Source organism: Thermoactinospora rubra (assembly GCF_002093975.1).
In the GTDB taxonomy this organism is placed as follows: domain Bacteria; phylum Actinomycetota; class Actinomycetes; order Streptosporangiales; family Streptosporangiaceae; genus Nonomuraea; species Nonomuraea rubra_A.
On sequence record NZ_MSZZ01000005.1, the window covers coordinates 1 to 57671 of the forward strand.

Sequence of the window (57671 nt, forward strand, 5' to 3'; positions counted from 1 at the left end):
GGCGTCATCACGCTCGTCCTCCAGCTCCGCGCGTTCCTTCTCCCAGGCCGCCTTTTCCTTGGCATGCTGCTTGACCAGCTCGGCCTTCTCCTGCCGCAGCCGCGCCAGTTCCTCTTCCGCCGATTCCTTCAGCGTCCCGCCTCCGCCGTCGCCTCCGGCCTGCCCTACCGCGAGCCGGTTCATCTGCACCCAGTTGTACAGCGTGTACTCGTTGATCCCAAGATCCCGTGCAACGTGCGCGACGGGCTTGCCAGTCTCCCTGACGATCCGCACCGCCCCGGCCCGGAACTCCGGATCAAAGCGACGCCTCGTGGTTCCAGCCACGACCAAACCTCTCCCGGTTCGGTCTCCACGTTACGAGGGGAAGCCCACCGTAGCCGAGCGTCCGGGGATCATCCCCGCGTGCGCGGGGAGCACAGGGCGTCCATCTGCGCCTGCTTGCGGGCAACGGGATCATCCCCGCGTGCGCGGGGAGCACCGCGAAGGAGACCCGCGGCAAGTTCGGCGGCGGGGATCATCCCCGCGTGCGCGGGGAGCACCTGACGTGCGGCAAGACGATCTCCGGGTTGCAGGGATCATCCCCGCGTGCGCGGGGAGCACAGAATTTCGGAATCTGTAACGAATCAGTCACGGGGATCATCCCCGCGTGCGCGGGGAGCACATGCGGATCTCCAGCCCGCGGCGGGCGAGCCGGGGATCATCCCCGCGTGCGCGGGGAGCACCCCGCAACCATCCCGCCGAGGGCGCCCTGAGCCGGATCATCCCCGCGTGCGCGGGGAGCACCAAACCCACGAGCCCGATCCGGAGACGACACCGGGATCATCCCCGCGTGCGCGGGGAGCACCCGGCCGTGGATCTCCTGACGCACGTCAACCCGGGATCATCCCCGCGTGCGCGGGGAGCACGTCGCCGGCGGCAGCGAACCCGCCAACTATGGGGGATCATCCCCGCGTGCGCGGGGAGCACGAGGGACCCTACGGACCGCAGTACGGCGCCCCGGGGATCATCCCCGCGTGCGCGGGGAGCACGATACCTCGCGCAGGCCCAGATCGGACAGCGCGGGATCATCCCCGCGTGCGCGGGGAGCACGGAGGACGTCAAGTGTGGTCCTTGAGGGTGCTGGGATCATCCCCGCGTGCGCGGGGAGCACCACCTCGGCGGCGGAGCGGATCTTCTTGGTGCGGGATCATCCCCGCGTGCGCGGAGAGCACTTGCCGGTCTCGCGGGCGTAGCGGGCGCCGAAGGGATCATCCCCGCGTGCGCGGGGAGCACTTCTGCAGCCACTCCCACGCGGCGTTGACCTGGGGATCATCCCCGCGTGCGCGGGGAGCACTTGCGGTTGGTGACGAGGACGTGGCCTCGGTAGGGATCATCCCCGCGTGCGCGGGGAGCACCCATGTCCAGCAAGGGCGTCGTCACCCCCGTGGGGATCATCCCCGCGTGCGCGGGGAGCACTGCGCTTTGGCCTTGATGCCGTTGATGAGGCCGGGATCATCCCCGCGTGCGCGGGGAGCACCGCAGTCTCCTGCGCACCGCCGGCTCCAACTCGGGATCATCCCCGCGTGCGCGGGGAGCACGCAGCCGGGTGCAAACGTCTTCGACGGTCATGGGGATCATCCCCGCGTGCGCGGGGAGCACGGCGCAAACCGCGTTTGCAGGCGACGGCGCCCGGGATCATCCCCGCGTGCGCGGGGAGCACTGGAGGACCTTACACGTGACGAAGCAACGCTCGGGATCATCCCCGCGTGCGCGGGGAGCACCGGGTGCCGGGGTGGACGAGCTTGGCGAAGCCGGGATCATCCCCGCGTGCGCGGGGAGCACGGAGAGGGCGCCCGGTTCGAGGTGGTCGACGGGGGATCATCCCCGCGTGCGCGGGGAGCACACGAGCGCGGCTGGATTGCACTTGTCGATGAGGGGATCATCCCCGCGTGCGCGGGGAGCACGGCCCACCGCCTGCTCGACGAGGCCGGCCCCAGGGATCATCCCCGCGTGCGCGGGGAGCACGCGCCGGGTTTTGGTCTTCATCGGCGCGCCTTGGGATCATCCCCGCGTGCGCGGGGAGCACCCCAAGTAGTCGCCGTGGGGGATGTCGCCGCCGGGATCATCCCCGCGTGCGCGGGGAGCACGCCCACCGTTCGGCGTCGCTGCCGCCGTAGGTGGGATCATCCCCGCGTGCGCGGGGAGCACTCACCCACGACCAGGCCTGCGCCGTCGTCGCCGGGATCATCCCCGCGTGCGCGGGGAGCACACCATGGGCGACCTCAAGACCGGCGACCAGGTGGGATCATCCCCGCGTGCGCGGGGAGCACCGGGACGGCCTGGACAAGCTGACCGGCAGCGTGGGATCATCCCCGCGTGCGCGGGGAGCACTTTCCACCCATGCACGCGATTTCGGCGTTAATGGGATCATCCCCGCGTGCGCGGGGAGCACACTGAGCGACCTGCAGGTTTAGTCTTCCGAGTCGCGACTCCTGAGCAGTTTCAACAACTCAGACATTTCGGACGCTGCAAATCTTCTCGCCTTCGTGCAGCTTCTACCCTCAACGGCACCATGACTTCTCCACTGTACGCCTCGCCATCACAGTCAGCAGTCCAGAGCCTTGTAGTTCTCCATGGGGGAGAACTCGTCGGTCAGATGACCATGCAAGACGCATCGCCAGCGCTGCAACGGAAAACGTTCGCTGGCTTGGTGGGTTGCCAGGTGTCGGCCTGTAGCACCCGCTGACAGTGGGCATCCTCACGTTCAGGCTTACCCGTGTTACTGTGCCCCCACAGTAGACGTCATATGAACGAGAGGACCGGACCCATGAAAAGCGACCCACCTTCCTTAGAGTGCGTTTCGGGAGTTGATGCCCGTTTCGCCGTTGGGGTTGGGATAGCTCGCCAGGTCAGAGGTTCGCTGTGGTGGCTATGGTCGCGGCTGGGTGAATAACCCGGGCTCGGTCTCGATGAGGATGCCGCGGCTGACCAGGCGTTTGAGTTTGGCGCGGAGGTTCTGGATGCCGTTGGGTGTCAGCGGCAGGTCCATGGCCAGGGCCAGATCGCGGGCGCGCAAAGACTCGCCGACCTCGCCGAAAATGGTGAGGATCTGCTGGTAGGCGGGGTGATCGGGGATCACGGGCGGTGGCTCGGCCGGAGCGGGATCTTCCTCGGCGAGGGACAAGAGGGTCTTGCGGCTGATCCGCAGATGCTCGACCTGCTCGCTGAGCTCGCCCACCAGCGCGGTCAGCGTGTCGATCTCCGCCTGGGTCTGGGTGATCTGGCAGGTCAAAGCCTGTTCACGAGCATCGAGCCGGTCCAGCAGCCAGGTTCCGGGGTCGGGCCGGCGAGCGTCGGGCGCGGTCATGTCCACCGCTCCGCCGGGTAGGTGCCGCGGGTCAGGCGGCGGGACATCACGTCCGTCATCGCCCAGTACACCCGCGATTCGGAACTGGCTGGATGGTGCTCGTAGTCGCGGACCAGGCGCCGGTGGAACATCAAGATGCCGTAGGTCTGCTCGACGACCCATCGTTTGGGCTGGGGGACGAACCCCTTGTCGGCGGGGTTACGTTCGATGATCTCCACGTCGATCCCCAGATCGGCGCCATGGGCGACGACGGCGTTCTTGAATCCCTGGTCGGCCAGCGCTTTGGTCACGCTGCTCTCGGTGGCGGTGGCGACCCGGTCCAGCAGGGCGATCCCGGCGGTGTTGTCGTGGGCGGAGGCGGCCAGCATGACCACGGCGACGACCAGGCCCAGCACGTCCACAGCCAAGCCTCTCTTACGGCCCGGCACCTTCTTGGCCGCATCCCGGCCGGTCGTGGCGGTGGGGACCCCGGCCCCGACGTGGAGGCTCTGGGTGTCCAGAACGACCAGGCTCGGGTCGGCTAATCGGCCCTTCTTCTCGCGCAGATGCCAGCGCAGCAGGTCGTGGATCGTCTTGTCGGTGCCGTCGTCACGCCACTTGCCGAAGTAGTAGTACGTCGCGCTCTTGGGCGGCAGGTCGTGCGGGAGAAAGTCCCATTGGACGCCGGTTCGCCCCTGGTAGCGGATGGCGTTGACGATCTCGCGGAGCTCGTAGTTGCCTTCGTGGCCGCTGACTGAGGGGTGCGCGGCCTTCCACGCTGTGAGCACGGGCTCGATCAACGCCCACTGCGCGTCGGTTAAGTCGCTCGGGTACGGCTTGCGCTCGGTCACGCGGCCATCCCAGCACATCCGGCTCGACCGGTCGGCGGTAACGCTACAAATCCACTCGATCACAGTGTGGCATCACAGGCATCGACTCGCAGAACGCCCTCTTAGACCCCCTCCTCTTCCTGCTCCTTCTGTTTGCTGCCGCAGCAGGCGGTCTGGTCACCGCATTTACCTCCATGTCGGGCACGCCTCCCCTTCAAGCTGTGATCGCTGGCGGGACCGCTTTTGGTGCCGCCTTCCTCTGGGCAAGGGCAGTGGTCAAGCCGCCCAACAACGGGTGATCCACGCAATCACCCCACCTTCCTCCCCCCGCCCAGGGCGCTGACCGCTATCGTCATCTATCGGCAGCTTTGCCGACCCTGCTCCCTGCGCATGCGGGGATGCCCCCGAGAGGATCGGACCATGAATGTGCTCCCCGCGCTCTGCGGGGATGAGATCCTCATGCCTCCGGGTGGAGGAAGATTCTCCTTTGGTGGAGGATCTTGCTCCCTCGGCGTACTTCCCATCCTCCCGTCCTGCGGCTCCAGCCACGTCGGTGGGGACGGTGCCATTAAATGACGTCCATGCTCGACGAGGAGTCGTCTCTTCATCACCTGGTGTATGAGCTGTCGGCCCCGGCGCGGACAGTCTGGGCCAAGCACGATCGGGCGACCGATGGCTGGTTGCCGCTGTGGCGGCACATGGCCGACAGCGGCGCCGTCGCCGAGTTGCTGTGGGACCGCTGGCTTCCTCGTCAAGTGCATCGGATCGTCGCCGAAGCCCTGCCGGAAGGCGAGACGGAAGCGCGTCGGCTGGCGATCTGGCTGGCGGCCACGCACGACATCGGCAAGGCCACGCCGGCGTTCGCCTGCCAGGTGGATTCCCTCGCCGAAGCCATGCGGGCGGCCGGGTTGCGCATGCCGGCTTACAAGCAGCTGCCTGACCGCAAGCTCGCGCCCCACAGTCTGGCCGGTCAGCTCCTGCTTCAGGAATGGCTTGCCGAACGGCATGGCTGGACGCGCCCGGCCACGGGCCAGTTCTGCGTCATCGCAGGTGGCCACCACGGGGTGCCGCCCACGTTCTTGGACATTCGTGGTGTCAACCTTCATCCCGAGCTGCTGCGGACCCCGAGCTGTGCCGCCTTGTGGAAGAGCGTCCAGTGGGAGCTCCTGGACCGCTGCGCGGACGCATGTGGTGTCACGAGCTGCCTGGCGGGCTGGTCCGAGGCGAAGCTCTCCCAACCGGCGCAGGTGCTGCTGACGGGGCTGGTCATCGTAGCGGATTGGATCGCCAGCAACTCAGACCTGTTCCCGTACTTCCCCGACGCCGAACACCGCGATAGCAAGGCTCGGGTGACAGCGGCATGGCGCGGGCTCAACCTGCCTGCGCCATGGCAGCCGGCCCCACCGGCGGTGGGTGCGCACGCGCTCTTCGCTTCCAGGTTCCAGCTGCCGCCGCAGGCCACCATCCACCCGGTCCAGGAACGCGCGATCGAGCTGGCGCGGAGGATGGCCGCTCCAGGGCTGATGATCATTGAGGCGCCCATGGGAGAGGGCAAGACCGAAGCGGCCCTCGCCGTCGCCGAGGTCTTCGCCGACCGCTCCGGAGCCGGAGGATGCTTCGTCGCCCTGCCCACCATGGCGACGAGCAATGCGATGTTCCCTCGCATGTTGAGGTGGCTGCCGCGCGTTCTGCCCGAGAAATCGGAGCATGAATCTTATTCAGTTCTTCTCGCGCATTCCAAGGCGGCGTTGAACGAAGACTATGCCGATCTGGTACGTGCCGGCCGAAGGGCAGTGCGCGGCGTCGACCTGGATGGCCACACAGACGAATGGCAGCCACGCGCCGATCGCCGAATTTCTTCCGCCGAGCTGATTGCGCACCAGTGGCTGCGGGGCAAGAAGAAGGCGATGCTGTCGTCATTCGTGGTCGGAACCGTCGACCAGTTGCTGTTCATGGGGCTGAAAAGCCGCCACCTGGCATTACGGCACCTGGCCTTGGCCGGCAAAGTCGTCGTCATCGACGAGGCGCACGCCTACGACACCTACATGAATTCCTATCTGGATCGAGTGTTGTCGTGGCTGGGCGCCTATCACGTGCCGGTCGTGGTGCTGTCGGCGACGCTTCCCGCCGGCCGTCGTCACAAACTCGCCGCGGCATACGCCGGGACGACAGCGGGTGAGTCAGCAGACACGGCGGCCTACCCTGTGATCACTGTTGTCGAGCCGGGCCGTACGCCCGTCCTGGAGGCGGTCGCCCCGTCGGCTCGCAGGGTCGAGGTACGGCTGGAGCGACTCGACGATGAGCTGTCCCATTTGGGCGATCGGCTCGTCGAAGAGCTGGCCGAAGGCGGTTGTGCCCTGGTGGTGCGCAACACCGTCGACCGCGTGCTGGAGACCGCGGCCTACCTCCGGCGACGATTCGGCCGCGAGCAGATCACCGTGGCGCACGCCCGCTTCGTCGACTTGGACCGCGCCGCCAAGGACGCGGACCTGCTCGACAGGTTCGGCCCGCCGGACAAGAGCGCGGGACGCCGCCCTGCCGACGCTCACATCGTGGTGGCCAGCCAGGTCGCCGAGCAGTCCTTGGACATCGACTTCGACCTGCTGGTGTCCGACCTGTGCCCGATAGACCTGCTTTTGCAGCGAATGGGCCGCCTGCACCGGCATGAGCGGGGCGAGGGGCAAAGCGATCGGCCGCGACGGCTGCGCGCGGCCCGCTGCCTGATAACCGGAGCCGACTGGAGCGCCACCCCCATCGAGCCGGTGCCCGGCTCGCGACACATCTACCGGCTGCATGCGCTGCTGCGTTCGGCCGCCGTGCTTGAGCCGTACCTCTCCGGCACTGCCTCGACCGGGCACACGGTGCGCCTGCCCGAAGACATCAGCCCTCTCGTCCAACAGGCCTACGGCCACGAGCCGGTCGGACCGGACACCTGGCAGGAAGCCATGGCCCAGGCCTGGGAAAGCCAGGAACTGCATCGGGAACGGCAACGCCAGAAGGCGTCGAGCTTCCAGCTCGGCCAGGTCGGCAGGGCCGGGAACCCCTTGATCGGCTGGCTGGAGGCCGGTGTCGGCGACGCCGAGGACACTCGCCGGGGGCGGGCCCAGGTCCGCGACAGCATGGAGTCGCTGGAAGTCCTGGTGGTGCAGCGCCGTACAGACGGAACGTTATGGACGCTGCCGTGGCTCGGCAAGGGCCGCGGCGGCTGGGAACTGCCGACCGATGCGCCGCCCGACCCCCGGTTGGCGCGCGTCGTGGTCTCCTGTGGCCTTCGGCTGCCCTTCCAGTTCTCCGTCCCCGAGACTCTCGACCGGGCGATCGGCGAGTTGGAAGCCCGGTGCGTCCCGGCCTGGCAGTCTCCCGACAGTCATTGGCTGGCGGGGGAGCTGATCCTCGCGCTGGACGAAGATGGCCGGACCCGGCTGGCGGGCTACGACTTGCACTACACCCGCACCGACGGCCTGGAGGTGACCCGTGCCGAGTGACGTCGGCCACCCGTCCTTCGACCTGACCACTCGCGGCTGGATGCCTGTGCAGCGCCATGACGGCGGCATCGCCGAGCTGTCCCTGCAAGAGGTCTTCCGCCAGGCGCCTGACCTGCGGCGGTTGGTGGGGGATGTGCCCACGCAGGAGTTCGCCTTGACGCGGCTGCTGCTGGCGATCCTGCACGACGCCGTCGACGGCCCCCAGGACATCGACCATTGGCGCGAGATGTGGAACGACGCTCTCCCCGTCGACCGCGTCGGCGCCTACCTCCATCAGCACCGCCACCGCTTCGACCTGCTCCACCCGGTCGAGCCCTTCTTCCAGACCGCGGGACTGCGCACCGCCACCGGCGAGGTCACCTCACTTGAGCGTCTCGTCGCCGACGTCCCCAACGGAGCGCCCTTCTTCACCATGCGCGCTCGCGGTGTCGAGCGGCTGAGCTTCGCCGAAGCCGCCCGCTGGGTGGTGCACGCCCAGGCCTTCGACACCTCCGGCATCAAAACCGGTGCCGTGGGCGATCCGCGTGTCAAAGGCGGCAAGGTCTACCCGCAAGGCGTCTCATGGGCGGGAAATCTCGGCGGGGTCCTGGTGGAAGGCGACGACCTGCGCGAGACCCTGCTGCTCAACCTGCTCGCCTTCGACACGGGGAACCTCCGCGTCGACCTCGGCCATGATCTCCCCGCCTGGCGCCGCCCGCCGCCGGGACCGCAGCAGGCAGACCAACGGGAGCTGGCCAAGCGGCCCGGCGGCGTACGCGACCTCTACACGTGGCAGTCCCGCCGCATCCGGCTGACCTTCGACGCCGAGGGCGTCACCGGTGTGATCCTCGCCTACGGTGACCCGCTCGCTCCGCACAACATGCACCAGCGCGAGCCGATGACGGGCTGGCGGCGCAGCCCGGCCCAGGAGAAGAAGCTCGGCATGCCCCAGGTCTACCTGCCGCGTGAGCACGACCCCAGCCGGAGCGCGTGGCGAGGACTGGGCGCGTTGGTCGCCGGACGGGCCGAAGGAGCCGAGCAACGCCAGGAGGCCGCCGCCATCGTCCAGCCCCGCATGCTGGAGTGGGTCGCCCGGCTCACCGTGGAAGGCGACCTGCCGGGTGACTTCCTGATCCGGGCACGGCTGATCGGCGTGGTGTACGGCACGCAGCAGTCGATCATCGACGAGATCATCGACGACGCGGTGGCCATGCCGGTGGTGCTGCTGCACAAGAGCGACACCGCGCTGGGGCAGGCTGCCGTCGACGCGGTCGCCGATGCCGAGAAAGCCGTCACCGTGCTGGGCGATCTGGCCGCCGACATCGCCCGCGCCGCCGGCGCCGCGACCGACCCGCCCCGAGCCAACGCGCGGACGGCCGGGTTCGCCGCACTCGATGGACCGTTCCGAGACTGGCTCGCACGCCTGCGGCCCGAAGCCTCCCCGCAGGACCAGAGAACGGCGTGGCAACGGCACGCTCATCGGATCATCCGGCGGATGGGTGACGAGCTGCTCGGGTCGGCCCCGCAGGCTGCATGGGTGGGCCGCATCGTCAAGACCGGCCAGGGCCGGGAGCTCTGGCTGTCCACGTCACAGGCCGGCTTGGTCTTCCGCGGCAGGTTGCGGGCGGCGCTTCCCCTCTCCGCCGCGGGTGACGCTCCGGCAGTCGACGACGCCACCGGTTCGATACGGCGAGAAGGTTCGATACGGCAAGAAGTGGAGACACGGTCATGACCCCCGCCCCTCCCACCGGTGAACGCTCCCCGGCGGAACTCGTGCGCGAGACCGCCGGCGACTTCATCGCCCCGCTCCAGAAGGACTACCTGAGGGACCGAAGCTGGGCCGTGGCATTGCTGGCCCGGCTTCGACGAGGCGCGGGGAAGCTGCCGCAGGACGTGCCCGACCTGTGGGGCATGACCGGCACCGACCGGCTCTACGACCGGCAGACTCTCCCGGAGGGCCCGGCGGTGCGAGCCGAGACCGCGCTGTTCCTGGCCGTCACGCTCTACGCGCTCCACCAGCAGTCCCACTCTCAGCGGGGCATGCACGAGGAAGGCGTCGAGCTCGGCGCTGCCGTACGCAGGCTGATGCCCCCCGGGACGATCGAGGAGCCGATCCGGCGCCGATTCGTCCGCGTGGGCACCGCCGGCACGCGGGACGCCCTGGCGCTTCGCCTCCGGGAAGTCGTCTCCCTGCTTCGCCGGGAGGCGGTTCCCCTGGACTACGCCCTGCTCGCCCAGCAGCTCTACCTGGCCCAATACCCGGACGGGCTCCGGCAGGTACGGCAGAGCTGGGGCCGTGGCTTCCACGCCTACCAACCCGACCGAACCGACGACACCGCCGCCCCCATGGCCACCCCCACCGACGAGGACAGCCGATGACACGCACCATCCTGGAACTCCACGCGCTGCAGACCGTTCCGCCCAGCTGCCTGAACCGCGACGACACCGGGACCCCCAAGACCGCCATGTACGGCGGGGTGCTGCGCGCCCGCGTCTCCAGCCAGGCGTGGAAGCGTGCCACCCGCCGCGCCTTCCACGACCTGCTGGACCCCACGGACCTCGGCGTGCGCACCCGCAAGGTGGCCGAACTCCTCGCCGAGCGCATCAAACGCCTCGACGGCACCATTGAGCAGGCACAAGCCTGGGCGCTGGCGGCGGAGACGATCCAGAACGCCACTGGATCCAAGATCGACATTCCCAAGCGCAGCGCGGCCAAGGACGGGCCGGAGCCGGCCCCGGAGTCGAAGTACCTGCTGTTCCTCAGCGCCCACCAGCTGGACGGCCTGGCCGAGCTCGCCGTCGAGGGACGCGATGACATCAAGACCTACTTCAAGGACAAGACCAACAAGGACCGGGCCAAACAGATCGCCAACAGCCGGCACTCGGTCGATATCGCGTTGTTCGGCCGCATGGTGGCCGACGGCGCCGACATCAACGTGGACGCCGCCGCGCAGGTCGCGCACGCCATCAGCGTTCACCGCGTGGAGAACGAGTCCGACTACTACACCGCCGTCGACGACTACAAGACGCGCGAGACCGACGACCTGGGCGCCGGCATGATCGGCACCGTGGAGTTCAACTCCGCCACTCTCTACCGGTACGCCGCCGTCGACGTGGATCTCCTCCGGAGGAACCTCGGCAAGGGACAGCGGGAGGACCAACCCGCCACCGAGCCGGTCCGCAGGGCCGTGGAGGCCTTCGTCCAGTGCTTCATCACCTCCCTGCCGACCGGCAAGATGAACACCTTCGCCAACCACACCCTGCCGGACGCGGTCCTGGTCAAGATCCGCTCGACCCGGCCGATCAACTTCGTCGGCGCCTTCGAGGAGCCCTGCCGGGCCGAACCGGAGATCGGCGGCTACATCCGGCAGGCCGCCGAACGGCTGGCCGCCTACATCCCCCAGGTCGAGCAGGCCTATGGATTGACCGATCAGGCGCCCTGCTGGCTGCTGCGCGTCGGCGAGAACACCCGGGCGCTGTCGGCACTGGGTCGTGAGATGCCGCTGGCGGCGTTGGTTGCGGCAGCCGGTGAGGAGATCACTCGGCGGCAGGACGGGGCATGAGCGTCCTGCTGATGCAACTCGCCGGCCCCCTGCAATCGTGGGGGTCCTCCTCACGCTTCGCCCGACGCTCCACCGAGGCCGCGCCCACCAAGAGCGGCGTCATCGGGCTGCTGGCGGCGGCTCTGGGACACCGCCGCTCCGACGACCTCGCCGATCTGGCGGCCTTGCGGTTCGGGGTCCGCGTCGACCAGCCAGGCGTGTTGCTGCGCGACTACCACACCGCGCAACGCTTCAGCGGGGAGTCCCTGCCCGTGTCGGAACGCTTCTACCTCGCCGACGCCGTGTTCGTGGCAGCGGTGGAAGGTGACACGGAGCTCATCGACCGCCTGCATCGGGCGCTGCGCGAGCCGGTCTTCCTCCCCTATCTCGGGCGCCGCTCCTGCCCCCCGGCACGACCGGTGGACCTGGGCGTACGGCACGAGCTGACACTGGAACAAGCCCTGGCGCGGGAGGAGTGGCGGGCCTCGCGGGTACACCAGCGGCGGCATCAGCACCGGCCCGAGCTCGACCTGGAGGTCATCCTGGAGGCGACGGCACAGGAGGGGCCCACGGACAGCGTCCGCGACCAGCCGATCAGCTTCGACCCACGCCACCGCCAGTACGCCCTGCGCGGCATCCGCCACACCCGGGTGACCGTTTCCAACCCCGCCGCGCGTCCCCGCCATGATCCGACCGCCCTCCTGGAGGGTGCCTGATGCACCTGACCCGCTTCCGCTTCAACACCGCCCGCATCGGCGCGCGCCGACTGCTGTCCTCACCACAGAGGTTGCACGCCGCGGTGATGTCGTCGTTCGCGGACCTGCCATCCGGCGCGGGCGACGGCCCCAGAGTCCTGTGGCGCATCGACGCCGACAGCCGCGCCGAGACCTACCTCTACCTCGTCAGCCCGGCCAAGCCCGACCTGACCCACCTGGTCGAGCAGGCCGGCTGGCCCCAGACCGGGCGCTGGGACACCTACGACTACACCCCCCTGCTGTCCTGCCTGGCCGCCGGGGACCGCTGGGCGTTCCGGCTCACCGCCAACCCCGTCCATACCGCCCGCCGTACCGACACGGAACCAACCAAGATCACCGCGCATGTCGGTGTGCGGCACCAGACGCGCTGGCTGCTGCAGCGGCAGGAACGCGCCGGGTTCAAGGTGGTGGAAAAGCCGCCCGAGCGACGCCTCGTCCCCGAAGGCGACGAGTACGAGCTGGTCGTCCACAACCGGCGCCAGCTCGTTTTCGGCAAAGCCGGGCACCGGCAGCGGGTCACCCTGCTGACCGTCACCTTCGACGGCCTGCTGGAGGTGACCGACCCCGACGCCTTCCGGCGCACCCTCACCCAGGGGCTCGGCAAAGCGAAGGCCTACGGGTGCGGTCTGATGACGCTGGCAGCGGCGTACTCATGACCACCGTCGGCCGGCGCGGCGCATCCTCACCGCGCGAACTCACCCGGACGGGAGACCGGCTCTCCTTCGTCTACCTGGAACGCTGCACGGTCCACCGCGAAGACAACGCCCTGACGGCCGAGGACGCCGAAGGCGTCATCCACATCCCGTCGGCCACCATCGGCACGCTGCTGCTCGGCCCCGGCACCCGGGTCACGCACCAGGCCATGGCCGTACTGGGAGACAGCGGGGCCGGCGTGGTGTGGGTGGGCGAACACGGGGTGCGGTTCTACGCGGGCGGCCGGTCCCTGAGCCGGTCCTCGGCCCTGGTCGAGGCGCAGGCGACCAAGTGGGCCAACCGGCGCGCCCGGCTGGAGGTCGCACGCGAGATGTACCGCATGCGCTTTCCGGGAGAGGATCCGTCGGGGTTCACCCGGCACGAACTGCTCGGCCGGGAAGGGCGGCGGGTCAAGGACTGCTACCGCCAACACGCCGCCCGGGTCGGCCTGAGCTGGAGTGGCCGCCAGTACCTTCCTGGAGACTTCTCCTTCGGAGATCCGGCCAACCAGGCGGTTACGGCCGCGGCCCAGTGCATGTACGGCATCGCCCAGACCGCTGTGGCCGCGTTGGGATGCGCACCGGGGCTGGGATTCATTCACTCCGGGCACGAACTCTCCTTTGTCCTGGATATCGCCGACCTGTACAAGACCGAGGTCGCCATCCCGATCGCCTTCGACGTAGCCGCGGAAAGCCCGGAGGACGTCGGCTCCAGGACACGTCGCGCGATCAGGGACCAGGTCAACAGGATGGGCCTGCTCAAGCGGTGCGTGGACGACATCAAGCATCTGCTGCTTCCCGAGCAGGCCGTGGGCGATCCCACCGAGGACGACGCCGACCGTGTCACGCTTCAGAGCGATCACGGGATCGAGCTGGAGGCGGGGCGGAACTACGCCGACGACTTCGCCTACCCCTACCCCGGCGATGACGAGGTGCCCTGGTGACCGTCATCGTGCTGACGCGCTGCCCTGTGGGCTCCGAGGGTTCCTCACGCGCTGGTTGATGGAGATCTCTCCGGGGGTCTTCATCGGCGACCCGTCGGCGCGCGTGCGGGAGGCGCTGTGGAAAGAGGTACGGCAGTACGCCGACACCGGGCGGGCACTGCTGGTGTACTCGACGAACAACGAGCAGGGATTCGCCTTCGAAACCCATGATCACCATTGGCATCCGGTCGACCATGACGGCCTGGTGTTGATCCGGCGGCCCAAGGAGAAGCCGGCGATCTCGGCGGAAGCGCCCCCGAGTGGCTGGAGCAAGGCGGCCAAGCGTCGTCGTTACCGGCAGCGCTGAGGGGTGGTGGTCGATGGCGCGATCATGGAGCACGGCGGACGTGTGCGGTGGTACGGCGTTGCCGTCAGGCGGTCGGTTGAGTGGCGAATGTCCGATTTTCAGGAAGTGCTTCAAATCTGCGTGCTGACTGTGTGAATGTGCAGGTCGCGCAGTGTGCTCCCCGCGCACGCGGGGATGGTCCCACGAGAGAAGAGATTTATTGAATTCCCGCTTGGTGCTCCCCGCGCACGCGGGGATGGTCCCCGCTCCAGAGGCTCGTCACGGCCATCCAGGCGGTGCTCCCCGCGCACGCGGGGATGGTCCCCAGACCAGCGGCCGCGGCGCCGCTGGATCGCAGTGCTCCCCGCGCACGCGGGGATGGTCCCGGCGGCTCGCCGGCGATCGGCTGCCACGGGGTGTGCTCCCCGCGCACGCGGGGATGGTCCCAGCATCCGCAGCACCACTCGGGACTCCCCCATGTGCTCCCCGCGCACGCGGGGATGGTCCCCTGCAGGAACGTCGGAATGAACGGCGCTATCTTGTGCTCCCCGCGCACGCGGGGATGGTCCCAGTGGGGCACGATATAGGTCACCTACCGTGCCGTGCTCCCCGCGCACGCGGGGATGGTCCCGGGACGTGCACGACGCCGCGAAAGCGCTCAAGGTGCTCCCCGCGCACGCGGGGATGGTCCCACCCCCGACCGGCGCGAGCGCACCCAGCCCGCGTGCTCCCCGCGCACGCGGGGATGGTCCCTGTCCCCACCTGTTCCCCAACCCCACAAAACCGTGCTCCCCGCGCACGCGGGGATGGTCCCAGCGAGGGCGAGGAGATCGTCGCGCGGACGGTGTGCTCCCCGCGCACGCGGGGATGGTCCCGCCGCCTGACACTCACCGTCGACCTGTCACCCGTGCTCCCCGCGCACGCGGGGATGGTCCCAGCCGCGAGACCAAGGTGACCTTCTACTCGCGGTGCTCCCCGCGCACGCGGGGATGGTCCCCACGGAGAGGCACCCGAAACGGCACGCTGGTTGTGCTCCCCGCGCACGCGGGGATGGTCCCGATGAATCAGCCAAAACACAATCCCCTTTGACGTGCTCCCCGCGCACGCGGGGATGGTCCCGGCGCCAGCTCGCCATGCTCGCCCAGCAGGCCGTGCTCCCCGCGCACGCGGGGATGGTCCCCCGATGACGTACCCGCGCCCGTACCCGCCCAGGTGCTCCCCGCGCACGCGGGGATGGTCCCGGCGGCAGGTCGATGTCCCGATGTGAGGCGTCGTGCTCCCCGCGCACGCGGGGATGGTCCCAGGGCGTTTTGGAATCGTCCTCCGGACGGGGAGTGCTCCCCGCGCACGCGGGGATGGTCCCAGCGAGGGCGAGGAGATCGTCGCGCGGACGGTGTGCTCCCCGCGCACGCGGGGATGGTCCCGGGTGGTCATGACCATGAAGACCGGCAACTTCGTGCTCCCCGCGCACGCGGGGATGGTCCCTTCCCTTCCGGGTTGCGGACGACCCGGGCCACGTGCTCCCCGCGCACGCGGGGATGGTCCCCTCATCGCCGCCGGCCTGTGCGCGTGGGTCCTGTGCTCCCCGCGCACGCGGGGATGGTCCCCCGGCGGTGGAGCGGCGGGGGATGCGGGCGGTGTGCTCCCCGCGCACGCGGGGATGGTCCCGGATTGCGCCCGCGTTGATAGCGGACAAACTAGTGCTCCCCGCGCACGCGGGGATGGTCCCGATCACGTCGGTGTCGCCGAGCCGTACCGTGAGTGCTCCCCGCGCACGCGGGGATGGTCCCTACGCGACGAGCCCGCACTGGAGGAGATCTTGGTGCTCCCCGCGCACGCGGGGATGGTCCCCATGGGCAGGGCCTGGATAGCGCCAGCGACGAGTGCTCCCCGCGCACGCGGGGATGGTCCCTGGACGTCACCCGCCGCTACTGGCCGCCCCTCGTGCTCCCCGCGCACGCGGGGATGGTCCCGCGACGACGAGCGGATCATGCATGGGGGTCCTGTGCTCCCCGCGCACGCGGGGATGGTCCCCCGGCCCTGTACGTGCAAATGGTCGGCCGTGTGTGCTCCCCGCGCACGCGGGGATGGTCCCTCCAGCCCGGCGAGGATCTGGTTGATGGCCTCGTGCTCCCCGCGCACGCGGGGATGGTCCCGCGCCTCACGCCAGCTTGGCGAGGCCCTCGGAGTGCTCCCCGCGCACGCGGGGATGGTCCCGACGCCGAATCCCAGATGCGGGCCATGGAATCGTGCTCCCCGCGCACGCGGGGATGGTCCCACGGCTGGGCGGCGAGCGTAGAACTTCTCCAGGTGCTCCCCGCGCACGCGGGGATGGTCCCCGCCACTGTCATAACGGCATTAAGTGAGACAGGTGCTCCCCGCGCACGCGGGGATGGTCCCTCCTGTCCCCGCCCGACATGCCGGACGTTGCTGTGCTCCCCGCGCACGCGGGGATGGTCCTTCACCGGCGACTTTAAAGAGCACAGATGCAGCGTGCTCCCCGCGCACGCGGGGATGGTCCCGGCCCTGGTCCATCGTGCACGAGGACCGGCACGTGCTCCCCGCGCACGCGGGGATGGTCCCCCAGGCAACGAAGGCACTCCGGGCAGCTTGTCGTGCTCCCCGCGCACGCGGGGATGGTCCCAACCAAAGGTTGGCGATGGCAGCCAGGAACATGTGCTCCCCGCGCACGCGGGGATGGTCCCGGGCCGGCCCCGGCGGGGCATGCTGGATCATCGTGCTCCCCGCGCACGCGGGGATGGTCCTTGTGGATGCGGCCGGTGATCCCGGGATAGGTGTGCTCCCCGCCGGGGTGGTAGCGGACCGGTCGTCGCTTGGGGTCGGTGCGGCGCCAGCGGTCTTCGCTGGCCTACCGGTATATGGTTCCCCCGGACACACGGTAAATCCGGGCGTAGTACGCGGCGGTCTGGTAGGGCGTCGACGAGGTCACGCCTCCATCATCCGACCAAAGATCCGGTGAACGCATCAGCCGTACAGCTTGTCAGGTACCACCGACAGAATCGGGCGATGTGGGAGGCCCCGACACCCAGCCGTGGTGCGGCGCCGGGGTCTATCCATCGCGGTGGGAGGACAGGGAGCCACGTCTCGGCTGTGGCCGCCGGCCAGCGTGTGCCGTCGCGAGCGGGGCTGGGCATCCCGTCCCTGAGCGTCCCCCCTCATTGGGAGTCCTGAGCCGAGGGTGGCGCAGGGTGGTGGTCAGCGGTGGGCGATCGCGATGAGAGTACCGACGTAGCCAGCGGTGGGCGCCGGCTCGTGCCAGGCGCGCACGTCGCGGAACCCGTGCGTACGGAGCATGTCGGCCCATGTCTCGGGCTCGTAGGCCCACCGGTACACCCAGGTCTGGGGGCCGGTGAATCCGCCGGCGTACATGCCCTGGACGCCGTAGCTGCCCGGCACGGCCTGGGCGTGGGAGAACACGAACCGTCCGCCCGGCGCGAGCCGGGCACGGACCCGCGGGAACAGCTGTTCGGGGTCGGTGAACCAGGCGGCGCCGAAGATGGAGTAGATGGCATCCCACCGCCGGTCGGTGGCGGTGAGGAACTCGGTGACGTCGGCCTGGAGGTAGGTCGCGCCGGGCAGGTGTCCCCACATCGCCCAGGCGTTGTCGACCTGCACCTGCGAGAGGTCGATGCCGGTCGCGTCGACGCCTTTGCTGGCGAGGGCGGCGACGGCGTTGCCGCGGCCGAAGCCGAGCTCCAGCGCGGTGGCGGGGTCGCCGAGCAGCTCGTCGCCGGGGCCGTGACCCTCGTACTGCGTCCAGCAGAAGGCCGTCTTGAGGGCTTCCTCGGGCGTCCGGGCGGGCATGCCGGCGGCGTAGTGGTCCCAGTAGGCGGCGTGGTCGGTGATGGCAGCGGGCATGAGTGGGGACCTTGGGACGCAATGGACAGGACTCGCGTCACGGTAGCGGCCCAGGACTGTTGATCACCGGCGAATCGCGGGGTGGGCATGGGAAAGGGCCGGGACTGCTAGGAGGTCCCGGCCCTTGGCCTGGTGGTGCTCAGCTGGTGATCAGTGGCACTCGGTGCCCGGCGCGCACGGCGTGCACTTCATGTAGTCGGCCTCCCACAGCGGCCAGTCGACCTGGAAGCCGTTGTTGTTGACGATCACCGCGGTGCGCTCGACCGACCCGTCGTACTTGAACTCGATCTCCGGCACGTGGTGCAGGAACCGGCCGAAGTGCCGCTGGCAGAACTCCGCGTAGTTGCGGGTGTCGAGGATGAAGGCGTGGACGGCGCGGTCGATGAGCGGGCCGCAGCCGATCTCGAGCTGCTGGCCCCACTTCTCCATCGCGGTGATGAGGTAGGCGATGGCCTGGCCGAAGCAGCGCTCGGCCATGACCCGGTCCCAGGGGTGGTCGCGGACGAGGAGCTGGATCTGCCGGTCCCAGACCTCCGAGGAGACGTAGGAGTGGGGGTCGCGCCACACGACGGGCTGACCGGTGGCCTGGTCGGTGCGCTGGTCGGGGATGGCCGCGGTAGAAGCGGTGGTGGGGGTTGTCACGAAGGACCTCCTGCTGGTGTTGGGGGCCGCGGGCAGGCGGATACTGCCCGCGGGTGGTGCAGGTGGTACGGCGAGAATCGCGACTCTCAAATAGGTAGTTACCTATTTGGAGTGTGGGTTAGGGTAGATACTTCGTCAATAGATAGTGATGTAATGAGCCGTAGAGGTGAGAGAGATATGGCGCGCTGGCACGACGTCGCCCAGGCACTCCGCGACGCGATCACCACGGGGCAGTACCCGCCCGGATCAAAGATCCCAAAGGAAGAAGAGCTCGAGGCCCAGTTCGGCGTCAGCCGTACCACGGTGCGCCGCGCCGTCGCGCAGCTCACCACCGAGGGCCTGCTCCTCCCGGTACGGCGCGGCGGCACGACCGTCCGCACCCAACCCGAACGCCAGACCCTCCCACTCGATACCCGCGCTTACCGGGACGAACTCGGCTACTACTTCTCCCAGACCGTCCAGCCCTGGCGCGCTCTCCAACCCCCTACCGTCACTGAGGGGCCGTGCCCGCCCGACGTCGCCCCCCTCCTCGGCCTGGCCGTCGGCGACCCGGTCGTCATCCGCGACCGCATCATGGGCAATCCCGCCACCGGCCGCGTCATGCAGCTAGCCACCTCCTACCTGCCCGGCGACCTCGCCGCCGGCACCGTCCTCGCCCAGCCCGGCACAGGCCCCGGCGGCATCTACGACCGTATGGAGAACGACCTTGGCTGGGGCACCCTGGACTGGGAAGGCGTCATCACAGCCAGGTCGGCCACAGCCGACGAGGCCCGCCTGCTCGACCTGGCGCCCGGCACGCCCGTGCTGTGCGTCACCCGCATGACCATCGCCACCGCCGGCGATGCGGAAGGCCGCGTCGTGGAGGCGAACATCACCCGCCGCGACGCCAGCCTGTTCGAGGTTCGCTACCCGATTACACGGGCCGAGTAGCTCCCGCCGACGGAGACGGCAGCCGCCTGTCGGGCCTCCACTCCTCCCGCCATCCACGCCGGTGGCGGTAGCCGTAGGCGAGCATGCGGATGGTTCCCCGCTACGGCTTGGCCAGCGGCACGGACGCGAATGGCTCCCACTCATACATCTGCCGGTCGCGGCCCAGCACGATGAGCTCCGCGCTGTCGATCTGAGCGGCTGCGGGGGCAGTCTCTACGCTGGCCAGCGCGGCGGCGACTGGTGCGGAGGGGCCCTCGGCGCTGCTGTAGGCGATGGTCACGTGGGGGGCGAATCCCTCCTCGGGCTCTGGGACGCTGGGCCATACCTCGGCGATGGCCTGCCGGATTGCTCTGCGTACAGCGGCTGGTGGCTCAGCCGGGGTTACTTCCCAACGGATCGCTTCCGGGGTGATGCCAGGGCGCTCGAACTTCAGTTCAAAGGCCAGGATATTGCCGAGTCGGCGGGACGCCGCCTCGACGATCGCGCGGGCGTCTTCCTCTGCTACCTCGTCGACGAATCCGAGGCCCTGCATAGTGAGGTGCAGCCATCGGTCGGGGACCAGGTCGAGGCCGGGGACCCCGGCCAGGCCTTCTCGGTAGGCCTGGGCAATCCGGTGTACGTCGGGCGCATTCTGGAAGGTGATATGCCAGGTGTAGAAGCGTCGTCCGCTCTTCCAGCCGGGTCGCCACCACCAGTGGTTTGCCATGTTCTGCTGTCTCATGATGTTGTCCTTAATCTGGTTCGTTACTGGGTCCTGGGTGAGGGCGCGTGGCATGGCCTCCAAGGTCCACGCTTCGATTTCCATTTGGAGCTTGCGGCCGCCGTGAGGCATTTCCCCACTTGGCAACGAGGAAGGCATCAGCAGCCAGAGCATCGCCAGGGCAAGCGGCGGCCGCGGCGTTGAGGCGGTCTGCGAGCTGCTGGAGGGTCCAGCCGTGCGCGTGGCGCCATGCTTCGCGTGGTCGCATCAGCCAGCGGGTACGCATCTCCGTGACGATCTTGGCGCCGCTGCACCCCATCGCCTGCATCTCCTCGCGTAGAGCCTCACGTTGTGCTGCACCAAAGCCCAGCTGTGCTCCCCGCGCACGCGGGGATGGTCCCACCGCCGACGCCTTCCACCAGTGCTCCCAGCGCATGGGGGAGTCCCCTGTGCTGTCGGGCGGGGTGGCGCTCACGTGCTCGATCGACCTTGTAGCGATGATGACGTCCCGAATCACGGCGTAGAAGGCCATGAGCGCCGGTTACGGCCCGCACTGCCTGCGGTGGCCAGCCACAGCATGACCAGGGGCGGGCGGGTGGGTGGGCAGCCGTCGAAGAACTGCTCAACCGTCGAAGAAGCGCCGATCGATGGAGTGTCAGCCCGCCAGCCGTACCCTCTCAGCCGTCCTCAAGGTCGACGTTCCGTTGACACCGCGGGCCCAGTTCAGCCACCCGGTGAGGAGCGCGCGGTCCATCCGCTGCGCCGAGGTCTTCCCGGCCCGCAGCACCCGGTAGGCGGTGCCCAGCGTCGACGCCTTCGTCACCTCCGGGAAGACCTGGCTGGCCTTCTGCACCAGGCGCAGGTAGCAGCTCAACGTCGCATCCGAAAGGCTCCCGGTGGAGCGGTGGATCTCTTTGGCCCACTGGGCGGGCGTGAGGCGGGTGCGGGCCGTACCACGGGTGCAGACGGAGGCGGCGCCCGGCGGGGTGACCGTGACCGTCACCGTGACGGTGATCGTGGGCAGCGGCACAGGGGTGGGCGCGGGGGAGTCGGCGGAAGGCGTCGGGGTGGGGCCGCTCGGGGCCGAGGACGGCGGCGCGCCGGTGAGGGCGGCGTAGACGTCCAGGCGGGGAGTACGGCTCTCGCCGCCCGAAACCGGGTACGCGATCGGCCGCCCCGAGGCGGTGAGCCGGTCGACGAGCGCCGAGACGGGCTGGTCGGGGGAGCGCGCCTTCAGTACGGCCAGCGCCCCGGCGACGTGCGGAGCGGCCATGGAGGTGCCGCTGAGCACGTCGGTGGCGTTGTCGGGGACGGCCGAGGTGATGTCGACGCCGGGCGCGAGCAGGTCCAGGAGCGGGCCGTGGTTGGAGAAGGGGGCCAGGCCGTCGGCGGAGTCCGACGCGCCCACGGCGACCGCCGAGGAGACGCACGCGGGGAACGAGGCGCCCTCGAACGACTCGTTGCCCGCGGCCACGACCGTGGCGGTCCCCCGGGCCAGCAACGCGTCGATCTTGGGTTTGAAGACCGCGTCGTCGCAGGAGGTCTCGTACGGCATGCCGCCCAGGCTGAGGTTGACCGCGGCGATCGGCAGCGAGGAGGCGGCCACGTAGTCCAGCGCCAGCCGGATGGAGGACTCGAAGGCCATCACGCACGGCGCCTCGCCCCCGCAGTCCTCGGGCGACTCGATGCGGCTGAAGACCTGGACGGCAAGCAGTTGCGCGCCGGGCGCGACGGCGGTGGCGATGCCCGCCACGTGGCTGCCGTGGAAGCACAGTTCGGCGCACGCCTCGGCGGCGCCCGCCCCGAGCTGGGTCGAGGCGCCGTTGGGGCACAGGGACTGGACGCCCTCGTCGACGGCGGAGAAGCACGCCTCGTCGGCGATGCGGCCCGCGAAGGCCGGGTGGTCGCGGTCGATGCCGGTGTCCAGGACGGCGATCGCCTGCCCGGCGCCGGTCGCGCCCGCCGCGTGGGCCTGGTCGGCGCCGACGAGGCTCAGGTTGGACGAGGCCACGGCGGCGGGCGGGTAGGCGCGGTCCCGGTGGATGGCGACCACCCTGGGGTCCTCGGCCAGCGAGGCCAGCTCCTCGCCGGTGCCCTCCACGACGATGAACGGCTGGGCCGCCGGGTTCAGCACGACCTCGGCGTCCTCGTCGGCCGCCTTGAGCGCCACCGCGCCGGAGTCCACGGGCGAGGTGACCTCGACGATCACGCGAGTGGGCCCGGTGATGCCCGCCTCCAGCTTGTCCGCGACCGGATCGTCGGCCCACGCCGGTGCGGCGGTCACCAGAGCCGGTAACAGGGCGAGCAGCAGGGCGGGGACGATCGCGCGTCGCAGGAGCACGATCCCGGAGTGTAGAGAAATATGTGGATCTCGCCCAGTGCCCGTGTACTCCGGGACGAGGGGGCACTGGGCGAGAGACCTCCTAGTTCAGGCCCTTGTGGATGGCCGTGATGAGCTCGCCGTTCGCCGTGTCGCCGCTGGTCTCCCAGAAGAACGCCCCGGCCAGGCCCTGCTTGAGCGCGTAGGACATCTTCCCGGCGACGGTGCCCGGCGTGTCATAGCTCCACCACTGCCCGCCGCAGAAGGCGTAGGCCGTGCCGCCCACGGTCCCGGTGGCCGGGCACTTGGTCTTGAGCACCTTGTAGTCCTCGATGCCCGCCTCGTAGGTGCCGGGCGCCGGGCCGGTGGCCTTGCCGCCGGGCGCGGCCTGGGTCACGCCGGTCCAGCCGCGGCCGTAGAAGCCGATGCCGAGCAGCAGCTTGCCCGACGGGATGCCGAGGCCCTTGAGCTTCTGGATCGCCTTGTCGCCGTAGAAACCGGGGGTGGGGATGCCGTCGTAGGAGTGCAGCGGCGCGTTCGGCGCGGTGGGGCCCTCCTTGGCCCAGGCGCCGAAGTAGTCGTAGGTCATCGGCATGTAGAAGTCGACGTACTGCGCGGCCCCGGCGTAGTCGGCGGCGTCGATCTTGCCGCCGTCGGTGCCGTCGGCGGTGATGGCGGCGGTGACGAGGGCCTTGTCGCCGAACTCGGCGCGCAGCGCGGCCATGAGGTTCCTGAAGGCCGCCCGCCCGCTGGTGTCACAGGTCAGCCCGCAGGCGTTGGGGTACTCCCAGTCGATGTCGATGCCGTCGAACACGTCGGCCCACCGCTTGTCCTCGACCACGGCGTGGCAGGACTTGGCGAAGGCGGCGGGGTTCTTGGCCGCCTCGGTGAAGCCGCCGGAGTAGGTCCAGCCGCCGAAGGAGAAGATGACCTTCAGGTGCGGGTACATGGCCTTCAGCCGCCGCAACTGGCCGAAGTTGCCGCGCAGGGCGCCGTCGTCCCAGGTGTCGGCCTTGCCGTCGACGCTGTCGGCCGCCGAGTAGGCCTTGTCGTAGTCGGCGTAGGTGTCCGACAGCACGCACTTGCCGCCGGTGACGTTGCCGAAGGCGTACAGGATGTGGGTCAGCTTGGCCGCGCTGCCGCTCGTGTGGAGGTTCTTGACGTGGTAGTTGCGGCCGTAGATTCCCCAGTTGGTGAAGTAGCCGACGACCTTCTTGCCGCCCGGGTTGGAGGTGGGCGTCACGGTCGGCGTGGGCGTGGGGGACGAGGTCGGCTTCCCGGTCGGTGTCGCCGTAGGTGTCGCCGTGGGCCTGGCCGTAGGTGTCGCCGTGGGCCTGGACGTGGGCCTGGACGTCGAAGTGGCCGTGGGGCTCGGCGAGGGCGAGGGCGTGGCGTCGCCGCCCGCGCAGGGGTTGCCGTTGAGCTTGCAGTTCAGCGCCTTGACGGTCCCGCCGGGCGCGCCGACCAGCCCGAAGCTCGTGCTGGCCCCGGCGGCCAGCGCCGAGTTCCACGACTTGCCGGTGAAGGTGTAGTGGTTGCCGCTCCTGGTCATCTCGGCGTCCCACACCGAGCTGACGGTCGTCCCGGAGGGCAGGTCGAACTCCACCTTCCAGCCGGACAGCGCGCTCGATCCGGCCTTGACGGTGACACCGGCCTGGAAGCCGGAGCCCCAGTCGGAGGTGACGGCGAACGTGGCGGTGGCGGGGGTGGCCGCGGTGGCCGTGCCGTACCCCGCGAGCAGGGCGGCGGCGGCGACGAGCGAGCCGAGGGTGAGTCTTCTCAAAGGGGTGCTCCAGAGAAACGGGGGAAGAGCCGTACTGGTAACAAACTTTGTTATTTAGTACGGCCCGTCCCCCGCAAGGGCCCTCGGCCCTCGTTAATCCGCGCTTGAGCTTCCCTTAAGCCAAACCGCCCCGAGCGGCGGCACCCTGATGCTCGCCGAGTACGGCAGGCCGTGCCAGGACTCCTCGACCGCCTCCACCGCGCCCAGGTTCCCCACGCCGCTCCCGGCGTAGTCGTAGGCGTCGGTGTTGACGACCTCCTCCCACATGCCCGGGTACGGCAGGCCGATGCGGTACTCCTCGTGCGGCCCGCCGCTGAAGTTGACCACGCACGCCAGCGCCGAGCCGTCGCTCGCGTAGCGCAGGAAGGAGAAGGTGTTCCCCTGGGCGTCGTCGGCGTCGATCCACCGGAACCCGTCGGGGGTGCAGTCCTGCTCCCACAGCGCGGGCGTCTCCCGGTAGACGCGGTTGAGGTCGCGCACGAGCCGCTGCACGCCCTTGTGCCCGTCGAACTCCAGCACCCACCAGTCCAGGCCGCGCTCCTCCGACCACTCAGAGCCCTGGCCGAACTCGCCGCCCATGAACAGCAGCTGCTTGCCCGGATGCGCCCACATGAACGCCAGCAGCGCCCGCAGCTGGGCGAAGCGCTGCCACTCGTCGCCGGGCAGCTTGCCGAGCAGCGAGCCCTTGCCGTGGACGACCTCGTCGTGGGAGAGCGGCAGCACGAAGTTCTCGCTGTAGGCGTACATGAGCGAGAAGGTCATCTGGTGGTGGTGGTACTGCCGGAAGATCGGCTCATGGCGCAGGTAGGCGAGCGTGTCGTGCATCCAGCCCATGTTCCACTTGAACCCGAACCCGAGCCCGCCGAGGTACACCGGCCGCGACACGCCCGGCCAGGCGGTCGACTCCTCGGCGATGGTCGAGATGCCCGGCGCCTCCCGGTAGCAGACCGCGTTCATCTCCTTGAGGAAGTCCACCGCGTCCAGGTTCTCGCGCCCGCCGTAGACGTTGGGCGTCCACTCGCCCTCGCGCCGCGAGTAGTCCAGGTACAGCATCGACGCCACCGCGTCCACCCGCAGCCCGTCGACGTGGAACTCCTTCAGCCAGTACAGCGCGTTGGCGACCAGGAAGTTGCGCACCTCCCGGCGCCCGAAGTCGAAGACGAAGGTCCCCCAGTCGGGATGCTCGCCCCGGGCCGGGTCGGCGTGCTCGTACAGCGGCGTGCCGTCGAAGCGGGCCAGCGCCCAGTCGTCCATCGGGAAGTGGGCCGGCACCCAGTCCAGGAACACCCCGATGCCCGCCTGGTGCAGCCGGTCCACCAGGTGGCGGAAGTCGTCCGGCGACCCGAACCGGGCGGTCGGCGCGTAGTAGGAGGTGACCTGGTAGCCCCACGAGCCGCCGAAGGGGTGCTCGGCCACCGGCATGAACTCCACGTGCGTGAACCCCATGTCCCGCACGTAGGCGACCAGCTCCTCGGCCAGCTGCCGGTAGCTCAGCCCGGGCCGCCAGGAGCCCAGGTGCACCTCGTAGATGCTCATCGGCTCCCGCTGCGCCTGCCGCGTGGCCCGCCGGGCCAGCCACTCCTCGTCGCCCCACACGTACTCCGACCGCTCCACGACCGACGCGGTCTGCGGCGGCACCTCGGTCCGCCGCGCCATCGGGTCGGCCTTGTCGCGCCAGACCCCATCCACGCCCAGGATCTGAAACTTGTACCGCTCGCCCGGCCCCAGCCCGGGGACGAACAGCTCCCACACGCCCGAACGGCCCAGCGAGCGCATCGGGAAGTCGGTGCCCCAGTGGTTGAAGTCGCCGACCACCCGCACGCCGCGCGCGTTGGGCGCCCACACGCTGAACGCCGTGCCGTCGACGTCCTCGTGGCGTATCACCCGCGCGCCCAGCGCCTCCCACAGCCGCTCGTGCCGGCCTTCGCTGATCAGGTGCAGGTCGATCTCGCCCAGCGTGGGCCAGTGCCGGTAGGGGTCCTTCATCTCGTACGGCTCGGCGTCGCCGTACGTCACCCGATAGGTGTAGTCGGGCACCTTGTCCAGTCCCGGCACCGTCGTCTCGAAGACCCCGAACGCGACGTGCTGCATCTCGTGCCTGCCGCCGTCGGCCAGGACGACCTCCACCCGGGTGGCCAGGGGTCTGAGCGCGCGGAAGGTCACTCCCCCGGGGCCCAGGTGGGCGCCGAGGAGCGAGTGCGGATCGTGGTGCGCCCCACCTGCAAGGCGCTCGAGCTCAGTGTGCACCGGCATGCTCCTTACACTGCCCTAGAAAGCCCTTCCTCCCCAGCCTTTGCCCGATTTCACCGGCGAGTCGCGAACCGTTCGCGTCAACCGCCATACGGATTCTTGGCCGTGACATCACGCGGGGTCACGCGGAAGCCCTGCCAGTGCACCGGCATGGGGTCGGCGTCCTCGTCGCGGGCGACGTGGTGGAAGCCGACGTTCACCCAGATCACCGGATCGGCGAGCCGCTCCCGCCCGGCGTAGGCGTCCACCGAGTCCGCGCACCGGGGCGCGGCGTTCATGCTGGCCAGGCGCTCGCAGGCGCGGTACTGCGTGACGTAGACGTCGTGGTGGGTGAAGGCCTCCTCGGCCGGGCCGCGGTAGCGTGAGCTGTCGGAGTTGCTGATCTCCCAGGAGACGGGGTGGCCGTCGCCGTTGCGCACCTTCGGGTCCAGCACCCGCCACCAGCGCATCGGCGCGCTCACCGCCTTCGCCTCGTGCGTGAGGCGCGTGCGGACCATCGTCCGCTTCTTCGTCCCGTTTCCGGAAAAGTCGTATTGCTCCACGACGTCCCGCGAGCGCCCCTGGATGTCGAAGTCCAGCCGCCAGAACACGTTGTGGCTGTGCGACTCCTCGAAGTGCCGGTGCCCCACGCCGGTGGGCCAGCCGTGCTTCGGCGTCGTGGTGTAGCCCGCCAGCGAGCCGGTCGCCCCGAGCCGCGGCGTGATCGACCCGTCGTCGCCGAAGACCCACTCGGCGATGTAGGTGTACCAGCCGACCTGGTAGGCCGCGAGGACGACCAGCTCGTGCCCCTGGGCGGAGCGCCGCCTGCCGGGGTCGCCGTAGCCGTCCTTGAGGTGCGCGTGCCCGCGCGGCCTGGTCGTCACGCACACCGTCTGCTCCCGCCGCCGCCCGCCGGGGCAGTCCGCCGCGGTCAGCGGGACGGCGCTGGGCCCCAGCGAGCCGATGTCGTGGTAGCGCGGCTCGCCGCTGTCGTAGGGGACGTGGATCTGCGCGAGCGCCCCGCTGCGCAGCACGCCCACCCCGCGCCGGCCCTTGGGCACGTAGACGACCCTGGTCACCGTCAGGCCCTCGATCGTGCGCATCTCCCAGCACAGCTGCCAGCGCGCCCCGTTGGGCAGCCGCTGGTCCACCCGGTACGGCTCGCGGCACGGCGCGGCGTCGCGGGAGTCCGGGGCGGTCAGGGTTCCGGCGGCCAGCACGGCCGCGAGCGCTAAGTTGAGGAGCACCTCACCACTCCAGAGTGTGGATCTTCTTGGCGGACAGGTCGACGACGATGCGGCTGGTGTCGAGGAACCGCTCGTCGGGCAGGCGCACGAACAGCCGGACGCACCGGTGGGTACGGCAGGGCCCGCCGCGGAAGATCAGCCCGCGCAGCCCCAGGTCGGAGGCCGAGCGCAGCGGCCTGCCCGCGGCCCTGGCGTACTCGGCCCTGACGCCCCTGCCCAGCCTCGGATCGGCCAGCAGCAGCTCGGCCGCCACGACCTCCTCGCGCCTGGAGGGCGGCGGCTGCGCGCCCGCGGCCTTGGACTCGGCCACGACCTCGCCCCGGCCCAGGTCCACGGTCCTGACCACGAGGGTGTCGCGGGCGTAGTCGTAGAAGTAGGCGGCGGCGCGCCGGTCCCCCTCGTGCGCCTTGTCGTCGTCGCGCTCGACGTACAGCAGCTCCACGCGGCCACCCGCCATGTGCCGCCGGTTCGCGATCTCGCTCGCCCGCCCGACCTCCTCGGGGGTGAGCGGATCGCCGGGCGCGGGCTGCTGCTGCCCGGCGGTTCGGGCCGCCTGCGGGGAGCCGTCCCCCGCGAGGAGGATCAGCGCGCCCGCCAGCACCGCGACGCCCAGCGCCGAACCGGCGAGCGCAACGCCACGCCGCATGTCGCCTCCTTTACCATCCGTTGACGATCGCCTGCGAAGCGTAGCGGCATGCTGTCGGCCGTTGGCGGCTAAACGGGCATATTTGCAGGTCAGGTGGGATCTGTTGACCTCAATCGAACTTGAGGTCCTACGGTCGTCCCATGACCGACACCGTTGTGACCCGTGCCGGACGGCGCGAGTGGACCGGGCTGGCCGTCCTGGTCCTGCCCACCCTGCTGCTGTCCATCGACATGAGCGTGCTGCACCTCGCCGTGCCCAAGCTCAGCGCCGACCTGAGGCCGAGCGGCACCGAGCTGTTGTGGATCAATGACGTCTACGGCTTCCTCATCGCCGGGTTCCTCATCACGATGGGCTCCCTCGGCGACCGGATCGGCCGCAGGAAGCTGTTGCTGATCGGCGCGGCCGCCTTCGGCGTCGCCTCGGCGCTGGCCGCCTACGCCCCGAGCGCCGAGCTGCTGATCGCCGCCAGGGCGCTGCTGGGCGTCGCGGGTGCCACGTTGATGCCCTCGACACTGTCCTTGATCAGCAACATGTTCCGCGATCCGAGCCAGCGGACGGTGGCCATCAGCCTGTGGATGACGGGCTTCACCGGCGGCCTGGTGCTCGGGCCCGTCGTGGGTGGGGTGCTGCTGGAGAACTTCTGGTGGGGTTCGGTGTTCCTGCTGGGCGTGCCGGTGATGGCGCTGCTGCTGGCGGCGGGGCCGTTCCTGCTGCCGGAGTACCGCGATCCGGGCTCCGGCCGGATCGACCTGCCGAGCGTGCTGCTGTCCCTGGCCGCCATCCTGCCGGTGATCTACGGGCTCAAGGAGATCGCCGCGTACGGCGCGAGCCTCGTCCCGGTCCTGGCGGTGCTCGCCGGGCTGGCGGTCGGCGTGCTGTTCGTGGCCAGGCAGCGCCGGCTGGCCGACCCGCTGGTGGACATGCGGCTCTTCGCCGTGCGGCCGTTCTCCGCCTCCCTGGCGGCGATGATGATCGTGGTGCTCGTCGGTCCCGGCCTGGGCCTGCTGACGGCGCAGTACTACCAGTTGGTGCTGGGCCTGTCCCCGCTGGAGGCGGGCCTGTGGTCTCTCCCGCAGGCCGGGGCCATCATCGCCGGATTCGTCGTCACCCCGATGCTGGCCCGCCGGTTCCGCCCGGCCCACGTCATCACCGCCGGGCTCCTGGCCGGCGCCGCCGGGGTCGCCCTCGTCACGCGGGCGGATCTCGCGGCGGTCGTGGCGGGTCAGGTGATCTTCTTCCTGGGTGTCTCGCCGCTGTGGGTGCTGGGTACCGACCTGATCGTCGGCTCGGCTCCGCCCGAGCGCTCCGGCTCGGCCTCGTCGCTGTCGGAGTCGGTGCAGGAGTTCGGCGGCGCGCTGGGACTGGCCCTGTTCGGCAGCATCGCCACGGCCGTCTACCGGTCACGGATGGAGGTGCCCGACGGCGTGGCTCCCGGTGCGGCCGAGGCGGCCCGCGACACGCTCGGCGCCGCCGCCGAGGTGGCCGGGGATCTGCCCGCCGGACCCGGCGGGGCCCTGCTGGACGCGGCGCGCGCGGCGTTCACCGGCGGCCTCCAGGTCGCCGCCGTGGCGGGCGCCGTGATCGTCGTCGTCGCGGCCGTGCTGGCGGCGGTCTACCTGCGGCACGTGCCGCCGACCGCGCGGGAGAGCGAGCCCGAGCCGGTCAGCGTGCCCTGAAGGCGGCCAGCGGGATCGGCAGCCAGGAGGGCCGGTTGCGCGCCTCGTAGACGACCTCGTAGACGGCCTTGCCGTACTCCAGGGCGCGCAGCAGCGCCGAGTCGGCCTCGGTGACCTGCCCGCCGCCGGTCACGTAACCCTCCAGGAAGGCCTCGCGGTTGCGCGTGGACCAGTCCACCGCGCGCTCCTCCAGCTCCTCGGCGTCGGGGTGGTCGGCCAGCAGGTGGCGGGCGGCGTAGTCGAAGGAGCGCAGCATCCCGGCGACGTCGCGCAGCGGCGAGGCCAGCGCGGTGCGCTCCTCCAGCGGCTGGCCGGGCTCGCCCTCGAAGTCCAGGATGATCCAGTCGGTGGTGGTGCGCATCACCTGGCCCAGGTGGTAGTCGCCGTGCACCCGCTGCACGGGCACCCGGGCGGTGACGGCCTCGACCTGGTGGAAGGCCTCCTCCACGACGCGCACGTGCCGCCGCAGCTGCGGCACCTCCTCCACGGCGCGCTCGAGGTTGCGCCAGAAGCCCTCGATCATGCGCTTGACCTCGGGCGGCTCCACGACGTCCGTGGGGAACGCGGCGGCCAGCTCCAGGTGCACCTCGGCGGTGGCCACGCCCAGCCGGTAGGACTCGGCGGCGAAGTCGCCCCCGGCCTCGGCCGCCGTGACGCCGGGCAGCTGGCCGTACAGGTCGCGAACGCTGGCCAGCGCGAGGTCCCAGCCGTCGTTGGCGGTGGGCAGGTACTCCTGCATGATCGCCAGCGTCGTGGCGCGGCCGTCCAGGTCGGCCTCCATCCAGCCGTACGGCTGGGCGATGTGGCGGGCGCCGCGCCCGGCCAGAGCGGTGGTGATCTCCAGCTCGGGGTTGATCCCCGGGATGAGGCGGCGGAACAGCTTGCAGATGTAGGCCTCGCCGTACACCAGCGAGGTGTTGGACTGCTCGGCCCCCAGCACCAGGCTGCGCGGGCTGGTGCCGATCTCCACGCCGGGCACGCGCCGGAAGCGCACGGGGCCGGAGGTGGTGTCGTGCGCCATGCCCTCCAGCAGCACGTGGGTCAGCTCATGGTCGTGCACGGCGTCGTAGAAGTGCTGCCCGTCGGCCACGCCGATGAGGGCGTGCTTGAGCCGGTCCGGCAGGTCGGGAACGGTGCCGACGAGCACCTGGTAGCGGTCCCTGACGGCGCCCTGCGCCACCTCGACGATCAGGTGGCGCAGGCCGCCTGCCAGGTCGGTGTCGGATTCGATGCGGAGCGTGTCGATCGGACGCCCCTTGCCCGCGAACCAGCGTTGGCGAGTGATCCAGCGGGCAAGGAGGTCCTCCAGCACGACTTACTCCTCCTGAACGGGCTCCGGCGCGGGTGGGAGGGTGAACCAGTAGAAACCATGCCCAGGAAGCGTCAAAAGATACGGAAGTTCGCCAATCGGTGGGAAGGGAACACCGCCCATGCATTCCACCGGTGAGACCCCGACGAACCTGCGCAGGTCCAGCTCCACGGGCTGGGGGAAGCGGGAGAGGTTGTTGACGCACAGGATGCGGTCGTCGCCGTACTCCCTGACGAAGGCCAGCACGCTGGGGTTGGAGGAGTTGAGCTCGGCGAACTCGCCCAGGCCGAAGACCGGGTGCCGCTTGCGGATCTCGATCATCCGCTTGGTCCAGTGCAGCAGCGAGCCCGGGTTCTTCTGCTGGGCCTCGACGTTGAGCCCCTGGTAGCCGTAGATCGGGTCCATGATGACCGGCAGGTACAGCCGCCCCGGGTCGCAGTCGGAGAAGCCCGCGTTGCGGTCGGGCGTCCACTGCATCGGGGTGCGGACGCCGTCGCGGTCGCCGAGCCAGATGTTGTCGCCCATGCCGATCTCGTCGCCGTAGTAGAGCACCGGCGAGCCGGGCAGGCTCAGCAGCAGGGCCGTGAACAGCTCGATCTGGTTGCGGTCGTTCTCCAGCAGCGGGGCCAGGCGGCGCCGGATGCCCACGTTGGCCCGCATGCGCGGGTCCTTGGCGTACTCGGCGTACATGTAGTCGCGCTCTTCGTCGGTGACCATCTCGAGCGTCAGCTCGTCGTGGTTCCGCAGGAAGATGCCCCACTGGCAGTTCTCCGGAATCTTCGGCGTCTGCGCGAGTATTTCCGAGATCGGGTAACGCGACTCCCTTCTGACGGCCATGAAGATTCGCGGCATCAGCGGGAAATGGAAAGCCATGTGGCACTCGTCACCGCCGGTGAGCGGGTCGCCGAAGTAGGCGACCACGTCGGCGGGCCACTGGTTGGCCTCGGCGAGCAGCACCCGGTCGGGGTAGAGGCGGTCCACCTCGGCCCGGATCCGCTTGAGGTACTCATGCGTCCTGGGCAGGTTCTCGCAGTTGGTGCCGTCCTCCTCGAACAGGTACGGCACCGCGTCCAGCCGGAACCCGTCGATGCCCAGGTCCAGCCAGAAGCGCAGCACCTCCAGCATGGCCTCCTGGACCCTGGGGTTCTCGTAGTTGAGGTCGGGCTGGTGGTGGAAGAACCGGTGCCAGTAGTACTGCCCGCGCACCGGGTCGTAGGTCCAGTTCGACGTCTCGGTGTCGATGAAGATGATCCGGGCGTCCTTGTACTTCTCGTCGGTGTCGGACCAGACGTAGAAGTCGCCGTAGGGGCCCTCGGGATCGTGCCGGGAGGCCTGGAACCAGGGGTGGGCGTCGCTGGTGTGGTTCATCACCAGGTCGGCGATCACCCGCATGCCCCGCTTGTGCGCCTCGTCGACCAGCTTCACGAAGTCTCCCAGGTCTCCGAACTCCGGGAGAATCTTCATGAAGTCGGAAATGTCGTATCCGCCGTCACGAAGCGGCGACTCGTACAGCGGCAGCAGCCACAGGCAGTCCACCCCCAGCCACTGGAGGTAGTCGAGCTTGCTGATGAGCCCCTTGATGTCACCGGTGCCGTCGCCGTTGGAGTCCTTGAACCCTCTGATCAGCACCTCGTAGAAGACCGCGCGCTTGTACCAGTACGGATCGCGCGGCTTGTCCTCGTCGAAGGTGTTGGGAATGGGTTGAGACGTCACGGGCCCTCCTTCGCAGGGCTCGTGAGGGAGGGACATGCACACACGTTGAAGACTCCCCGCTGTTTCTATGCGCCTTGTGGAGGATCTACCGGTTGCCTGCTCGCACGGTGAAGATGTGAGCCGGATGGATGTGAGGATCGAGACGCACGTAGTTGTGCTGGCGCCAGTGATAGGTCTCGCCGGAGAGCGCGTCGTCCACGACGAACTCGGCGTTCCAGTCCAGACCCAGGGCGGGCATGTCCAGCTCGACGGTCGCCTCGTGGGTGTTGTGCGGATCTAGGTTGACGACCGCCAGGACAACGTCGCCCACACCGTGCCGTCGTGTGGCCGGGTCGTAGGCGCCGGGCAGCCGCTTGGAGAAGCAGACCATGTCCGGGTGGTCGATCCTGTGGAACCGTAGATTACGCAATTCCTGGAGAGCCGGATGGGCTCTTCGGAACAAATTCAGCTGGGTGATCAACGGGGCCAGCGTGCGCCCTTCGCGCTCGGCCGCCTCCCAGTCGCGCGGGCGGTACTGATATTTCTCGCTGTCCAGGTATTCCTCGCTTCCCGGGCGAACCGGGACATTCTCCGCAAGCTCATACCCCGAGTAGACACCCCAGGTCGGCGAGGCGAGCGCGGCCAGGATGGCCCGGATCTTGAACGCCGGCACCCCGCCGTGCTGCAGGTACTCGTTGAGGATGTCGGGCGTGTTGACGAACAGGTTCGGCCGCAGGTAGTGCGAGGTCTCCCCGGCCAGCTCCGTCAGGTAGGTCTCCACGTCCCACTTGGAGTTCTTCCACGTGTAGTAGGTGTAGGACTGGTGGAAGCCGATCTTGGCCAGCGTGCGCATCATCGCCGGCCGGGTGAACGCCTCCGACAGGAAGATCACGTCGGGGTCGGTGGCGTGGATGTCGGCCAGCAGGCGCGCCCAGAAGTTGACCGGCTTGGTGTGCGGGTTGTCCACCCGGAAGATCCGCACGCCGTGGTCCATCCAGTGCCGCAGCACCCGCTTGATCTCCGCGTAGATGCCCTCGGGATCGTTGTCGAAGTTGAGCGGGTAGATGTCCTGGTACTTCTTCGGCGGGTTCTCGGCGTAGGCGATGGAGCCGTCGGCGCGGATGTTGAACCACTCCGGGTGCTCCTTGACCCACGGGTGGTCGGGGGAGCACTGCAGGGCGAAGTCCAGCGCCACCTCCAGGCCGAGCCGGTTGGCCTGGGCCACGAAGGCGTCGAAGTCCTCGATCGTGCCGAGGTCCGGGTGGACCGCGTCGTGGCCGCCGGCGTCGCTGCCGATGGCCCACGGGGAGCCGGGATCGTCCGGCCCGGCGGTCAGGGTGTTGTTGCGGCCCTTGCGGAAGGTGACGCCGATCGGGTGGATCGGCGGCAGGTAGACCACGTCGAAGCCCATGCGGGCGATGGCGGGCAGGCGCCTGGCGGCGGTCTCGAAGGTCCCGGACTTGCTGGCGCCCGACTCCGTCACGATCGCGCCCTCCGACCGCGGGAAGAACTCATACCACGATCCGTACAGGGCGCGCCGCCGGTGCACACGCACCTTCATGGCCTTGGACCTGGTCACCAGGTCGCGCAGCGGGTGGGCCTCCAGCAGGGCCGCGGTCTCCGGCAGCTGGGCCACGCTCAGCCGGGCACGCGGGTCGAGGGTCTCGTCGCGCAGCGTCGAGGCGAGCGACAGCAGGGCCGCCCGGTGCCCGCACGGCTCGCCGTTCGTGCGGGCGCCGCCCTCGTGGGAGGGGCAGTCGGCCTGCCGCACGCCCTTCGCGGCGCGCTCGAACAGCCGGGCGCCCTCCTCGCACATCAGGTCCACGTCGATGCCGCGGGGGATCTTGATCCCCGCGTCGTGCAGCCACGTCGCGATCGGGTCGCTCCACGCCTCCACGCGGAACTGCCAGTCGCCCTCGGCCGGCAGCGACACCGACACGCCCCACCGGTCCGTGCCCGGGGCGAGCTCGCGCATGGGTTTCAGCCTGCCGCGGGCGCCGTCCGGGGAGATGAGCACCACACCGGCGGCGACCGCGTCGTGCCCCTCGCGGAACACGGTCGCGGAGATCTCGAAGGTCTCGCCGGCCACCGCCTTGGCGGGCCAGGCGCCACAGTCGACGACAGGTTGGATGTCCGAGATGGGAATACGTCCGATCATCGCTCTTGATCTCGTTTGGACGGCACGCCGGTGCCGCCGCGCTGTACGTGGCGGAACGATCTTTGCATGTTCGTCTGGGCTGCAAACGGACCTATGCCCTAGACACGCCGCTAGGGCATGTTGAGGGAGTTGCCCTAATAGTCCCTCTTCATGCGCCGATGCGGAAGGTGGGTTTAGCGCCCGGTACCTTGGGTGAAGGTTCTGACCCGAGTCCACAGAAAGCCGTAGGGTCGTCAATCGTGAGAGCAATCCGAAGGTTCACCGTCCGCACCGTGCTGCCGGCGGAGCTGTCCGCCCTCGGCGAGCTCGTCCACAACCTCCGATGGTCCTGGCATCCGGAGACCACCGACCTGTTCGCCTCCGTCGACCCGGACCTGTGGGAGCGGGTCGGGCACGACCCCGTGGCACTGCTGGGCGCCGTCGACCCCGCCAGGCTGCGCGAGCTGGCCGCCGACCGCCGCTTCCTGCGGCGGCTCGCCGACGCCGCCGACGACCTGCGGGAGTACATGACCGCCCCGCGCTGGTACCAGACGCTGCCCGACGCCGCCCGCGCCATCGCCTACTTCTCCCCCGAGTACGGCATAGCCGCGGCGCTGCCGCAGTACTCCGGCGGCCTGGGCATCCTGGCGGGCGACCACCTCAAGGCCGCCAGCGACATGGGCGTGCCGATCCTGGCCGTCGGCCTGCTGTACCGCCACGGCTACTTCACCCAGTCGCTGTCGCCCGAGGGCTGGCAGCTGGAGCACTACCCCTCCCTCGACCCGGGCGGGCTGCCGCTGACGATGCTGAAGGAGGCCGACGGCTCGGCCGTGCGGATCAGGGTGGGCCTGCCGGAGCACCGCACGCTGCACGCCCAGGTGTGGGTCGCGCAGGTGGGCCGGGTGCCGCTGCTGCTGCTCGACTCCGACGTGGCCGAGAACGACTCGGCCGCCCGCGACGTGACCGACCGCCTCTACGGCGGCGGCACCGACCACCGGCTCATGCAGGAGCTGCTGCTCGGCATCGGCGGCGTGCGCGCCATCCGCGCCTACTGCCGCATCACCGGCCACCCCGAGCCCGAGGTGTTCCACACCAACGAGGGCCACGCCGGGTTCCTGGGCCTGGAGCGCATCCGCGAGCTGACCGTGACGCGGCTGTCCTTCGACGAGGCGCTGGAGGCCGTGCGGGCCGGGACGGTCTTCACCACCCACACGCCGGTCCCGGCCGGGATCGACCGCTTCCCCATCGACATGATCCGGCGGCAGTTCGGCGGCGACAACGCCTGGCCGACCGTGCCGGTCGAGCGCATCCTGGAGCTCGGCGCCGAGGAGGACCCCACCCGCTTCAACATGGCCGTCATGGGCATGCGGCTGGCCCAGCGGGTCAACGGCGTCTCCCAGCTCCACGGCAAGGTCAGCAGGGAGATGTTCAAGAACCTGTGGCCGGGCTTCGACGTCGACGAGGTGCCGATCGGGTCGATCACCAACGGCGTCCACGCGCCCACCTGGGTCGGCCGGGAGATCATGGAGCTGGCCGGCCGCGCGCTGCCCTCGGTCGTCGAGCGCGGCCAGGGCTGGGAGGGCGTGCAGAAGATCTCCGACGCCGACATCTGGGCCATCCGCGGCCGGCTGCGCCGCCGCCTGGTGGAGGCGGCCAGGGTACGGCTGCGCGCCTCCTGGCGCGACCGCGGCGCCTCCGACGCCGAGCTGGGCTGGGTCGACGACGCCCTCGACCCCGACGTGCTGACCATCGGCTTCGCCCGGCGCGTGCCCTCCTACAAGCGGCTGACGCTGATGCTGCGCGACCCGGCGCGGCTGCGGAAGCTGCTGCTCGACCCGGACAAGCCCGTGCAGATCGTCATCGCCGGCAAGGCCCACCCGGCCGACGAGGGCGGCAAGAAGCTCATCCAGCAGATCGTCAAGTTCGCCGACGCCGAGGACGTGCGCCACCGCATCGCCTTCCTGCCCGACTACGACATGGCCCTCGGCCAGCTGCTGGTCCAGGGCTGCGACGTGTGGCTGAACAACCCGCTGCGGCCCCTGGAGGCCAGCGGCACCTCGGGCATGAAGTCGGCGCTCAACGGCGGGCTCAACCTGTCCATCCGCGACGGCTGGTGGGACGAGTGGTACGACGGCACCAACGGCTGGGCCATCCCCACCGCCGACGGCGTCACCGACCCCGACCGGCGCGACGAGCTGGAGGCCGCGGCCCTGTACGACCTCATCGAGCACGAGGTCGCCGACCGCTTCTACGACCGCGCCGCCGACGGGCTGCCGCGCCGCTGGCTGGAGATGGTCAAGCACACGCTCGCCTCGCTCGGGCCCAAGGTGCTGGCCGGGCGCATGCTGCGCGACTACGTGCTGGATCTCTACACCCCGGCGGCCAAGTCGGCACGCGCCCTGTGCGCCGACGGCTACGCCCCGGCCAAAGACTTCGCCGCCTGGCGGGTCCGCGTCGCCAAGGCGTGGCCCGCCGTACGGGTCGAGCACGTCGAGGCCTCGGGGCTGGGCGACACGCCCGAGGTCGGCGCCGCGCTGGAGCTGCGGGCCACCGTGGCGCTGGGCGACCTGACGCCGGACGACGTGCTCGTGCAGGCCGCCTACGGCCGCGTCGGGGCGCACGACGAGCTGATCCACCCGAGCTACCTGGCGCTCGACCCGGTCGTCAACGGCGACGACGGCAAGGCGCACTACGCCGGCGTGATCCCGCTGGAGCGGACCGGCGCCTTCGGCTACACCGTCCGCGTCGTGCCGCACAACCCGTTCATGGCCTCGCCGGCCGATCTCGGTCTCGTGGCGGTGCCCGAGGAGCCGGCGGGCATGACGAACGGCACACTCCGCTAGGAACGGCAGGACGCGCGCAAGTGGCTCAGGCCGCATAATCATCGTGTGGACGACAACAGCCCTCGCGCCGACACCCTGGTGGCCACCGTCCGGGGGGTGCTGCCGTCCCTGACGCCGGCGGCGCAGACCGTGGCCAGGCTGATCCTGGAGGATCCGGCGACGGTCGCGCGCAGCACCATCACGGAGCTCTCGGCCGCCTCCGGCACCAGCGAGGCGACCATCGTGCGCACGGCGCGCCTGCTGGGCTTCTCCGGGTATCCGCAGCTCCGGCTGGCGCTGGCCGCCGCGGCGGCGCAGCCGGACCGGCTGGTGCCCGGCGACCTGGCCCCCGACGACCCGCTGTCGGAGGTCATCCTCAAGGTGTCGCGGGCGGAGTCGGAGGCCATCAAGGACACCGTGGCCCAGCTCTCCTCCGAGAAGCTGGGCGCGGTCGTGGACGCCATCGTGGGGGCGCGCAGGATCGACACCTACGGCGTGGGCGCCTCCGGGCTGGTCGCGGCGGACATGGCGCAGAAGCTCATGCGGATCGGCCTGTCGAGCCACTCGTTCGCCGACGCGCACCTGGCGCTGACGAGCGCGGTGCTGCTGAAGCGCGGCGACGTGGCGATCGGCATCAGCACCTCGGGGGAGACGCCGGACGTGCTGGAGCCGCTGCGGCGGGCCGGGGAGGCCGGCGCGACCACCGTGGCGATCACCAACAACCCGCGCTCCTCCATCGCCGAGCTGGCCGAGCACGTGCTGATCTCGGCCGGGCGGGAGACCGAGTTCCGGCCAGGGGCGCTCGCCAGCCGCATCAGCCAGCTGCTGGTCGTGGACTGCGTCTTCGTGGGAGTGGCGCAGCGGACCTACGACTCCTCGCAGCAGGCGCTCCAGAGCACGCGCGAGGCGGTCGCCGAGTTCGTCAAGAAGCGCTAGCCGTACCCCGGGCGTCCCGAGGTACGGCCCGCGTCAGGGTCTCAGCCCCAGGACACCACCACGTCGTCGGCCTTGACGAACATCACGCGGTGGCCGAACTGGATCTGGTAGTACTTCAGCTTCCCGCGCACCACCTTGTGGGTGGAGGGGTCGATCGTGACCGCCCGGTAGTACTCCCCGTACTGCACGGCGCCCAGCGTGTACTTCTCGCCGGCCGAGAAGGTGTACTGGAGCGGCGTGATCGGCTGGTAGGGGATGTCGGCCGGGTAGGCCTCCTGCTCCGGATACGCCCTGCCGTACACCGGGACCGTCGCCAGGCCCGGCTTGGGCGTCACGACCAGGCCCATGGACGGGACCGCCGTGGGGTTGCCGGCCGGGTTGTGGAACCACGCCTTCTGGCCGAGGTACCAGATCGCCGTCCAGTCGCCCTGCCGGTCGGCCACGACGTAGCGCTGGCCGGTGGTGGCCCGGGCGCTGTGGTCGTAGACGCTGTAGGTGCCGGGGTTCTTCTTGCCGATGTCGCCGACGAGCGGCGCGTCATGGCGCGGCTCGGTGCGCAGCCAGACCGTCGAGGCGCTGGTCGGCGGGCAGTCGTTGGCGGGCTGCTTGCGGTCGCAGCCGAAGAAGTACGGCTTGTTCGTGGCGAAGTCGGGCTTGATCATGATGGACTCCGACTTCGGCCCGCCGAAGGGGTGCAGCGGCTTGCCGAGCAGCTCGAAGTAGTGCGCCCAGTCCCAGAAGGGGCCCGGGTCCTCGTGCATGCCCCGCACCGTGGTCGGCAGCGTGCCGGGCACGTTGTCGTGGCCCAGGATGTGCGCGCGGTCGAGCGGGACGAGGTGCTTGAGCGCCAGGTACCGCACGAGCTTGGCGGAGGTGCGGTACATCGCCTCGGTGTACCAGGCCGCGCCCTCGGCGAGGAAGCCCTCGTGCTCCAGGCCGATGGACTTGGCGTTGATGTACCAGTTGCCGGCCTGCCAGCCGACGTCCTCGGTCTTGATGTGCTGGGCGATGTGGCCGTCGCTGGAGCGCAGGGAGTAGTGCCAGCTGGCGCGGTAGTTCGGGTCGGTGCCCAGGCGGACGGAGGGCGCGAAGTACCCCTCCATGTCGTGGATGATGATGTAGTCGACCTTCTGGTTCCACGGCCGGTCCGAGGTGTCGAAGTTGCCGTAGCTGCCGTCGGGCCTGGTCGCCTGCCGGGCGGGGATCCACTCGCACGAGATCGTCGGCGGGCATTCGACGCCGTCGCGCCTGGGCGGCTTGAGGCCCAGCTTCTCCAGCCAGCGGCGGACCGGCTCCAGGCCGGGAAGCGGCGGCAGCGTGACCTTGTGCCCGTCGTCGGTGATGCGCTCGGCGCCCTCCCTGATCGTCGCGTACACCTCGTCGGCGAAGAACCTGGCGGCCTCCTGCTCGGTGGCGCCGGAGTATTTGGCCACCGCGCCGTACCACTCGGCCGGGTCGCCGCTGAGCGGCGCGCCCAGCTCCTTCTGGTAGGCGGCCAGCAGCGCCGCGCCGCCCCGGATGTTGGCCGCGGGATCGCTGCGCAGCTTCTCGCGCGGCTCACCCGTCAGCTCGGCCGCCTTCTCCAGCGTCCGCAGCGAGGCGGGGATCTCGGCGGGCTGCTGAACGGGCTCGTCGGCCGGCGGCAGCGGCCTGCTCTCGTCGCCGCGGGCGTCCTCCTCGCTCTCGTGGTGGTGGTTGGTTCCGGTGTACGCCGCGGCGTCGGTCAGGTGCATGGGGCCGAACCCGGCGTCGGCGCTCGGCAGTCCGGCGTGCGCGTCCCAGCGCGACTCCAGGTAGGACACGCCCAGCAGGACGCTCTCGGGGACCTGGAACTCCTTGGCCGCGGCGGCGAAGGCCTGCTGGCGGTCGCCGGGCTCCTCGGCGGCGGTGGCGGGGGTCGCGGTGAGCAAAAGCGGTAAGGCGATGACAGCGATCAACGCTCTGCGCATGAACGCTCCTAGGCTGAGGGGCTGCGTCACCACAGTTTGGCCATGATTTCCTTCACGAGTCGAGACTTGACGAAGGTTTTCTTCACCGCGCCGGTGCTTTGCCGCGAGCCGGCTCGGGAGCGGCCCGGTGTTTGGGCGGGCTTTTTTGGGCCGGCCCTTGAGCGGGTCCCTGGGCGGGTTCTCGGACGGGCTTTCTGGCGGGCTAGAGTCATGCCGGTGGACCTGGTCATCCTCGGCGCCGGCCCCGCGGGCCTGACCGCCGCCTGGCTCGCCGCCCGGCGCGGGCTGTCCGTCATGGTGCTCGAACGCTCCGGCCGCGTCGGCGGCCTGTCGGCGAGCTTCGAGGTCGCCGGGATCCGGGTCGACCACGGCAGCCACCGCCTGCACCCGGCCACGCCCCCGCACCTCCTGGCCGCCCTGCGCGACCTGCTCGGCCGCGACCTGCAGCTGCGCCCGCGCAACGGCCGCCTGCGCGTCGGCGACCGCTTCGTCGGCTTCCCCCTGAAGGCCGGCGAGCTGGCCCGCCGCCTGCCGTACCCCCTGCTCGCCGGCATCGCCCGCGACGCGGTGACCGTACGGCGGGGCGGCGGCGACACCTACGCGGACGTCCTGCGCGCCGGCCTGGGACCCACCCTGTACGGCGCGCTCTACGAGCCCTACGCGCTGAAGCTGTGGGGCCTGCCGGGCGAGGAGATCGACGGCGACCAGGCTCGCCGGCGCGTCACCGCCGACAGCCCGTGGAAGATCGCGCGCCGCGTCCTGCGCGGCCAGGCAGGCGGCCAGGGGCGCGTCTTCCACTACCCCCGCCGGGGTTTCGGTCAGATCGTGGAGGCGCTGGCGGAGGCCGCCGTGGCGGCGGGAGCGGAGATCCGGCTCAACACTGCCTGCACGCGCCTCGCCCCCGGTCCCGACGGCGTCACGGTGACCATGGCAGCCGGGAACGCCGGGGACACCGGTAACGCCGGGGACGGCGGCGAGCCGACCGAGCCGACGGAGCCGACCGAGACGACTCTGACGGCGGCCCACGTGTTCAGCACCATCCCCATGCCCCTCCTCGCGCGCCTCGCCGACCCGGGCCCGGACCCGGCCGTGACGCGGGCCGCGGCACAGCTGGAGTTCCGCGCGATGGTGCTCGTCCACGCCGTCCACGAGGGCGGCCGGTGGACTCCCTACGACGCCCACTACCTCCCCGGCCCGCAGACGCCGGTCACCAGGATCTCCGAACCGGCCAACTACCGGGTCAGCGCGGCGGACCCGGCCGACCGGACGGTGCTGTGCCTGGAGATCCCCTGCCAGGTGGGCGACGACGTCTGGACGGCCACCGACCACGCCGAGCTCGTGCGGGAGTGCCTCGACCGCTCGGGGTTGCCGCCGCTGAACCTGGCGGGACTGGAGGTCCGCCGCCTGCCCCACGTGTACCCGATCTACCGCGTCGGCTACGCGCGGCACCTGGCGGGCCTCGACGCCTGGGCCGCCACGCTGCCCCGCGTGACCACCTTCGGCCGACTCGGCCTGTTCGCCCACGACAACACGCACCACGCGATGGCGATGGCCGCCGACGCGGTCGCGGCGCTGACCGAGGACGGCTGGGACGCCACCGCCTGGTCGGCCGCCCGCGCCCGCTTCGCCACCCACGTCGTGGAGGACTAGCGTCTAACGCCGCCGCGCCACCGTACCTGCCGCCAGGCCGCCCACCATGAGGCCGCAACCGGACATCACCAGCAGGAAGGGCCTCGCCAAGGCGTATAAGGCAAGGGCGACCTGCGCTTCTCCGCCGTGGCTGTCGGCCCATGGCCGTACCACGAAGACGCCGTGGCACAGCCCCCAGACGATCAATGCGGTCCCGGCGGCGAGGAAAAGGTAGGCGATCACTCGCATGGCGACGGATGATACGGCCGGGCACGCCGCGGAGCAGTGCCTGGTTCACCGGTTCGGCGTGAAGGATTCACAGTGATCAAAGTGCTGATCGCGGAGGACGCGCGCATCCCGCACGAGACGCTGGCCGCCGTGCTGGAGCTGGAGGAAGACCTCGCGGTGGTGGCCACGGTGGAACGCGGTGACGAGGTGGTGCCCGCCGCGATCGGCTCCGCGCCGGACGTGGCGGTGATCGACATCGACCTGCCGGAGGTCGACGGCCTGACCGCGGCGGCGAGCCTGCGCGAGAAGCTGCCGGGCTGCCGCAGCCTGGTGCTCACCGGGCTGGCCAAGCCGGGTTACCTGCGCCGCGCGGTGGCCTGCGGCGTGACCGGCTTCGTGTTCAGGCACTCCCCGCCCGGCGACCTCATCGCCGCCATCAGGAAGGTGGCCGCGGGCGAGCAGGTGGTGGATCCCCGCCTGGCCGTCGCCGCCCTGCGCCGGGCGGACAACCCGCTGGCCGCGCGCGAGGCGGACGTGCTCAGGCTGGCCGCCACCGGCGCCGAGCCGGACGAGATCGCCGTACGGCTCTCGCTCAGCAAGGGCACCGTGCGCAACTACCTGTCCTCAGCGGTGGTGAAGCTCAACGCCAGGAGCCGCGTCGACGCGATCCGCATAGCCTCCGACGAGGGCTGGATCTGACGGCACCTCCGCCTCCGGCGCGTGCGTCCCGCCCGAGGCGTGCGCCCGGAGCCCGCGGCCGCCGGGCGGTCAGGTGTTGAGCTCCCGGTGGACCGCCGGGACGACCTTGCGCAGGTAGCGGCCCAGCTTGACGAACGACTCGCCGGTCTGGCGGAAGGAGTAGCGGATCGGGACCTCGCGGTAGACGAAGCCCTTGGCGAGCAGGTCGAGGGTGAGGACCTGGGCGTAGTTGTAGTCGTGGATCACCTCGGCGGCCCGGACGGCGGCGGGGGAGAAGGCCCGGTATCCGCTCTGGCCGTCCGTCACGTCGCGGCGGCGGGTCAGCCAGCGGACCCACGCGGTGAGCACGCGGTTGCCGAGGCGGCGGTGCGGGAGCATGCGCTCGATCGTCCCGGCGAAGCGCGAGCCGATCACGTAGTCGGCCTCGCCCGACAGGACGGGGGCGGCGACGGCTTCCAGGTCCTCGGGGAAGTACTCCAGGTCGGCGTCGAGGTAGATCGCGGCGGCCGGGCCCAGGGTGGCGGCCTCGCGCAGGCCTCGCCGTACGGCGGCGCCGAGACCGAGGTTGCGGGGCTGGGGGAGGACGGTGGCCCCGGCGGCGCGGGCGCGGTCGGCGGAGGCGTCGGTGGAGCCGTCGTCGATCACGAGCGTGACGACCCGGCGGCCGGCGACGGCGGCGGGGAGCCTGCGGACGACCTCGCCGATGGTGGCCTCCTCGTTGTAGACGGGGATGAAGACGACCACCGGGGCGTCATCGGGCACGTCGGGGGCGGGAGGGCGATCGGGGAGGCGGCGGGGGAGGCGGAAGCGGCCGAAGTATCCGGGCGAGGGGGTGAACAGGGCGACGCCGCCGACCGCGAGGGCGTAGGCGGTCTTGAGGGCGTGCGTGAGCAGGGCGACCGCGAAGGCGGGGCCGGGGGCGACGCCGAGGGCGGTGAGGGCGGCGGTGGCGGCGGCCTCGTAGGAGCCGATGCCGCCGGGGGTGACGGCGACGGCCTGTGCGGCGATCGTCACGGCCGTGACGGCGACGGCCTCGGCGGGGGAGACGGGGACACCGGCGAGGCCGGCGACCTCGTAGACGACGGCTGACTCGAGGATCCAGGCGATGAGGGCGCAGGCGAGGGTGAGGGCCATCCTCGCCGCACTCCGGCCGGCCGTCTCACGGCGGGTTCCGTGGCCGGGTGGCCGGGGACCAGGGGGAGGGGTGGGCGTACGGCGGGAGCGCCACAGGAAGGCGGCGGCCATGACGGCGGCCATAACGGCCGCGACCGGCCACACCCACCACCCCGCGAGCCCGTCCACCAGCTCGGGAGCCGCCAGGAGCGCCAGGGCGAGCACCGCCAGCAGGTCCGCCGAGCGGGCTCCCACGGTCGCCGCCACCACCGCGCCCGCGCCCAGCGGCGTGCGCCGCAGCACCGACGTCACCCGGAGCGCCTCGCCCAGCCGGAACGGCAGCACGTGGTTGCCCAACAACGACACGTGGATCGCCGCCCAGGACTGCCAGAACCCCAGCCCGTCCAGCACCCGCGTCCAGGCCCACGACCGCAGCGCGAACGCCCCGCCGTACAGCACGAGCGCCACGGCCACGCCCAGCGGGTCGCGCAGCAGAGCCCGCACGGCGGAGACGACGTCCTCGCCCGACACCACCCGCGCCAGGTACCAGCACGCGACGGCCAGCACCAGCACGCCGATGGCCCGGCGCGCCAGGCGCGCGATGTCGGTCATGAGAAGCGGGACCGCCTTTGTGGTCGAACGAGGTGAGGTTAGGCTATCTTTACCCCGTTTGGGCTATGTCCGGCAATCGAGGCTCGGGAAGGGACACGGGTGACGTCGATCGTGACCGGGTCCGCCGGGTTCATCGGCCGGATCCTCACCGAGACGCTGATCGCGCGCGGCGAGCACGTGATCGGCGTCGACCGCAGGCCGCAGCCGCCGCGGCCGGGCCTCACCGTGCTCACCGCCGACCTGCTGGATGAGGACGAGCTGGTCAGGGCGGCCTTCGAGAGCGCCGACGCCGTCTACCACCTGGCCGGCTGCCCGGGCGTGCGCGACGACGGGCCCGGCGTGGCCTGGCGGCGGCACCGGGACAACGTCCTGGCGGGCGCGCGGGTGCTGGCCCTGACCCCGCGCGGCGTGCCGCTGCTGGTGTGCTCCTCCAGCTCCGTGTACGGCGGGGCCAGGCACGGCCGGCCGAGCCGCGAGGACGACGAGCTGCGGCCCATCGGGGGATACGCCAGGAGCAAGGTCGCCCTCGAGGAGCTGTGCCGCGGCCGCGCGGTCACGGTCGTGCGGCCGTTCACCGTGGCGGGCGAGGGACAGCGGCCGGACATGGCGCTGTCGATCTGGCTGGAGGCCGCGCGCCGTGGCCGCCCGCTGCGGATCCTCGGCTCGCTGGAGCGCACCCGCGACGTGACGGACGTACGGCAGGCGGCCCGTGCCATGGCGGACCTGATCGGCATCCCCGGCGCGGTGAACGTGGGCACCGGGCGAGGGGTCAGCCTACGCGCCATGGTGGCGGCGGTGGCCGAGGTGACCGGGGCCGAGGTGACCCTGGACGTGCGGCCCGCGCCGCCGGTGGAGCCCGGCGACTCGCTGGCCGACACGCGGCTGCTGCGCTCGCTGATCGGCTGGACGCCGGAGACGGACCTGCTCGACGTCGTGCGGCGGCAGGCGGAGGCGCCGACGCCCGCCGACGTGTGCGCCCGCCGTACCGGAACCCCGGGCCGCGAGGGTGCGGCGACCGAGGAGTGGGCGCCCGATCGTGCGGGTGCAGGGGTCGGGGGCGGAGTCAGATGATCACGTCGCCCAGCCTGAGGTGGCCGATGGCGGCGGTGGCCGTGGTGGCGACCGGGGCCGCGCTGCTCGGCATCGGGGTGCGCGCCCGCTTCGGCGGCCACGTCGCCGTCGACGAGCCCCAGTACCTGCTCACCGCCCTGTCGATCTTCGAGGACTTCAGCCTCGACATCGACGACGAGCTCGACGCCCGGCGCTGGATCCCCTGGGCGGGGACGGGGGGCCTGCCGGTCCAGACCGAGGTCCTGGAGGGCGGCAGGCAGATCAGCCCCCACGACCCGCTGCTGCCGATCCTGCTGGCCCTGCCTATGGGCCTGGGCGGCTGGGTGGCGGCCAAGGCGGCGCTCGCCCTCATGGCCGGGGCGCTGGCCGCCCTCACCCTGTGGACCGCCGTCCGCCGCTTCGATGTGCCCGTGAAGCCCGCGACCGCCGGGGTGGCCGTCGCCGCCGCAAGCGCCCCGCTCGCGGTGTACGGCCAGCAGGTCTACCCCGAGCTGCCCGCCGCCCTGGCGACCGTGGCCTGCGTGGCCGTGCTCACCGCGCCCAGGATCAACCTGTGGGCCGTGGGCGCCCTCGTCACCGCGCTGCCGTGGCTGTCGGTCAAGTACGTGCCCGTCGCCGCCGTGCTCGCGGGCATCGCCCTGTGGCGCACCCGCGACGCCCGGCTGGCCGCGGGCCTGGCCGCCATGGGCGCGCTCTACCTGGCCGTCCACCGCTGGGTGTGGGGCGGCTGGACCGTCTACGCCAGCGGCGACCACTTCCAGCAGTCCGGCGAGTTCGGCGTGATGGGCTTCGACCCCGACTACGTGGGCCGGTCGCTGCGGCTGATCGGCCTGCTGGTGGATCGCGGGTACGGCCTGGCCGCCTGGCAGCCCGCCTGGCTGCTCCTGCTGCCCGCCGTGGGGCTCGCGCTGTACCGGCGCCGGTGGGTCCTGCTGCTCCCGCTCCTGGCGGGCTGGCTGACCGCCACCTTCGTCGCGCTCACCATGCACGGCTACTGGTGGCCCGGCCGCCAGCTCGTCGTCGTCCTGCCCCTGGCCCTGATCCTCATCCTGCGCTCCACGCCCCGGCTGTGGGCGTGGCTGGGGCTGATCGGGGTGGTGACGTACGGCTGGCTCATCGCCGACGGCCTGGCCGTGCGCATCACGTGGGTGTCGGGGTTCGAGGCCGTCGGCTCGCCGTTCTACCAGGCCATCCGCTGGATCCTGCCCGACTACCGGCTGGGCTGGAACGGATTCTGGCCGCTTCACGTGACCTGGCTCGTCCTGTCCATCGCAACGATCATCTGGAGGTTCCGCCATGAGAAAGCTCGCCAAGGCCGCCGCGGTCCTGCTGACCGCGCTCTCGCTGACGCTCACGGGATGCAGTGACGGCGGCAGCGGCACGGGTTCTGGGTCCGGCTCCGCTTCCGGAAGCTCGTCGGAGTAGTCACCACAGATCGAGGAAGTGTCCATGTTCCTGCGCAAGCTGGTCGCCGCCGCGCTCGTGCCGCTGGCCCTCCTCGCCGTCGCCGCGTGCGGCTCGGAGGACGAGCCGAGCTTCAGCGACGACGCGCTCGTCATCTACTCCGGGCGGAATCAGAACCTGGTGGGTCCGCTGCTGGACAAGCTGAAGGCGGCGACCCGGCTGGACGTGCAGGTCAGGTACGGCGACAGCGCCGAGCTGGCCGCCCAGATCCTGGAGGAGGGCGACCGGACCCGGGCCGACCTGTTCTTCTCCCAGGACGCCGGCGCCCTCGGCGCGCTGTCCAAGCACGGCATGCTCACCCCGCTCCCGCAGAACCTGCTGGAGCGGGTGCCGGACAAGTACCGGGGCAAGGACTGGGTGGGCCTGTCGGGCCGGTCGCGGGTCATCGTGTACGACCCGCGCACGGTGGCCGCCCCGCCCAAGAGCGTCTTGGAGCTGACCGACCCCAAGTGGCGCGGCAAGGTCGGCTGGGCCCCGACCAACGCCTCCTTCCAGGCCTTCGTCACCGCGATGCGGGTGCTCAAGGGCGAGGACGCCACGCGCCAGTGGCTGCAGGCCATGAAGGACAACGGCACGCAGACCTACCCCAACAACATCGCCATCCTCAACGCGGTGGACGACGGCAAGCTCCAGCTCGGCCTGATCAACCACTACTACTGGTACGAGAAGGTCGCCGAGAAGGGGCAGATCCCCTCGCGGCTGGCCTACCTGCCCGCCGGCGACCCGGGCGCGCTGGTCAACGTGGCCGGCATCGGCCAGCTGAAGACCACCAAGCACGCCCAGGCGGCGCAGCGCGCCATCGACTACCTGCTGGGCCCGGAGGCGCAGCAGTACTTCGCCCAGCAGACCAAGGAGTACCCGCTGGTCGCCGGGGTGGAGCCGGACCCCGGCCTGCCCAAGCTCGACACGCTGAACGGGCCGGCGATCGACCTGGCGAAGCTGGACTCGCTGGAGGAGACGCTCAAGATGCTCCAGGACGTGGGACTGGTCTGAGATGAGCGAAGGGCGGCTCGGGGCGGGGCGGCTCGGGGCTGGACGGCTCGGGGCGGGGCGGCTCAGGGCTGGGCGGCGGATTCCCGCGGCCCTGCTCCTGCCTGCCCTCGCCGCCGCCGTCCTGTCGCTGGCCCCGATCGCCTACCTGCTGATCAGGGCCGTCGAGGGCGGCCCCGCCGGCTTCGCGGCCACGCTGCTCCGTGCCCGTACGGCGGAGCTGGCCGCCCGCAGCCTGGGCCTGGCGGCCGTCGTCACGGCGTTGTGCGTCGTCGTCGGCGTGTCGCTGGCCTGGCTGGTCGTGCGCACCGACCTGCCCGGGCGGCGCGCGTTCGGGGCGCTGGCGGCGTTGCCGCTGGCCGTGCCGTCGTACGTGGCCGCCTACACGTGGGTCGCCGCCTTCCCCGGGATCTCGGGGTTCGGCGGCTCGGCGCTGGTCCTCGTGCTGTGCTGCTACCCGTACGTCTACCTGCCCGCCGTCGCCGCCCTGCGCCGCCTGGACCCCGCGATGGAGGAGGTCGCGCTGTCGCTGGGCCGCAGCCGCATGGCCGTGGTCGTCCGCCAGCTGCGCCCGGCCGCCGCCGCGGGCGGGCTGCTGGTGGCCATGTACGTGCTCGCCGAGTTCGGCGCGGTGTCCATCATGCGCTTCGACGTCTTCACCACGCAGATCTACACGGCCTACCGCGCGAGCTTCAACCGCACCCCGGCCGCCGTGCTCGGCCTGCTGCTCGTCGCCGTCACGGTGGCCATCGTGCTGGCCGAGGCGCGCACCCGGGGCAAGGCCGCCTACGCGCTGCGCGGCGCCCCGCCCCGGCGCGGCTCGGCCGTACGGCTGGGCAGGGGCAAGCCGGCGGCGCTGGCCTGGGCCGCCGCCGTCGCCGCGGCGGCGGTGGGCTTCCCGCTGGCGAGCATCGCCTACTGGCTGGTGGAGGGCGCCTCCCGCCGGATCTCGGCGTCCGCGCTGGCGGAGACCGTGGCCGCCACGCTCGGCGTCTCGGCGGCCGGGGCGCTGCTGTGCGCGGCGCTGGCCGTACCGGTCGGGATCGTCGCCGCCCGGCACCGCTCCGCCACCGCGCGGTTCCTGGAGCAGTCCACCTACGTGGGGCACGCGCTGCCGGGGATCGTGCTGGCGCTGTCGTTCGTCTTCTTCGCGGTCCGCTACGCTTACCCGCTCTACCAGCAGTGGCCGCTGCTCGTGCTGGCCTACGCGGTGCTGTTCCTGCCCGCCTCGGTCGGCGCGGTGCGCGCCTCGGTCCTGCAGTCGCCGCCGGTGCTGGAGGAGGTGGCCCGCTCGCTGGGCCGCAGCCCGATGGGCGCGATCAGGCAGGTCACGCTGCCGCTGGCGCTGCCCGGGGTGGCGGCGGGCACCGCGCTGGTGTTCCTGACCGCGATGAAGGAGCTGCCCGCGACGCTGCTGCTGCGCCCGACGGGCATGGAGACGCTGGCCACGCAGCTGTGGACGCAGACCGGCTCCGGCGCCTACGGGGCCGCCGCGCCGTACGCCGCGTTGCTCATGCTGCTGGCCGCCATCCCCGGATTTCTGCTGGGAAAGCGGGACACATGAGTGGATTGGTGGTTTCCGAGCTCGTCAAGAGCTTCGACGGCACCCCGGTGCTGCGCGGGGCCTCGCTGACCGTCGCGGACGGCGAGCTGGCGGCCGTGCTGGGCCCCTCCGGCTGCGGCAAGACCACGCTGCTGCGGATCGTGGCCGGGTTCGAGCGCGCCGACTCCGGCTCGGTGCGCATCGGGGGCCAGGAGGTCACGGGACTGCCGCCGGAGAAGCGCCGCGTGGGCATCGTGCCCCAGGAGGCCGCGCTGTTCCCCCACCTGTCGGTCGAGGACAACGTCGCCTTCGGGCTGCCCGGCCGCTCCCGCTGGCCGCGCCGCCCGCGCCCCGAGGCCGCCGGGCGGGTCGCCGAGTGCCTGGAGCTGGTGGGCCTGGCCGGGTACGGCTCCCGCATGCCGCACGAGCTGTCCGGCGGCCAGCAGCAGCGCGTCGCCCTGGCCAGGGCGCTCGCCCCCGGGCCCGGCGTGGTGCTGCTGGACGAGCCGTTCAACGCGCTGGACAGGTCGCTGCGTGGCACCGTGCGCGACCAGGTGCGCGAGGCGCTGGAACGCGCGGGCGCCACGGCCGTCCTGGTCACCCACGACCAGGAGGAGGCGCTGTCGATGGCCGACACCGTCGCGGTGATGCGCGACGGTGTGATCGTCCAGGAGGGCACGCCCGGCGAGGTCTACTCCGCGCCGCGGGACCTCGGCGTGGCCACCTTCGTCGGGGAGGCCGTGGTGCTGGACGCCGTGGCCTCCGGCGGCGTCGCCTCCTGCGTGCTGGGCGATCTCGAGCACTCGGCCAACGGCGCGGCGGGTCCCGGCCGCGTGGCCGTACGGCCCGAGCAGGTCGTCCTCGCCGAGGGGGACCGCGGCACGGTCGAGCGGGTGGAGTTCTTCGGCCACGACGCCGCCGTCACCGTGGCGCTGCCCGAGGGCGTGGTGATCAGGGCCAGGACCCGCGGCGACGTCGCCTACCGGCCGGGAGACCGCGTCGGGGTGTCGGTGCGGGGGCCCGTGCTGTTCTTCCCGCCCTCCGGATATGGTCGGGACCATGGGTGAGTTTGTACACGTCGAGGTGGCCGACCGGATCGCCACGATCGAGCTCAATCGTCCCAAGCTGAACGCGCTCAACGCGCAGGTGCAGCGGGAGATCAGGGAGTGCGCGCTGGCCGTGGACACCGATCCCGACGTGCACGCCGTCGTCATCTACGGAGGCGTCCACGTGTTCGCGGCCGGCGCGGATATCAAGGAGATGGCCGACATGTCCTACGCCGACATGTACGCGCACTCCCGCACCCTCCAGGACTGCTTCACCGCCGTGGCCCGCATCGGCAAGCCCGTCATCGCGGCCATCACCGGCTACGCGCTCGGCGGCGGCTGCGAGCTGGCGCTGTGCGCAGACTTCCGCATCGCGGGCGAGAGCGCCAAGATCGGCCAGCCGGAGATCTCCCTCGGCATCATCCCCGGCGCGGGCGGCACCCAGCGGCTGCCGCGCCTCATCGGCCCGGCCAAGGCCAAGGACCTGATCTTCAGCGGGCGCCACGTCGGCGCCTCGGAGGCGCTGGAGATCGGCCTGGTGGACCGCGTCGTGCCCGACGCCGACGTCTACACCTCGGCCCTGGAGTGGGCGGCCACCTTCGTCGACGGCCCCACGGTGGCGCTGCGCGCCGCCAAGCAGGCGATCGACCAGGGGCTGGAGGTCGACCTGGACACCGGGCTGGAGATCGAGCGGCTGCAGTTCTCCGGGCTGTTCGCCACCGAGGACGCCAAGATCGGCATGCGGGCCTTCGCGGAGAAGTCCAAGCCCAAGTTCCTCGGGCGATGAGGCGGTAGGGCCGATCGACAGCGGCGATCGATAGGGGCGATAGGGCCAGGCTTCGCCGCGTTTTCCCCTATCGTGGCGTTCCATGATGCGCGTCCTGATCCCTTCTCGGGTACGTGCGGCGGTCCGAGCGCGGCTGGACGCCCGCTACGCCGCCAGGGCCGAGCTCCGCGCCGCCCTCGACGAGGTGAGCGCGCTGCGAGGCGAGGTGGCGGCGCTGGGGAGCCGGCTGTCGGAGCTGGGCGGCGAGGTCGCGGCGCTGCGCGAGCAGGTCGAACGGCTGCGCGCCGCGGCCCGCCAGGCCGACGACACCCGCCGCCTGGCTCTGGAGACGGCCGAGGCGCTCGACCGCGTCCTGCAGGACGAGGTGCTGCTCTGGCAGGCCGTCGACGCGGCCCGACCGCTCGACGGGGCCCACTCGCTCGACGGGGCACGCCCATGAGGGTGAGCTGGAGCGGCGGCACGCTCACCTTCCGCCTGGACCCCGAGGACGAGATCACGGGGAAGGCCTCCGACGGCTACCCGGTCAAGCTGCGCACGAACTCCTGCACGATCTCCCCCGCGACCGGCGGCGTGCCTGACGACGCCCATCCCGACCTGTTCGCGCTGGCCGCCTGGACCGTCGTCGCGCCCTGGACCCGCCGCAGGATCACCTTCGACCGGGCCGTCTCCGCCGAGCTGGCGCGGGCCCTCCACGACGGGTGGGGCGTCGAGGCCGGCCCGGTGGGCGTGGCGGCCCGCCGTACCGGATCGGTGCTGGCCATCAGCTACAGCGGCGGGGCCGACTCCGTCGCGGCGGCCACCATCCTGCCGGAGGCGCCCTTCGTCCACTTCCGGAGGGTCCCGCACCCGCGCGTGCCCAACCGGTGGACCCACTACCGCTCCGACGTGCTCGCGAAGCTGGCCGGGCAGACCGGCCGGCCGCTCACCGAGGTGGCCTCCGACCTGGAGTTCACGCTGGCCGAGCCGCGCCCCGGCTACCCCGAGCACCACGCCGTGGCCGCCGGGGCGCTGCTGCTGGCCGACCGGCTGGACCTGGGCGGGCTGGCCTTCGGCTACGAGCTGGGCTCCCGCTGGCTGGGCGGCGACCGCTACCTGCTGCGCTACACGCCCGACAACCCGATGTGGGCGCCGCACGGCCCCTGGGGGCGGGCGTTCGCGGCGGCCGGCGTGCACATCGTGCTGCCGGTGGGCGGGGTGAGCGAGGCGGTGACCATGCGGCTGGCGCTGGGCTCGCCGCTGAAGGACCAGCTGCGGTGGTGCCTGCGCGGCGCCGACGGGCCCTGCCGTACCTGCGGCAAGTGCCTGTACAAGGAGCTCATCCAGGCCGCCGTCGAGCGGCGGCCCCTCGACACGCCGATCACCGCCGACCGGCCGGTGGCCCGCAAGTGGCAGCAGCCGCCGCCCTACGGCGGCCAGGAGATGATCGAGTACGGCTGCGCCCGGGTGCCGGGCATCGAGCACACGGTCTTCGCCAAGGCGGCGGCCTTCCTCCAGGCCACCGAGGAGTCGACGGCCTGGCTGGACCGCTGCTACCCGCCCGCGCTGGAGGAGATCCCCGAGCCCTGGCGGGAGCAGGTCAGGTCGTTCATGGTCGCCGAGGTGGGGCTGATGAGCCCCGAGGAGGCACGCCGAGTGGAGGAATGGGGGCAGGCCAGGGCGTGAAGGTCTACCTGTCGGTCGACATGGAGGGCGTCACCGGGCTGACCGACCCGGAGGAGATGCACGCCGGCAAGCGCGGCTACGAGCGCGGGTGCGAGCTCATGACCGCCGACGCCAACGCCTGCGTCGAGGGCGCCTTCGCCGCCGGCGCGACCAGCGTGCTGGTCAACGACGCCCACGGCTCCACCAAGAACCTCCGCGTCGACCTGCTCGACCCCCGGGCGACGCTGATCCGCGGGCCCGGCAAGGCCCAGCGGATGGCGCAGGGGCTGGACTCCTCCTTCGACGCGGCCTGCTTCGTCGGCTACCACGCGCGGGCGGGCGTCGCCCACGGCGTGCTCAACCACACGTGGATGGGCAAGGAGATCCAGAACGTCTGGCTCAACGGCGAGCCGTGCGGGGAGACCCGGCTCGTGGCCGCCTGCGCCGGGTTCCACGGCGTGCCGGTGGTGCTGGTGACCGGCGACGAGGCGGTGGGGGAGGAGGCCCGCGAGGTCCTGGGCGACGTGGAGACCGTGGCGGTCAAGAAGGGCATCGACAAGTTCTCCGCCGAGCTGCTGCCGCCCTCCGTCGCGCAGGAGCGCATCCGCGAGGCGACCGCCCGGGCGCTGAACCGGCTGGGCGACTTCCGGCCGTATGAGGTGGCTGCGCCGTACACGCTGGGGGTGGAGTGGAACTCCACGGCCATCGCGGCGGCGGTGGCGCTGATCCCGGGCGTGAAGACGGCGGGCGCGCGGCACACCGAGTACACCACCGACGACTTCCGGCAGATCATGGCGCTGTTCGGGCTGTTCGCCACCATCGGCGGGCAGATCGCCTGCGGAAGCGGACCCTACGGGTGACGGCATGGATTCCAGGCTGACCCGGCGCGGGCTGCTGGTCGGGATCGGCGCGGCCGGCGGCGCCGGGGCGATGTACGCCGCCATGGGCGCGCTGGGGCTGGCCCCCACGAGCCAGGAGACGCGCTTCACGCCGCCGCAGCCGGGCGACTTCGCCCTCCAGGGCAGGGCGGCGGCCAGCGTCGTCGTCCTCGGCGCCGGGATCGCGGGCCTGACCGCGGCCTACGAGCTGGGCAAGGCCGGATACGACGTCACGGTGCTGGAGGCGAGGGGCAAGCCCGGCGGGCGGAACCTCACGCTGCGCGGCGGCGACTCGCTGGGCGAGGTCAACGGGCCGACCCAGCGGGTGACCTTCGGCGAGGGGATCTACTTCAACGCCGGGCCCGCGCGCATCGCCCCCTGGATGGTGACGCTCGACTACTGCCGCGAGCTGGGCGTGCCCATCGAGACGTTCGTCAACCGCAACGCCGCCGCCTACGTCCACACCAACGGCGTCACGCAGCGCGCCAGGACCGCGCGGGCCGACATGTACGGCTATGTCGCCGAACTGCTGGCCAAGGCGACCGACGCCGGCAGCCTGGACCGCAGGCTGACCAGGGAGGACAGGGAGCGGCTGCTGGAGTTCCTGCGGCGCTTCGGCGACCTGGGGCCCAAGCTGGAGTACGAGGGGTCCACGCGGCGCGGCTTCGTGGACTTCCCCGACGTCGACGCGGGCGTCCCGCTCGGCCCGCCCGGCCCGCTCTCCCAGGTGCTGGCCGCCGCGACCGGCCGGGCCATCACCAACGACTTCGGCTACGACCAGGCCACGCCGATGTTCCAGCCGGTCGGCGGCATGGACCGCGTCGTCGCCGCGCTGGTCGAGCGCGTGGGGGAGGACCGCATCAGGACGGGGATCCAGGTCACCAGCATCACCGGCCTGGCCGACGGGGTCGAGGTGGAGTGGGCCGGCGGGCGGCACAGGGCGGACTACTGCGTCGCCGCGCTGCCGCCGCACGTCCTGGCCAGGATCCCGCACAACCTGGGGGCCGAGGTCACCGCGGCGCTCAGGAAGCCGGTCCCGGTGGCCGCGGGCAAGATCGGGCTCGAGTACGGCAGGCGCTGGTGGGAGCTGGAGGACCGCATCTACGGCGGGGTCACCGAGACGGACCTGGACATCACCCACATCTGGTACCCGTCCCACGGTTATCACGAGAGATCCGGACTCATCGTCGGCTACTACACCACCGGCAAGAACGCCGAGCTGTACGGCGCGCTCACCCCGGAGGACCGCAGGCGGCGCGCCCTCACCCAGGGCAAGAAGATCCACGGCGAGAAGTACCGGGCCGACCTGCTCTCCAGCGTGTCCATCGCCTGGGAGCGCCAGCAGCACATCCTCGGCGGCTGGGTGAAGTGGCCCGCTGTTGATTCGTCGTTCACTCTTCTGCAACGCCCGGCGGGAAGGGTGTACTTCGCGGGCGACTGGCTGACCCACCTGGTCGCCTGGCAGGCCGGGGCGATGGAGTCGGCCAGGAACGCCGTCACCCGGCTGCACCGGCACGCGCTCCAGCGGCCCTGATCCTCGCGGCCGTCCCCCGGGGCGCGTAGGGTCCGACTGGACCGAGGAGAGAGGGGGACGGATGTCGCTGGAGTGGACGCCCGTCGCCGGGCGGCCCGACCTGCTGGCCGAGCCCGTGGCGCGAGCCGTACGGGCACTGGAGGACCCGGGCCGGGTGCTGGTCGCCGAGATCGACCCCGACCTGGCCGACACCGCGGCCTTCTGCGAGAAGTACGGCGTGAGCCTGGAGGAGTCCGCCAACTGCGTGGTGGTGGCGGCCCGCAGGGGCGGCGTGACGGGCTACGCGGCGTGCGTGGTGCTCGCGACCATGCGCGTGGACGTCAACAACGTGGTGCGCAAGCGGCTGGAGGCCCGCAAGGCGAGCTTCGCGCCGATGGCCGAGGCGGTCGAGCTGACCGGCATGGAATACGGCGGGATCACCCCGCTGGGCCTGCCGGAGGGCTGGCCGGTCCTGGTGGACACCGCCGTGGCCCAGCATCCCAGGGTGATCGTCGGCAGCGGCGTGCGGCGCTCCAAACTGTCGGTGCCCGGCGCCACACTGGCGGGGCTGGCGAACGCCGAGGTGCTGTCTCTGGCCAATTGAGACCAATGTGAGACCGTGGATGAAGAAACCGGTGACGCCAAGCCGGACGTTATGCAAGTGGGAATGTGACCTCGTGGTTCATCTGTGGGTGGGATTCAAGCCGGTATGGTGCTTCATGCCATGAATCAGGACGACAGACTCGGCCCGTACCGCCTGCTCAGGCGGCTCGGTGAGGGGGGCATGGGCGTCGTCCATCTCGCCGTCGACCCGCAGGGGCGGCAGGTGGCGATCAAGGTGCTGCGCCCGGAGGTGGCCGGCGACGAGGTCGCCCGCCGCAGGCTCTCGCGCGAGGTCGACACCATGCGGCGGGTGCGCAGCAAGTACATCGCGGAGGTCGTCGACGCCGACGTGACGGGCCACCGGCCCTACATCGTGACGCAGTACGTCCCCGGCCGCCCGCTGGATGAGATCGTCAAGGAGGACGGGCCGCTCGACCTGCCCGCGCTGCTGCGGGTGGCGCACGGCGTGGCCTCCGCGCTGGCCGCGGTCCACTCGGTGGGCGTGATCCACCGCGACCTCAAGCCCGGCAACGTCCTGATCCTCGACGGCCAGCCGGTGCTGATCGACTTCGGCATCGCCCAGGCGGTCGACGCCACCAGGCTCACCCAGACCGGCATGTTCATCGGCACGCCCGGCTACCTGGCCCCGGAGATCATCGAGGGCCACGAGGCGGGCCCGGAAGTCGACGTCCACGCCTGGGCGGGCACGCTGCTGTACGCCGCGACCGGCCAGCCACCCTTCGGCAAGGGCACGCTGGAGATGATCTTCTACAACATCACCGCGGGCAAGGCCGACGTCAGCGGCGCCCCGGCACAGCTGCAGCCCCTGCTGAAGGCGGCCTTCCAGCGCAACCCGGCCAAGCGTCCCAAGGCGGCCGAGCTGGCCGAGCAGACCGCGCGGATGCTGCCCCAGGCCGGGCGGGCCCCCGACCAGATCTCCACCGTGCCGGGCGCCGGAGCGGCGCCCGAGACCACGCCGACACCGCGGATCACCCCGTCGCCGGCCTCCCCGCCGCAGGGGTCGTTCGTGTCGCTGCTGCCGGACCAGCCCTCCGGGTCGGGGCCGCAGGCCGCGCCGCC

At 71.1% G+C, this 57671-nt stretch carries 42 protein-coding genes, 1 pseudogene and 2 CRISPR repeat arrays (1 of these 45 running past the window's edge); of the genes and pseudogenes, 26 read left to right on the top strand and 17 right to left on the bottom strand.

The features are described from left to right. The 3 genes from BSB02_RS17015 to BSB02_RS17025 form a co-directional block, all read right to left on the bottom strand. Positions 1 to 324 (bottom strand): transposase (locus tag BSB02_RS17015; protein ID WP_143590795.1); only part of this gene is annotated, 324 nt, incomplete at its 3' end. Between the two features lie 64 nt (positions 325 to 388). After that, a CRISPR array of direct repeats spans positions 389 to 2431; the repeat unit is 29 nt; unit sequence GGGATCATCCCCGCGTGCGCGGGGAGCAC. Positions 2432 to 2908: 477 nt separating this feature from the next. Then, positions 2909 to 3346 carry a hypothetical protein gene (locus BSB02_RS17020; protein WP_084959968.1) on the bottom strand — a complete coding sequence of 146 codons (438 nt, stop codon included), beginning with the start codon at positions 3344 to 3346 and terminating at the stop codon, positions 2909 to 2911. Continuing rightward, positions 3343 to 4176, bottom strand: a complete 834-nt coding sequence (locus tag BSB02_RS17025; RefSeq protein WP_084959969.1) for an IS5 family transposase — start codon at positions 4174 to 4176, stop codon at positions 3343 to 3345. Before BSB02_RS17025 ends, BSB02_RS17020 begins: the two co-directional genes overlap by 4 nt. Positions 4177 to 4736: 560 nt before the next feature. On the opposite strand from BSB02_RS17025, the gene BSB02_RS17030 reads away from it, so the two are divergent. From BSB02_RS17030 to cas2e, 8 genes and pseudogenes are all read left to right on the top strand, one after another. Further along, positions 4737 to 7640, top strand: coding sequence for a CRISPR-associated helicase/endonuclease Cas3 (locus tag BSB02_RS17030; RefSeq protein ID WP_084960254.1), 2904 nt, complete (start codon positions 4737 to 4739; stop codon positions 7638 to 7640). Then, positions 7630 to 9351: a type I-E CRISPR-associated protein Cse1/CasA gene (gene casA / locus BSB02_RS17035; RefSeq protein ID WP_143590797.1), complete on the top strand. Its 1722-nt coding sequence runs from the start codon at positions 7630 to 7632 to the stop codon at positions 9349 to 9351. The genes BSB02_RS17030 and casA overlap by 11 nt, the downstream gene beginning before the upstream one ends. Further along, entirely contained in the window at positions 9348 to 9998 is a 651-nt protein-coding gene (casB, locus tag BSB02_RS17040) for a type I-E CRISPR-associated protein Cse2/CasB (protein ID WP_084959970.1), read from the top strand. Before casA ends, casB begins: the two co-directional genes overlap by 4 nt. Then, a complete protein-coding gene (cas7e, locus tag BSB02_RS17045) occupies positions 9995 to 11182 on the top strand; it encodes a type I-E CRISPR-associated protein Cas7/Cse4/CasC (RefSeq protein ID WP_084959971.1) in 1188 nt (395 codons plus the stop codon). Before casB ends, cas7e begins: the two co-directional genes overlap by 4 nt. After that, positions 11179 to 11877, top strand: a complete 699-nt coding sequence (gene cas5e / locus BSB02_RS17050; protein ID WP_084959972.1) for a type I-E CRISPR-associated protein Cas5/CasD — start codon at positions 11179 to 11181, stop codon at positions 11875 to 11877. Before cas7e ends, cas5e begins: the two co-directional genes overlap by 4 nt. Then, positions 11877 to 12572, top strand: a complete 696-nt coding sequence (gene cas6e, locus BSB02_RS17055; protein WP_084959973.1) for a type I-E CRISPR-associated protein Cas6/Cse3/CasE — start codon at positions 11877 to 11879, stop codon at positions 12570 to 12572. Before cas5e ends, cas6e begins: the two co-directional genes overlap by 1 nt. Continuing rightward, positions 12569 to 13552: a type I-E CRISPR-associated endonuclease Cas1e gene (gene cas1e / locus BSB02_RS17060; RefSeq protein WP_084959974.1), complete on the top strand. Its 984-nt coding sequence runs from the start codon at positions 12569 to 12571 to the stop codon at positions 13550 to 13552. Before cas6e ends, cas1e begins: the two co-directional genes overlap by 4 nt. Next, positions 13549 to 13898: pseudogene (gene cas2e, locus BSB02_RS17065) on the top strand (type I-E CRISPR-associated endoribonuclease Cas2e). The gene cas1e and the pseudogene cas2e overlap by 4 nt, the downstream one beginning before the upstream one ends. A gap of 153 nt (positions 13899 to 14051) precedes the next feature. After that, a CRISPR array of direct repeats spans positions 14052 to 16643; the repeat unit is 29 nt; unit sequence GTGCTCCCCGCGCACGCGGGGATGGTCCC. Positions 16644 to 17093: 450 nt separating this feature from the next. Here cas2e and BSB02_RS17070 read toward each other — a convergent pair. Together BSB02_RS17070 and BSB02_RS17075 are read right to left on the bottom strand one after the other, a co-directional pair. Beyond that, positions 17094 to 17756, bottom strand: coding sequence for a class I SAM-dependent methyltransferase (locus BSB02_RS17070; protein ID WP_084959975.1), 663 nt, complete (start codon positions 17754 to 17756; stop codon positions 17094 to 17096). Between the two features lie 150 nt (positions 17757 to 17906). Then, positions 17907 to 18398 carry a glycine-rich domain-containing protein gene (locus tag BSB02_RS17075; RefSeq protein WP_240506471.1) on the bottom strand — a complete coding sequence of 164 codons (492 nt, stop codon included), beginning with the start codon at positions 18396 to 18398 and terminating at the stop codon, positions 17907 to 17909. Positions 18399 to 18575: 177 nt separating this feature from the next. Between BSB02_RS17075 and BSB02_RS17080 the strand changes: the two genes are divergently transcribed. Then, a complete protein-coding gene (locus BSB02_RS17080) occupies positions 18576 to 19328 on the top strand; it encodes a GntR family transcriptional regulator (protein ID WP_158088658.1) in 753 nt (250 codons plus the stop codon). Between the two features lie 100 nt (positions 19329 to 19428). Here BSB02_RS17080 and BSB02_RS17085 read toward each other — a convergent pair whose 3' ends face one another. The 6 genes from BSB02_RS17085 to BSB02_RS17110 all read right to left on the bottom strand — a co-directional run bounded on the left by BSB02_RS17085 (position 19429) and on the right by BSB02_RS17110 (position 28253). After that, positions 19429 to 20202 carry a 2'-5' RNA ligase family protein gene (locus BSB02_RS17085; RefSeq protein ID WP_206184752.1) on the bottom strand — a complete coding sequence of 258 codons (774 nt, stop codon included), beginning with the start codon at positions 20200 to 20202 and terminating at the stop codon, positions 19429 to 19431. A 481-nt stretch (positions 20203 to 20683) separates the two neighbouring features. Next, positions 20684 to 22369 carry a S8 family peptidase gene (locus tag BSB02_RS17090; protein ID WP_084959977.1) on the bottom strand — a complete coding sequence of 562 codons (1686 nt, stop codon included), beginning with the start codon at positions 22367 to 22369 and terminating at the stop codon, positions 20684 to 20686. Positions 22370 to 22451: 82 nt separating this feature from the next. Continuing rightward, positions 22452 to 24131 (bottom strand): glycosyl hydrolase family 18 protein, encoded by a 1680-nt coding sequence (locus tag BSB02_RS17095; RefSeq protein WP_084959978.1) that lies wholly within the window; start codon positions 24129 to 24131, stop codon positions 22452 to 22454. Between the two features lie 93 nt (positions 24132 to 24224). Beyond that, positions 24225 to 26384 (bottom strand): 1,4-alpha-glucan branching protein GlgB, encoded by a 2160-nt coding sequence (glgB, locus tag BSB02_RS17100; RefSeq protein ID WP_084959979.1) that lies wholly within the window; start codon positions 26382 to 26384, stop codon positions 24225 to 24227. A gap of 77 nt (positions 26385 to 26461) precedes the next feature. Next, positions 26462 to 27607, bottom strand: coding sequence for a copper amine oxidase (locus tag BSB02_RS17105; protein WP_084959980.1), 1146 nt, complete (start codon positions 27605 to 27607; stop codon positions 26462 to 26464). Between the two features lies 1 nt (position 27608). After that, the gene (locus tag BSB02_RS17110) at positions 27609 to 28253 is read right to left on the bottom strand and encodes a hypothetical protein (RefSeq protein ID WP_084959981.1); all 645 of its coding nucleotides are present in this window, start codon (positions 28251 to 28253) and stop codon (positions 27609 to 27611) included. Positions 28254 to 28393: 140 nt separating this feature from the next. Between BSB02_RS17110 and BSB02_RS17115 the strand changes: the two genes are divergently transcribed. Continuing rightward, positions 28394 to 29929: an MFS transporter gene (locus BSB02_RS17115; RefSeq protein WP_084959982.1), complete on the top strand. Its 1536-nt coding sequence runs from the start codon at positions 28394 to 28396 to the stop codon at positions 29927 to 29929. Here the strand turns inward: BSB02_RS17115 and BSB02_RS17120 are convergent. The 3 genes from BSB02_RS17120 to BSB02_RS17130 are packed head-to-tail and all read right to left on the bottom strand — an operon-like array spanning position 29916 to position 35088. Beyond that, entirely contained in the window at positions 29916 to 31241 is a 1326-nt protein-coding gene (locus BSB02_RS17120) for a maltokinase N-terminal cap-like domain-containing protein (RefSeq protein WP_084959983.1), read from the bottom strand. The two genes, BSB02_RS17115 and BSB02_RS17120, sit on opposite strands and share 14 nt — an antisense overlap. A 3-nt stretch (positions 31242 to 31244) precedes the next feature. Continuing rightward, positions 31245 to 32987 (bottom strand): maltose alpha-D-glucosyltransferase, encoded by a 1743-nt coding sequence (gene treS / locus BSB02_RS17125; RefSeq protein ID WP_084959984.1) that lies wholly within the window; start codon positions 32985 to 32987, stop codon positions 31245 to 31247. Positions 32988 to 33036: 49 nt separating this feature from the next. Continuing rightward, positions 33037 to 35088, bottom strand: a complete 2052-nt coding sequence (locus BSB02_RS17130; RefSeq protein ID WP_084959985.1) for an alpha-1,4-glucan--maltose-1-phosphate maltosyltransferase — start codon at positions 35086 to 35088, stop codon at positions 33037 to 33039. A gap of 239 nt (positions 35089 to 35327) precedes the next feature. Between BSB02_RS17130 and glgP the strand changes: the two genes are divergently transcribed. Both glgP and BSB02_RS17140 read left to right on the top strand, forming a co-directional pair. After that, on the top strand, positions 35328 to 37910 hold the full coding sequence (glgP, locus tag BSB02_RS17135) for an alpha-glucan family phosphorylase (protein ID WP_084959986.1): 2583 nt from the start codon (positions 35328 to 35330) through the stop codon (positions 37908 to 37910). Between the two features lie 45 nt (positions 37911 to 37955). Further along, positions 37956 to 38825: a MurR/RpiR family transcriptional regulator gene (locus BSB02_RS17140; protein ID WP_084959987.1), complete on the top strand. Its 870-nt coding sequence runs from the start codon at positions 37956 to 37958 to the stop codon at positions 38823 to 38825. Between the two features lie 41 nt (positions 38826 to 38866). Here BSB02_RS17140 and BSB02_RS17145 read toward each other — a convergent pair whose 3' ends face one another. After that, a complete protein-coding gene (locus BSB02_RS17145) occupies positions 38867 to 40774 on the bottom strand; it encodes an N-acetylmuramoyl-L-alanine amidase (protein ID WP_084959988.1) in 1908 nt (635 codons plus the stop codon). Positions 40775 to 40984: 210 nt separating this feature from the next. Here BSB02_RS17145 and BSB02_RS17150 point away from each other — a divergent pair, with 210 nt between their 5' ends. Further along, positions 40985 to 42424: an FAD-dependent oxidoreductase gene (locus tag BSB02_RS17150; RefSeq protein ID WP_084959989.1), complete on the top strand. Its 1440-nt coding sequence runs from the start codon at positions 40985 to 40987 to the stop codon at positions 42422 to 42424. A 3-nt stretch (positions 42425 to 42427) separates the two neighbouring features. Here the strand turns inward: BSB02_RS17150 and BSB02_RS17155 are convergent, their stop codons facing one another. Further along, positions 42428 to 42652 carry a hypothetical protein gene (locus tag BSB02_RS17155; RefSeq protein WP_143590801.1) on the bottom strand — a complete coding sequence of 75 codons (225 nt, stop codon included), beginning with the start codon at positions 42650 to 42652 and terminating at the stop codon, positions 42428 to 42430. 72 nt (positions 42653 to 42724) lie between these two features. On the opposite strand from BSB02_RS17155, the gene BSB02_RS17160 reads away from it, so the two are divergent. Continuing rightward, positions 42725 to 43330 (top strand): response regulator transcription factor, encoded by a 606-nt coding sequence (locus BSB02_RS17160; RefSeq protein WP_084959991.1) that lies wholly within the window; start codon positions 42725 to 42727, stop codon positions 43328 to 43330. A 69-nt stretch (positions 43331 to 43399) separates the two neighbouring features. Here the strand turns inward: BSB02_RS17160 and BSB02_RS17165 are convergent, their stop codons facing one another. Further along, complete coding sequence (locus BSB02_RS17165) at positions 43400 to 45055, bottom strand: lysylphosphatidylglycerol synthase domain-containing protein (protein WP_084959992.1); 1656 nt, start codon at positions 45053 to 45055, stop codon at positions 43400 to 43402. Between the two features lie 99 nt (positions 45056 to 45154). On the opposite strand from BSB02_RS17165, the gene BSB02_RS17170 reads away from it, so the two are divergent. The 12 genes from BSB02_RS17170 to BSB02_RS41510 all read left to right on the top strand — a co-directional run. Next, positions 45155 to 46126, top strand: coding sequence for an NAD-dependent epimerase/dehydratase family protein (locus BSB02_RS17170; RefSeq protein ID WP_158088659.1), 972 nt, complete (start codon positions 45155 to 45157; stop codon positions 46124 to 46126). After that, positions 46123 to 47493: a hypothetical protein gene (locus tag BSB02_RS17175; RefSeq protein WP_084959994.1), complete on the top strand. Its 1371-nt coding sequence runs from the start codon at positions 46123 to 46125 to the stop codon at positions 47491 to 47493. The genes BSB02_RS17170 and BSB02_RS17175 overlap by 4 nt, the downstream gene beginning before the upstream one ends. Positions 47494 to 47575: 82 nt before the next feature. Continuing rightward, a complete protein-coding gene (locus BSB02_RS17180) occupies positions 47576 to 48583 on the top strand; it encodes an iron ABC transporter substrate-binding protein (protein ID WP_084959995.1) in 1008 nt (335 codons plus the stop codon). Position 48584: 1 nt separating this feature from the next. Next, a complete protein-coding gene (locus tag BSB02_RS17185) occupies positions 48585 to 50144 on the top strand; it encodes an ABC transporter permease (protein ID WP_084959996.1) in 1560 nt (519 codons plus the stop codon). Then, a complete protein-coding gene (locus BSB02_RS17190) occupies positions 50141 to 51190 on the top strand; it encodes an ABC transporter ATP-binding protein (RefSeq protein WP_084959997.1) in 1050 nt (349 codons plus the stop codon). Before BSB02_RS17185 ends, BSB02_RS17190 begins: the two co-directional genes overlap by 4 nt. After that, positions 51183 to 51956 carry an enoyl-CoA hydratase/isomerase family protein gene (locus tag BSB02_RS17195; protein WP_084959998.1) on the top strand — a complete coding sequence of 258 codons (774 nt, stop codon included), beginning with the start codon at positions 51183 to 51185 and terminating at the stop codon, positions 51954 to 51956. Before BSB02_RS17190 ends, BSB02_RS17195 begins: the two co-directional genes overlap by 8 nt. 82 nt (positions 51957 to 52038) lie before the next feature. Continuing rightward, positions 52039 to 52395 (top strand): hypothetical protein, encoded by a 357-nt coding sequence (locus tag BSB02_RS17200; protein ID WP_084959999.1) that lies wholly within the window; start codon positions 52039 to 52041, stop codon positions 52393 to 52395. After that, positions 52392 to 53618: a DUF6395 domain-containing protein gene (locus BSB02_RS17205; RefSeq protein ID WP_084960000.1), complete on the top strand. Its 1227-nt coding sequence runs from the start codon at positions 52392 to 52394 to the stop codon at positions 53616 to 53618. The genes BSB02_RS17200 and BSB02_RS17205 overlap by 4 nt, the downstream gene beginning before the upstream one ends. Next, positions 53597 to 54457: a M55 family metallopeptidase gene (locus BSB02_RS17210; RefSeq protein WP_240506474.1), complete on the top strand. Its 861-nt coding sequence runs from the start codon at positions 53597 to 53599 to the stop codon at positions 54455 to 54457. Before BSB02_RS17205 ends, BSB02_RS17210 begins: the two co-directional genes overlap by 22 nt. Before the next feature lie 4 nt (positions 54458 to 54461). After that, entirely contained in the window at positions 54462 to 56009 is a 1548-nt protein-coding gene (locus BSB02_RS17215) for a flavin monoamine oxidase family protein (RefSeq protein ID WP_084960001.1), read from the top strand. A gap of 61 nt (positions 56010 to 56070) precedes the next feature. Next, a complete protein-coding gene (locus BSB02_RS17220) occupies positions 56071 to 56592 on the top strand; it encodes a YbaK/EbsC family protein (protein WP_084960002.1) in 522 nt (173 codons plus the stop codon). A gap of 120 nt (positions 56593 to 56712) precedes the next feature. After that, positions 56713 to 57671 carry the beginning of a serine/threonine-protein kinase gene (locus tag BSB02_RS41510; RefSeq protein ID WP_206184753.1) on the top strand. The gene runs 1150 nt beyond the window's last position, so the window shows 959 of its 2109 coding nt (coding positions 1-959); its start codon is at positions 56713 to 56715; the stop codon falls past the right edge of the window.

Excerpts from the sequence above, each read along its gene's own strand:
- BSB02_RS17150 (WP_084959989.1), top strand. The coding sequence starts at position 40,985 with ATGCCGGTGGACCTGGTCATCCTCGGCGCCGGCCCCGCGGGCCTGACC.
- BSB02_RS17215 (WP_084960001.1), top strand. The coding sequence starts at position 54,462 with ATGGATTCCAGGCTGACCCGGCGCGGGCTGCTGGTCGGGATCGGCGCG.
- BSB02_RS17020 (WP_084959968.1), bottom strand. The coding sequence starts at position 3,346 with ATGACCGCGCCCGACGCTCGCCGGCCCGACCCCGGAACCTGGCTGCTG.
- BSB02_RS17180 (WP_084959995.1), top strand. The coding sequence starts at position 47,576 with ATGTTCCTGCGCAAGCTGGTCGCCGCCGCGCTCGTGCCGCTGGCCCTC.
- BSB02_RS17110 (WP_084959981.1), bottom strand. The coding sequence starts at position 28,253 with ATGCGGCGTGGCGTTGCGCTCGCCGGTTCGGCGCTGGGCGTCGCGGTG.
- BSB02_RS17210 (WP_240506474.1), top strand. The coding sequence starts at position 53,597 with ATGGGGGCAGGCCAGGGCGTGAAGGTCTACCTGTCGGTCGACATGGAG.
- cas1e (WP_084959974.1), top strand. The coding sequence starts at position 12,569 with ATGACCACCGTCGGCCGGCGCGGCGCATCCTCACCGCGCGAACTCACC.
- BSB02_RS17220 (WP_084960002.1), top strand. The coding sequence starts at position 56,071 with ATGTCGCTGGAGTGGACGCCCGTCGCCGGGCGGCCCGACCTGCTGGCC.
- BSB02_RS17080 (WP_158088658.1), top strand. The coding sequence starts at position 18,576 with ATGGCGCGCTGGCACGACGTCGCCCAGGCACTCCGCGACGCGATCACC.
- BSB02_RS17185 (WP_084959996.1), top strand. The coding sequence starts at position 48,585 with ATGAGCGAAGGGCGGCTCGGGGCGGGGCGGCTCGGGGCTGGACGGCTC.
- BSB02_RS17145 (WP_084959988.1), bottom strand. The coding sequence starts at position 40,774 with ATGCGCAGAGCGTTGATCGCTGTCATCGCCTTACCGCTTTTGCTCACC.
- BSB02_RS17175 (WP_084959994.1), top strand. The coding sequence starts at position 46,123 with ATGATCACGTCGCCCAGCCTGAGGTGGCCGATGGCGGCGGTGGCCGTG.
- BSB02_RS17155 (WP_143590801.1), bottom strand. The coding sequence starts at position 42,652 with ATGCGAGTGATCGCCTACCTTTTCCTCGCCGCCGGGACCGCATTGATC.
- casB (WP_084959970.1), top strand. The coding sequence starts at position 9,348 with ATGACCCCCGCCCCTCCCACCGGTGAACGCTCCCCGGCGGAACTCGTG.
- BSB02_RS17030 (WP_084960254.1), top strand. The coding sequence starts at position 4,737 with ATGCTCGACGAGGAGTCGTCTCTTCATCACCTGGTGTATGAGCTGTCG.
- treS (WP_084959984.1), bottom strand. The coding sequence starts at position 32,987 with ATGTCCCTCCCTCACGAGCCCTGCGAAGGAGGGCCCGTGACGTCTCAA.
- BSB02_RS17115 (WP_084959982.1), top strand. The coding sequence starts at position 28,394 with ATGACCGACACCGTTGTGACCCGTGCCGGACGGCGCGAGTGGACCGGG.
- glgB (WP_084959979.1), bottom strand. The coding sequence starts at position 26,384 with ATGCCGGTGCACACTGAGCTCGAGCGCCTTGCAGGTGGGGCGCACCAC.
- cas5e (WP_084959972.1), top strand. The coding sequence starts at position 11,179 with ATGAGCGTCCTGCTGATGCAACTCGCCGGCCCCCTGCAATCGTGGGGG.
- BSB02_RS17205 (WP_084960000.1), top strand. The coding sequence starts at position 52,392 with ATGAGGGTGAGCTGGAGCGGCGGCACGCTCACCTTCCGCCTGGACCCC.
- cas6e (WP_084959973.1), top strand. The coding sequence starts at position 11,877 with ATGCACCTGACCCGCTTCCGCTTCAACACCGCCCGCATCGGCGCGCGC.
- BSB02_RS17130 (WP_084959985.1), bottom strand. The coding sequence starts at position 35,088 with ATGATCGGACGTATTCCCATCTCGGACATCCAACCTGTCGTCGACTGT.
- BSB02_RS17070 (WP_084959975.1), bottom strand. The coding sequence starts at position 17,756 with ATGCCCGCTGCCATCACCGACCACGCCGCCTACTGGGACCACTACGCC.
- BSB02_RS17200 (WP_084959999.1), top strand. The coding sequence starts at position 52,039 with ATGATGCGCGTCCTGATCCCTTCTCGGGTACGTGCGGCGGTCCGAGCG.
- BSB02_RS17085 (WP_206184752.1), bottom strand. The coding sequence starts at position 20,202 with ATGCTCTGGCTGCTGATGCCTTCCTCGTTGCCAAGTGGGGAAATGCCT.
- BSB02_RS17195 (WP_084959998.1), top strand. The coding sequence starts at position 51,183 with ATGGGTGAGTTTGTACACGTCGAGGTGGCCGACCGGATCGCCACGATC.
- BSB02_RS17165 (WP_084959992.1), bottom strand. The coding sequence starts at position 45,055 with ATGACCGACATCGCGCGCCTGGCGCGCCGGGCCATCGGCGTGCTGGTG.
- BSB02_RS17190 (WP_084959997.1), top strand. The coding sequence starts at position 50,141 with ATGAGTGGATTGGTGGTTTCCGAGCTCGTCAAGAGCTTCGACGGCACC.
- cas7e (WP_084959971.1), top strand. The coding sequence starts at position 9,995 with ATGACACGCACCATCCTGGAACTCCACGCGCTGCAGACCGTTCCGCCC.